This is a genomic window from Cyanobium gracile UHCC 0281, from assembly GCF_034931305.1.
GTDB lineage: Bacteria > Cyanobacteriota > Cyanobacteriia > PCC-6307 > Cyanobiaceae > Cyanobium > Cyanobium gracile_A.
Genome location: NZ_JAYGHY010000020.1, coordinates 1 through 49,829 on the forward strand (window position 1 = coordinate 1; position 49,829 = coordinate 49,829).

General features: G+C 70.0%; 53 protein-coding genes and 1 tRNA gene. 28 read left to right on the forward strand and 26 right to left on the reverse strand.

Going from position 1 to position 49,829, the window contains the following annotated elements:
* Positions 1-170 precede the first annotated feature (170 nt).
* From VB739_RS07925 to VB739_RS07945, 5 genes are all read right to left on the reverse strand, one after another.
* Positions 171-578, reverse strand: a complete 408-nt coding sequence (locus VB739_RS07925; protein WP_323356601.1) for a Mini-ribonuclease 3 — start codon at positions 576-578, stop codon at positions 171-173.
* Positions 579-594: 16 nt separating this feature from the next.
* Positions 595-978, reverse strand: a complete 384-nt coding sequence (locus VB739_RS07930; RefSeq protein ID WP_323356555.1) for an STAS domain-containing protein — start codon at positions 976-978, stop codon at positions 595-597.
* 68 nt (positions 979-1,046) lie between these two features.
* Positions 1,047-2,246, reverse strand: coding sequence for a glutamine-hydrolyzing carbamoyl-phosphate synthase small subunit (gene carA / locus VB739_RS07935; protein ID WP_323356556.1), 1,200 nt, complete (start codon positions 2,244-2,246; stop codon positions 1,047-1,049).
* The gene (gene trpD, locus VB739_RS07940) at positions 2,243-3,283 is read right to left on the reverse strand and encodes an anthranilate phosphoribosyltransferase (protein ID WP_323356557.1); all 1,041 of its coding nucleotides are present in this window, start codon (positions 3,281-3,283) and stop codon (positions 2,243-2,245) included. The genes carA and trpD overlap by 4 nt, the downstream gene beginning before the upstream one ends.
* A gap of 195 nt (positions 3,284-3,478) precedes the next feature.
* Positions 3,479-3,787 (reverse strand): DUF3288 family protein, encoded by a 309-nt coding sequence (locus VB739_RS07945; RefSeq protein WP_323356558.1) that lies wholly within the window; start codon positions 3,785-3,787, stop codon positions 3,479-3,481.
* Positions 3,788-3,856: 69 nt separating this feature from the next.
* On the opposite strand from VB739_RS07945, the gene VB739_RS07950 reads away from it, so the two are divergent.
* The 7 genes from VB739_RS07950 (at position 3,857) to VB739_RS07980 (ending at position 7,697) form a co-directional block, all read left to right on the forward strand.
* Complete coding sequence (locus tag VB739_RS07950; RefSeq protein WP_323356559.1) at positions 3,857-5,605, forward strand: ABC transporter ATP-binding protein; 1,749 nt, start codon at positions 3,857-3,859, stop codon at positions 5,603-5,605.
* Positions 5,606-5,735: 130 nt separating this feature from the next.
* The gene (locus tag VB739_RS07955; protein WP_323356602.1) at positions 5,736-6,014 is read left to right on the forward strand and encodes a hypothetical protein; all 279 of its coding nucleotides are present in this window, start codon (positions 5,736-5,738) and stop codon (positions 6,012-6,014) included.
* Between the two features lie 26 nt (positions 6,015-6,040).
* Positions 6,041-6,778 carry a peptide-methionine (S)-S-oxide reductase MsrA gene (gene msrA / locus VB739_RS07960; protein ID WP_416233311.1) on the forward strand — a complete coding sequence of 246 codons (738 nt, stop codon included), beginning with the start codon at positions 6,041-6,043 and terminating at the stop codon, positions 6,776-6,778.
* Between the two features lie 11 nt (positions 6,779-6,789).
* Positions 6,790-7,098: a hypothetical protein gene (locus VB739_RS07965; RefSeq protein WP_323356560.1), complete on the forward strand. Its 309-nt coding sequence runs from the start codon at positions 6,790-6,792 to the stop codon at positions 7,096-7,098.
* A complete protein-coding gene (locus tag VB739_RS07970) occupies positions 7,095-7,256 on the forward strand; it encodes a hypothetical protein (protein ID WP_323356561.1) in 162 nt (53 codons plus the stop codon). The genes VB739_RS07965 and VB739_RS07970 overlap by 4 nt, the downstream gene beginning before the upstream one ends.
* The gene (locus tag VB739_RS07975; protein WP_323356562.1) at positions 7,253-7,609 is read left to right on the forward strand and encodes a hypothetical protein; all 357 of its coding nucleotides are present in this window, start codon (positions 7,253-7,255) and stop codon (positions 7,607-7,609) included. The genes VB739_RS07970 and VB739_RS07975 overlap by 4 nt, the downstream gene beginning before the upstream one ends.
* Positions 7,610-7,623: 14 nt before the next feature.
* A tRNA-Pro gene (locus VB739_RS07980) sits at positions 7,624-7,697 on the forward strand.
* Positions 7,698-7,795: 98 nt separating this feature from the next.
* Here VB739_RS07980 and VB739_RS07985 read toward each other — a convergent pair.
* Positions 7,796-8,050, reverse strand: coding sequence for a hypothetical protein (locus VB739_RS07985; RefSeq protein ID WP_216908421.1), 255 nt, complete (start codon positions 8,048-8,050; stop codon positions 7,796-7,798).
* Positions 8,051-8,161: 111 nt separating this feature from the next.
* Complete coding sequence (locus tag VB739_RS07990) at positions 8,162-9,073, reverse strand: 3'-5' exonuclease (RefSeq protein WP_323356563.1); 912 nt, start codon at positions 9,071-9,073, stop codon at positions 8,162-8,164.
* A 101-nt stretch (positions 9,074-9,174) separates the two neighbouring features.
* Here VB739_RS07990 and VB739_RS07995 point away from each other — a divergent pair, with 101 nt between their 5' ends.
* Complete coding sequence (locus VB739_RS07995) at positions 9,175-9,639, forward strand: peroxiredoxin (protein WP_323356564.1); 465 nt, start codon at positions 9,175-9,177, stop codon at positions 9,637-9,639.
* A gap of 34 nt (positions 9,640-9,673) precedes the next feature.
* On the forward strand, positions 9,674-10,402 hold the full coding sequence (locus tag VB739_RS08000; RefSeq protein ID WP_323356565.1) for a DUF1350 family protein: 729 nt from the start codon (positions 9,674-9,676) through the stop codon (positions 10,400-10,402).
* 7 nt (positions 10,403-10,409) lie between these two features.
* On the opposite strand, the gene acs is transcribed toward VB739_RS08000, so the two are convergent.
* On the reverse strand, positions 10,410-12,383 hold the full coding sequence (acs, locus tag VB739_RS08005) for an acetate--CoA ligase (RefSeq protein ID WP_323356566.1): 1,974 nt from the start codon (positions 12,381-12,383) through the stop codon (positions 10,410-10,412).
* A gap of 80 nt (positions 12,384-12,463) precedes the next feature.
* Between acs and VB739_RS08010 the strand changes: the two genes are divergently transcribed.
* From VB739_RS08010 to VB739_RS08020, 3 genes are all read left to right on the forward strand, one after another.
* Positions 12,464-12,916, forward strand: coding sequence for a TspO/MBR family protein (locus VB739_RS08010; protein WP_323356567.1), 453 nt, complete (start codon positions 12,464-12,466; stop codon positions 12,914-12,916).
* Between the two features lie 100 nt (positions 12,917-13,016).
* Complete coding sequence (locus tag VB739_RS08015) at positions 13,017-13,343, forward strand: hypothetical protein (protein ID WP_323356568.1); 327 nt, start codon at positions 13,017-13,019, stop codon at positions 13,341-13,343.
* A gap of 14 nt (positions 13,344-13,357) precedes the next feature.
* Positions 13,358-14,017 (forward strand): HAD-IA family hydrolase, encoded by a 660-nt coding sequence (locus tag VB739_RS08020; protein ID WP_323356569.1) that lies wholly within the window; start codon positions 13,358-13,360, stop codon positions 14,015-14,017.
* On the opposite strand, the gene sds is transcribed toward VB739_RS08020, so the two are convergent.
* The 5 genes from sds to VB739_RS08045 all read right to left on the reverse strand — a co-directional run bounded on the left by sds (position 14,011) and on the right by VB739_RS08045 (position 18,583).
* On the reverse strand, positions 14,011-14,982 hold the full coding sequence (gene sds / locus VB739_RS08025) for a solanesyl diphosphate synthase (protein WP_216908406.1): 972 nt from the start codon (positions 14,980-14,982) through the stop codon (positions 14,011-14,013). The genes VB739_RS08020 and sds overlap by 7 nt on opposite strands.
* A 37-nt stretch (positions 14,983-15,019) precedes the next feature.
* Positions 15,020-15,844, reverse strand: coding sequence for a glutamate racemase (gene murI, locus VB739_RS08030; RefSeq protein ID WP_323356570.1), 825 nt, complete (start codon positions 15,842-15,844; stop codon positions 15,020-15,022).
* Positions 15,841-16,941, reverse strand: a complete 1,101-nt coding sequence (locus VB739_RS08035) for an N-acetylmuramoyl-L-alanine amidase (RefSeq protein ID WP_323356571.1) — start codon at positions 16,939-16,941, stop codon at positions 15,841-15,843. The genes murI and VB739_RS08035 overlap by 4 nt, the downstream gene beginning before the upstream one ends.
* A gap of 6 nt (positions 16,942-16,947) precedes the next feature.
* Positions 16,948-17,766, reverse strand: coding sequence for a carbon-nitrogen hydrolase family protein (locus VB739_RS08040; protein ID WP_323356572.1), 819 nt, complete (start codon positions 17,764-17,766; stop codon positions 16,948-16,950).
* Between the two features lie 61 nt (positions 17,767-17,827).
* Positions 17,828-18,583, reverse strand: coding sequence for a 2-phosphosulfolactate phosphatase family protein (locus tag VB739_RS08045; protein ID WP_323356573.1), 756 nt, complete (start codon positions 18,581-18,583; stop codon positions 17,828-17,830).
* Between the two features lie 73 nt (positions 18,584-18,656).
* On the opposite strand from VB739_RS08045, the gene VB739_RS08050 reads away from it, so the two are divergent.
* Together VB739_RS08050 and VB739_RS08055 are read left to right on the forward strand one after the other, a co-directional pair.
* Positions 18,657-20,231: a UbiD family decarboxylase gene (locus tag VB739_RS08050; RefSeq protein WP_323356574.1), complete on the forward strand. Its 1,575-nt coding sequence runs from the start codon at positions 18,657-18,659 to the stop codon at positions 20,229-20,231.
* Complete coding sequence (locus VB739_RS08055; RefSeq protein WP_323356575.1) at positions 20,231-20,677, forward strand: Rrf2 family transcriptional regulator; 447 nt, start codon at positions 20,231-20,233, stop codon at positions 20,675-20,677. The genes VB739_RS08050 and VB739_RS08055 overlap by 1 nt, the downstream gene beginning before the upstream one ends.
* Here the strand turns inward: VB739_RS08055 and ubiG are convergent.
* Positions 20,646-21,431 (reverse strand): bifunctional 2-polyprenyl-6-hydroxyphenol methylase/3-demethylubiquinol 3-O-methyltransferase UbiG, encoded by a 786-nt coding sequence (gene ubiG, locus VB739_RS08060; protein ID WP_323356576.1) that lies wholly within the window; start codon positions 21,429-21,431, stop codon positions 20,646-20,648. The two genes, VB739_RS08055 and ubiG, sit on opposite strands and share 32 nt — an antisense overlap.
* On the opposite strand from ubiG, the gene VB739_RS08065 reads away from it, so the two are divergent.
* Positions 21,406-22,149, forward strand: a complete 744-nt coding sequence (locus tag VB739_RS08065) for a TIGR04283 family arsenosugar biosynthesis glycosyltransferase (RefSeq protein ID WP_323356577.1) — start codon at positions 21,406-21,408, stop codon at positions 22,147-22,149. The genes ubiG and VB739_RS08065 overlap by 26 nt on opposite strands.
* A gap of 3 nt (positions 22,150-22,152) precedes the next feature.
* Here VB739_RS08065 and VB739_RS08070 read toward each other — a convergent pair whose 3' ends face one another.
* The gene (locus VB739_RS08070; RefSeq protein WP_323356578.1) at positions 22,153-22,839 is read right to left on the reverse strand and encodes a DUF547 domain-containing protein; all 687 of its coding nucleotides are present in this window, start codon (positions 22,837-22,839) and stop codon (positions 22,153-22,155) included.
* Positions 22,840-22,933: 94 nt separating this feature from the next.
* Here VB739_RS08070 and VB739_RS08075 point away from each other — a divergent pair, with 94 nt between their 5' ends.
* From VB739_RS08075 to VB739_RS08100, 6 genes are all read left to right on the forward strand, one after another.
* Positions 22,934-23,263 (forward strand): DUF2605 domain-containing protein, encoded by a 330-nt coding sequence (locus VB739_RS08075; RefSeq protein ID WP_323356579.1) that lies wholly within the window; start codon positions 22,934-22,936, stop codon positions 23,261-23,263.
* A gap of 86 nt (positions 23,264-23,349) precedes the next feature.
* Positions 23,350-24,666: a 3-phosphoshikimate 1-carboxyvinyltransferase gene (aroA, locus tag VB739_RS08080; protein WP_323356604.1), complete on the forward strand. Its 1,317-nt coding sequence runs from the start codon at positions 23,350-23,352 to the stop codon at positions 24,664-24,666.
* Entirely contained in the window at positions 24,641-25,567 is a 927-nt protein-coding gene (locus VB739_RS08085) for an MnmC family methyltransferase (RefSeq protein ID WP_323356580.1), read from the forward strand. The genes aroA and VB739_RS08085 overlap by 26 nt, the downstream gene beginning before the upstream one ends.
* 29 nt (positions 25,568-25,596) lie before the next feature.
* Positions 25,597-26,973, forward strand: coding sequence for a bifunctional UDP-N-acetylglucosamine diphosphorylase/glucosamine-1-phosphate N-acetyltransferase GlmU (gene glmU, locus VB739_RS08090; protein ID WP_323356581.1), 1,377 nt, complete (start codon positions 25,597-25,599; stop codon positions 26,971-26,973).
* Between the two features lie 46 nt (positions 26,974-27,019).
* A complete protein-coding gene (locus VB739_RS08095; RefSeq protein ID WP_323356582.1) occupies positions 27,020-27,391 on the forward strand; it encodes a VOC family protein in 372 nt (123 codons plus the stop codon).
* Positions 27,388-27,936, forward strand: coding sequence for a TspO/MBR family protein (locus VB739_RS08100; RefSeq protein WP_323356583.1), 549 nt, complete (start codon positions 27,388-27,390; stop codon positions 27,934-27,936). Before VB739_RS08095 ends, VB739_RS08100 begins: the two co-directional genes overlap by 4 nt.
* Here the strand turns inward: VB739_RS08100 and VB739_RS08105 are convergent.
* The 7 genes from VB739_RS08105 to thrS all read right to left on the reverse strand — a co-directional run bounded on the left by VB739_RS08105 (position 27,898) and on the right by thrS (position 39,175).
* Positions 27,898-30,090, reverse strand: a complete 2,193-nt coding sequence (locus tag VB739_RS08105; protein WP_323356584.1) for an FAD-dependent oxidoreductase — start codon at positions 30,088-30,090, stop codon at positions 27,898-27,900. The two genes, VB739_RS08100 and VB739_RS08105, sit on opposite strands and share 39 nt — an antisense overlap.
* A complete protein-coding gene (locus tag VB739_RS08110) occupies positions 30,087-31,334 on the reverse strand; it encodes an NAD(P)/FAD-dependent oxidoreductase (protein ID WP_323356585.1) in 1,248 nt (415 codons plus the stop codon). The genes VB739_RS08105 and VB739_RS08110 overlap by 4 nt, the downstream gene beginning before the upstream one ends.
* A 76-nt stretch (positions 31,335-31,410) precedes the next feature.
* A complete protein-coding gene (locus tag VB739_RS08115; protein WP_323356586.1) occupies positions 31,411-33,525 on the reverse strand; it encodes a M3 family metallopeptidase in 2,115 nt (704 codons plus the stop codon).
* 61 nt (positions 33,526-33,586) lie between these two features.
* Positions 33,587-35,182, reverse strand: coding sequence for an NAD(P)H-quinone oxidoreductase subunit 4 (locus tag VB739_RS08120; RefSeq protein WP_323356587.1), 1,596 nt, complete (start codon positions 35,180-35,182; stop codon positions 33,587-33,589).
* Positions 35,183-35,292: 110 nt separating this feature from the next.
* Positions 35,293-36,267, reverse strand: coding sequence for a homoserine kinase (thrB, locus tag VB739_RS08125; RefSeq protein ID WP_323356588.1), 975 nt, complete (start codon positions 36,265-36,267; stop codon positions 35,293-35,295).
* A gap of 53 nt (positions 36,268-36,320) precedes the next feature.
* Positions 36,321-37,352, reverse strand: a complete 1,032-nt coding sequence (locus VB739_RS08130) for a glucokinase (RefSeq protein WP_323356589.1) — start codon at positions 37,350-37,352, stop codon at positions 36,321-36,323.
* Positions 37,349-39,175, reverse strand: coding sequence for a threonine--tRNA ligase (gene thrS, locus VB739_RS08135; RefSeq protein ID WP_323356590.1), 1,827 nt, complete (start codon positions 39,173-39,175; stop codon positions 37,349-37,351). The genes VB739_RS08130 and thrS overlap by 4 nt, the downstream gene beginning before the upstream one ends.
* Positions 39,176-39,293: 118 nt before the next feature.
* Here thrS and VB739_RS08140 point away from each other — a divergent pair, with 118 nt between their 5' ends.
* Positions 39,294-39,827 (forward strand): TM2 domain-containing protein, encoded by a 534-nt coding sequence (locus tag VB739_RS08140; protein ID WP_323356591.1) that lies wholly within the window; start codon positions 39,294-39,296, stop codon positions 39,825-39,827.
* Between the two features lie 6 nt (positions 39,828-39,833).
* On the opposite strand, the gene VB739_RS08145 is transcribed toward VB739_RS08140, so the two are convergent.
* The 4 genes from VB739_RS08145 to VB739_RS08160 form a co-directional block, all read right to left on the reverse strand.
* Positions 39,834-40,496 (reverse strand): glycoside hydrolase family 104 protein, encoded by a 663-nt coding sequence (locus VB739_RS08145; RefSeq protein WP_416233312.1) that lies wholly within the window; start codon positions 40,494-40,496, stop codon positions 39,834-39,836.
* A 304-nt stretch (positions 40,497-40,800) separates the two neighbouring features.
* On the reverse strand, positions 40,801-41,838 hold the full coding sequence (trpS, locus tag VB739_RS08150; RefSeq protein ID WP_323356592.1) for a tryptophan--tRNA ligase: 1,038 nt from the start codon (positions 41,836-41,838) through the stop codon (positions 40,801-40,803).
* Complete coding sequence (locus tag VB739_RS08155; protein ID WP_323356593.1) at positions 41,835-42,377, reverse strand: hypothetical protein; 543 nt, start codon at positions 42,375-42,377, stop codon at positions 41,835-41,837. Before VB739_RS08155 ends, trpS begins: the two co-directional genes overlap by 4 nt.
* Positions 42,378-42,392: 15 nt before the next feature.
* Positions 42,393-42,959 (reverse strand): hypothetical protein, encoded by a 567-nt coding sequence (locus VB739_RS08160; protein WP_323356594.1) that lies wholly within the window; start codon positions 42,957-42,959, stop codon positions 42,393-42,395.
* Positions 42,960-43,164: 205 nt separating this feature from the next.
* On the opposite strand from VB739_RS08160, the gene VB739_RS08165 reads away from it, so the two are divergent.
* The 6 genes from VB739_RS08165 to VB739_RS08190 all read left to right on the forward strand — a co-directional run bounded on the left by VB739_RS08165 (position 43,165) and on the right by VB739_RS08190 (position 49,706).
* Positions 43,165-44,517, forward strand: coding sequence for a YcjF family protein (locus VB739_RS08165; protein ID WP_323356595.1), 1,353 nt, complete (start codon positions 43,165-43,167; stop codon positions 44,515-44,517).
* A 157-nt stretch (positions 44,518-44,674) separates the two neighbouring features.
* Positions 44,675-45,751: a photosystem II q(b) protein gene (psbA, locus tag VB739_RS08170; protein ID WP_323356596.1), complete on the forward strand. Its 1,077-nt coding sequence runs from the start codon at positions 44,675-44,677 to the stop codon at positions 45,749-45,751.
* A 149-nt stretch (positions 45,752-45,900) separates the two neighbouring features.
* Positions 45,901-46,860: a metal ABC transporter substrate-binding protein gene (locus VB739_RS08175; RefSeq protein WP_323356597.1), complete on the forward strand. Its 960-nt coding sequence runs from the start codon at positions 45,901-45,903 to the stop codon at positions 46,858-46,860.
* 4 nt (positions 46,861-46,864) lie between these two features.
* Positions 46,865-47,659, forward strand: a complete 795-nt coding sequence (locus tag VB739_RS08180; RefSeq protein WP_323356598.1) for a metal ABC transporter ATP-binding protein — start codon at positions 46,865-46,867, stop codon at positions 47,657-47,659.
* A complete protein-coding gene (locus VB739_RS08185) occupies positions 47,656-48,528 on the forward strand; it encodes a metal ABC transporter permease (RefSeq protein ID WP_323356599.1) in 873 nt (290 codons plus the stop codon). Before VB739_RS08180 ends, VB739_RS08185 begins: the two co-directional genes overlap by 4 nt.
* The gene (locus VB739_RS08190) at positions 48,525-49,706 is read left to right on the forward strand and encodes a DUF4336 domain-containing protein (protein WP_323356600.1); all 1,182 of its coding nucleotides are present in this window, start codon (positions 48,525-48,527) and stop codon (positions 49,704-49,706) included. The genes VB739_RS08185 and VB739_RS08190 overlap by 4 nt, the downstream gene beginning before the upstream one ends.
* Positions 49,707-49,829 lie beyond the last annotated feature (123 nt).

The following is a 49,829-nucleotide window of genomic DNA, read 5'->3' on the forward strand; positions in this document are numbered from 1 at the left end:
GCCGTAGGCCTCGCCGGGGCGGCGGGGGCGGGCGGAGCCGGAACCGCGGCTGATGGGGCGGCCACCGGCGCCGGAGCCAAGACGGCGTGGGGTGCGATCAGCACCGGAATCGGGGCGGCGGTCAGGCCGCCGGTCGGGGCGGCGATCGCCGCGACGGTCAGGGGAGGGACTCATGGGCTGGCGGAGGGGGGACAGGGTTCGGTCTTCTCGAGATGGTCCAGCAGCTCAGCCAGCCGTCTGGGGTCCTGCAGAAAAAGCCATCCCAGCATCGTCTCAAATCCCGTGGCCTGCCCATAGGCCCGGGGGGCGCCGCGGCGGGGACCCCGTCCCGCCTGGTTTCGGCCGCGCAGCACCAGGCGGCGTTCCGCCTCGCTCAGCAGGGGATCCAGACGCCGCAGGGCTTCCGCCTGAGCTTCGGCCTGGACCTCCGCCACCACGGCGAGGTGAAGGTCGGCCGCCCGGGCCGGTAGCCGGCAGTGCCGCAGCCGCTGGTGCAGTTCCCAGACCGCATCCCCCAACCAGGCCAGCTGGGCCGTGGGCAGGGGTGTGGCGGGAACCTGGGCCGGTACGGAGGCCAGCCAGTGGCCAGGCCCCTCAGGCGGGGGCGAGGCTGCCAAGGGCGGAGTCCAGATCAGGTTGCAGGTGCAAGAAGGCCTCCAGGCGCACCAGCTTGACGGTCTGGACGACACGGGCGTTGCCGACCACGAGGAACTGGCGGGAGCTCTCGTTGAACAGCTTGGCGAGCTGCACCAGGGCACCGAGTCCGGAGGAGTCGATGAAATCGATGCGGCTGAGGTCAATGACGACCGGGAGGATGTCCCCCTTGTGCCGGTCGCTGATGAACTCGGTGAACTGCTTGTCGGAATAGGCGTCCAGTTGGCCCGTGAAACTGAACAGCAGGCACTCTTCCCGCCGTTCGCTGCCCCCTCTCAGGGAGACGGTCAGTCGCTGCAGGTCGGTGATGGCCCCAATCCTCAAGGTGTTGAACGCGCCGAACTGTAGAGACCCCTATCCCGAATGCGGGAACCGCAACGAAACGTGCCGATTCAGCGCCGTTCCGCCATCAGCGCCGCGAACCGGGCGAAATGGTGGTCGGCATCGTGGGGGCCGGGACTGGCCTCGGGGTGGTACTGGATGCCGAACACCGGCTGGTGGCGCAGTTCCAGGGCCGCCACCGTGTGGTCATTGAGGTTGCGGTGGGTGATCCGCACCCGCTCGGCCGGCAGAGAATCTGGATTGAGGGCGAAGCCGTGGTTCTGGCTCGTGATCTCCACCGAACCGGGGGAGCCACAGGGGTGGTTGAGGCCGCGATGGCCGTAGCCGAGCTTGAAGCTGCGGCCCCCCAGAGCCAGGCCAAGGATCTGATGACCCAGGCAGATGCCGAAGACGGGCAGCTGCGGTTGCTCCAGCAGGTCGCGGGCCAAGGTGATTCCTTCGCGCACCGCGGCTGGATCCCCCGGGCCGTTGGAAAGGAACACCCCCTCCGGCTCCAGCGCCAGCACCTGCTCCAGGCTGGCATCGGCCGGCAGCACGGTGACCGCACAGCCGTGGGCCACCAGGCGCTCGAGGATGGCCCGCTTGATGCCGAAATCGATCGCCACCACCCGGTAAGGGCTGACTGGACCGGGCTGGAGCCTGGAGTCGAAGGGGGCCGTGCAGGTGCGGTTCCACGTGTAGGGCTCCCGGGTGCTGACCCGGGCGGCCAGGTTGAGGCCATCCATGGACGGGGTGGCCAGCACCTCCCGCAGCAGGGTGGCCGGATCGGTGCCGTCGCTGGCGATGGCGCCGTTGATGGAACCACCCTCGCGCAGGTGGCGCACCAGGGCACGGGTATCGACGCCGCGGATTCCCACCACCCCCTGGCGGCTCAGCCAGTGGTCGAGGGTCTCCTCACAGCGCCAGCTGCTGGGTCGGGGGGCGAGCTGACGGACGATGCAGCCGCGGGCATGGGCCTGGTCCGCCTCCAGATCCTCACCGTTGACACCGGTGTTGCCGAGCTCCGGATAGGTGAAGGTGATCAGCTGGCCGGCGTAGCTCGGATCGGTGAGCACCTCCTGGTAGCCGGTCATGCCGGTGTTGAAGACCACCTCGCCGCAGACACGACCACGGGCCCCGCAGGCCACGCCCCGCAGCACGGTGCCGTCGGCCAGGACAAGCACGGCGGGAGCCTCGTCCAGGGCGGTACTGGGCTCGGCAGGGGCCTCCTGTGGGGTGTCCAGGGTGGCGTTGGCGGGAACAGTGATCATCCTTCAGAACCCGACAGCGCGGCCCGCAGCGCTTCCAACCTGGCCCAGGCGCTGCCGTCAGCCAGGGCCTGGCGGGCCCGGACCAGGGCCGCGGCGATGGACGGCTCCAGGCCGGCCGCCTTAAGCACCAGGGCAGCGTTGAGGGCCACCACATCCGCCTGGGCCTGGGTGCCCCGTCCCTGCAGGACCGCCTCCAGAATCAGCCGATTGGCCGCCACATCCCCACCCCTGAGCGCCTCCAGATCGGCTGGCGCCAGCCCCAGGGCCGCAGGATCGAGCCATTCGCTGCGCACCACCCCGTCCTCCAGGAGGCGCAGCTCACTGGGACCCGAGAGGGTGGCCTCATCCAGGCCGCCATGGCCATGGACGACGATGGCGCGCCGCTGGCCGAGGCGGCGCAGGGCGTCGGCCATCGGATCGAGCAGGTCGGGCCGGGCCACCCCCAGCACCTGGGCCTCGGGGGTGAGGGGATTGACGAGCGGTCCGAGCAGGTTGAAGACGGTGCGCACGCCAAGGCTGCGGCGCAAGGGGGCCATCCCCACCAGGGCGGGGTGCCAGCCCGGGGCGAACAGGAAGGTCACGCCGGTGCGCGGCAGGGCCTCCACCACCGTCGCCAGGGGGGCCCCCAGCTGCAGGCCCAGGGCCTCGAGCACGTCGGCCGATCCGACCCGGCCACTGGCACTGCGGTTACCGTGCTTGGCCACATGGGCCCCGCAGGCGGCGGCCGTGAAGGCCACGGCCGTGGAGATGTTGAAGCTGTCGGCGCCGGCGCCTCCGGTGCCACAGGTGTCGATCAGCTCCATCGGCGGCCGTTCCCCAGGCAGGGGGCAGGCCTCCCGCAGCACGGCGGCCATCGCCGCCAGCTCCTCACCGCTAGTGCCCTTGGCCCGCAGGGCCGCCAGCAAAGCACCGGTCAGGACGGGATCGATGGCGCCGGCCAGCCAGCCCCGCATCAGGGCCTCCGCCTGGTCGGCCTGGAGGTCCTGGCCGCACAAAAGCTGCTCCAGCAGCTGGGGCCAGGCGGGGGAGGCAGGCATCACCGAACGCTGAACCGTCAGCGGCAACTTAAAGCGAACCAGTCCCAGCCCTTGCGCCCCTCAGGCCACGAAAAGCAGGGTCCCCAAAAAAATAGCCCGGGTGCAGAGCACGCCGGGCCGGGTGATGGGGACGCTCCCACTATCGCCCGAGGAGCTCCATTCTGACCAACAGGCCGATAAACGGCGCCTTCTGGCTCAGCCGGCGTCGTCGGAGGCGGTATCGAAACCGGAGCCCACGGCCTCAGCCACTGGAGCGGCGCCCGGCCGGAACCCGGCCGCCCAGATGGCGCGGGTGCGGCCATGGAGCGCCTCGCCATCCAGCCCCCAGAGCCGCAGGATCTTTTCCAGGTCGTCGCGGATGTCGGCGGCCCCGGGGAAGCCCCGGTAACGCATCTGCAGCCGGGCCGCATCCACCAGATGCTCGTCCTGGGGACGCTCCACCGCCAACAACCGATCCACCGTCTCCCGGTCACTGGCATGGAGGGGATGGTTCTGGTCGTCCATGGCCCGGCAGCCCTTGGGCCCTAGGGAGCGATGCCTAGGTTAGGGGCCCCCGATGTCCCATCTCCCTGCATGAGCGCCCTGCGGCTGGATCTGATCGGGCGCTACCTCCGTCCGCACAGGCGCACGGTGCTGGTGGGGGCCGGTGCCCTGGTGGTGGTCAACCTGCTGGGGGTGGCCATCCCCCTGGTGGTGCGCCAGACGATCAACGCGCTCAAGCCCGGCTTCGTGATGGCGGACGTGCTGGGCGTGGCGGGGCTGATCGTCGTGATGGCCACGGTGATGGGCGCCACCCGCCTCTATTCCCGGATGCTGGTGTTCGGGGTCGGCCGGCAGGTGGAAGCGAGCCTGAAGGAGCGGATCTTCGACCACGTGCTCACCCAGGACCCCGGCTGGGTGCAGACCACCGGCAGCGGCGAGGTGATCAGCCGGGCCACCAGTGATGTGGAGAACATCCGGCGGCTGCTGGGCTTCGCCCTGCTGAGCCTCACCAATACGGTGCTGGCCTATGCCCTCACCCTGCCGGCGATGCTGGCGATCGACCCGCTGCTGAGCCTGGCGGCGGTGTCCCTCTACCCCGGCATGCTGATGGTGGTGCGCCTGTTCGGCGGCCGCATGATGAAACAGCAGCGCCGCCAGCAGGAGGTGCTCGCCAACCTCAGCGACCTGGTCCAGGAGGACCTCAGCGGCATCGGCGCCATCAAGATCTACGGCCAGGAGGCCACCGAGGAGAAGGCCTTCGCCGACCTCAACAAGGTGTACCTGGACGCCCAGCTCTCCCTGGCCCGCACCCGCAGCACCCTGTTTCCCCTGCTGGAGGGAATCGCCTCCCTCAGCCTGCTGCTGCTGCTGGCCCTGGGCAGCGGCCAGCTGGAAAGCGGCCGGCTCAGCATCGGCGATCTGGTGGCCCTGATCCTGTTTGTGGAGCGTCTGGTCTTCCCGACCGCCCTGCTGGGCTTCACCCTCAACACCTTCCAGACCGGCCAGGTGAGCCTGGAGCGGGTGGAAGCCCTGCTCAGCCACCCCCCTGCCATCGTGTCGCCCGCCGATCCGCTGCCCCCCGGTCGCCCGGCCCTCGGCACCGTCGTGGCCAGGGGACTCACAGTCCGGTACCCGGGGGCGGAGCGGCCGGCGCTGGAGGACCTCAGCTTCGCGATCCACCCCGGTGAGCTGGTGGCGGTGGTGGGACCGGTGGGTTGCGGCAAGACCACCCTGGCCCGGGCCCTGGGCCGGATGGTGGAGGTGCCCGCCGGCCAGCTGTTCCTCGATGGGGTCGATGTCACGCGGCTGCGGCTGAGCGATCTGCGACGCCAGGTCGCCCTGGTGCCCCAGGAGGGGTACCTGTTCACCGCCAGCCTGGCCGACAACCTGCGCTACGGCGATCCAGAGGCCGGCATGGAGCGGGTGGAGGAGGCCGCCCGCCAGGCACGCCTTGAGGGGGACATCAAGGGCTTCCCCGATGGCTACCGCACCCTGGTGGGGGAGCGGGGCATCACCCTGAGCGGCGGCCAGCGCCAGCGCACCGCCCTGGGGCGGGCGCTGCTGGTGGAGGCCCCCCTGCTGGTGCTCGATGACGCCCTGGCCAGTGTCGACAACACCACCGCGGCAGGCATTCTGCGGTCGGTGCGCGAGGAGCAGCAGCGCACGGTGGTGATGATCAGCCACCAGCTCTCGGCAGCGGCGGCCTGCGACCGGGTCCTGGTGCTCGAAGCGGGTCATCTCGTCCAGGAGGGGCACCACACCGACCTGCTGCAGCAGGAGGGCACTTACCGCCGGCTCTGGGACCGGGAAGAGGCGGTGCGCCAGCTCCAGGCCGCCTGAGCCAGCCGGGGCTGCACCAGCAGCTTTCGGCGCCAGGTTTCAAACAGATGTTGAGTTGCCCCTCCCAAGGACGGTGGCTGGGCTTACCTGGATGGGCCGTGGTTCCCACACCGCCTGCCACGCCGTCCCCATGGCCCCCACCCCGTCGCCCCTCAGCCACCTCTACAACGTTCGTTGCACCCTGACCTTCGGGGACATCTACGGCCAGGTCCTGATCTGGATGGCCGTGATCTTCGTGAGCCTGGCGGCGGGTCTGGCCCTGATGGGGGCGAGCCGGCCCCTGTTCGCCCTGGTGGGGGTGGGCCTGATCCTGGTGCTGTCGCTGCCCTTTCTGCTGTTCGCCTTCATCACCACCCTGCTGAACCACATCGCCCTGGTGCCGCAACAGGACCAACAGGGCGCTTCCTAGGGTTGGGGTCCTGACGGCAAAACGCCTTGTTCGGCCTCTTCAACAGCCCCTCGAGCAGCAGCAGCAACCCGGCCTCCGAAAAAGCAGGCAAGGTGGCCGCAGGCCTCCACGCCGTGCTCGGTACCCCACTGGCGGCGCCACCGATGGATGGCCAGGCGGAGGCCAAGTTCGGCTGCGGCTGCTTCTGGGGGGCGGAGAAGGGCTTCTGGCGGCTGCCCGGGGTGGTCACCACTGCGGTGGGCTATGCCGGCGGCCAGCTCGCCTCCCCCAGTTACGAGCAGGTCTGCAGCGGCCGCAGCGGCCATGCCGAGGTGGTGCGGGTGGTGTGGGACACGGCGCGCGTTTCCTTCGCCGATCTGCTCAAGCTGTTCTGGGAGTGCCACGACCCCACCCAGGGCAACCGCCAGGGCAATGACCGGGGCAGCCAGTACCGATCAGCCCTCTTCGTGGACGACCCCGCTCTTCTGGCCCTGGCCGAGGCCAGCCGTCAGGCCTACCAGGCGGCTCTCGATGCCGCTGGGGCTGGAACCATCACCACCGAGATCGGCGCCGGCAGACGCTTTCACTTTGCCGAGCCCTACCACCAGCAGTACCTGGCCAAGCCCGGAAGCCGCCCCTACTGCTCCGCCCAGCCCACGGGAGTCCGCCTCGGCCCCTTCCCCGACGCCACCTATCTCCTTCCCGCCAGTGTGTGGGAAAGCTATGACTGGGCCATCCCCCATTGCGTCCTTCGCGGCGACAATGCGCCGATCGCCCTCGTCTGACCGCCTCCTCCATGGCCGCCCCCCCGCTGCTCGCGCTCGGACTCCTGCCCCTGCTGACGATGCAGTCTCCCTGGTGGGAGAACTACGACATCAGGGAGCGGTTCCTCTGCGGTGGCCGCGTCTCGGTGGTGCTGGAGCGCAATGCCTCCCAGGCCTCCCTGATCGCCGGCCGCACCCGGTCGACCCTGTTCCGGGAGGAATCGGACGCTCCGGGCCTTCGCTACCAGAACGAAAGCCTGCGGGTGATCCTGCGCGGCGATGAACTGACCCTCGAACAGCTGCCCAGTCGCCGGATCTGCGTGCGCAGCGAACAGGTATGAAGCCCCTCTCCGATCGGGTGGTGATCGTGGCCCTGATCGCCGCCGTCGGGATCTGCTTCGCCCTGGCCTTCTGGACCGTGCGGCTGCATCCCTCCGGCGAACCGCCGTTGCAGTGGCGCCAGGGGCCCAGCGCCCTGGCGCCGACCTTCCTTTCGTGAGAGACCCCGCCGAGGACCGGGACCAGCCCAGACGCCAGCTGCATCCGCTGCCAAAGGGACTGGTCGAGCTCTACGGCCTGCTGGCGGTGTTGTTCGTGCTGGTGCCGGAATGGATGGCCGGCGGCGCCCTGAAGGGCTTCAGGGAGGGTCGGGAAGGCTCCGAGCTGCCCCTGCCGTCGATGGCCTGGCAGCGGCTGCCGGAACTGCAGCTGGCCACGATGGGGCTGGCGGAGCTGCGGCTGATGGCCCGGCGCGAGCGCCTCTGTGGCTACACGGTGATGGGGCGCCAGCGGCTCACCAATCGCCTGATGCGGCGCCTGTCCAGGCGCCGCGGCACCCCCAGGACGCTGTGATAGCTTCATTCCGCCGGGGCGTAGCGCAGCTTGGTAGCGCACCACTTTGGGGTAGTGGGGGTCGTGGGTTCGAATCCCGCCGCTCCGATTCAGCCGGTCCACCGAACGTTCCGCCCATGGGTTCGTCGGTCGTTGTTCGTACTGTCAGCTGATCAGATCAGCTGATTTTTTTTGGCCGTTCAGCGGTCAGTGCAGCCTGGTGGCGACGTTGAAGCGCACCAGCCAGAGGTTGACGCGCCGACGCAGCCGGGGAGGCACCTCCTGCACCAGCTGGAACAGCTCCTGGGAGGCCAGGCGGCGCAGGGCGCGGACATCGACCCTCCAGAGGGCCTCCGCCTCCCGGATCAGCCGTGCCCAGGTGCGGGCCGTCTGCCAGCGGCGCACGCGGTGCTGCGCGGGTTCGGCGCCCTCACCGGAGCTGGTTGGCAGCCGGGTGACCATGACGGCGGCGCCGAAACAACACTCCAAGGGTGGGGAGGCGGCGGCGAAGCGCCCCGGATCATCGGATCTGCTTCAACCATCGAAACAAAAACGGAAGATCCGCTGCCGACCTCAGGCACTCCTGGCCAGGACTTCGGCCGCGGAGGGATCCGGCACCACCTGGACCGGAAAGGCCAGGGCCTCTGCCTCCCGCCGGCTCAGCCGGCGGCTCCAGGCCCTTGGCACCGCTTCGTTCCAGCGGAAGCCGGCTTCCCGGGCGCGGTGACGCTCGGCATAGGGAAGGTCCGCCCGGTAGAGGCTGCGGGGCTCCAGGGCGGCCTGCAGCAGAGCCTCCAGGTCGGTGCAGCGCTCGAAGACCTGGGCCAGGTAGATGCAGTCGGTCAGGGCCCGGTGGGCCGCCCACACCGGCACGCCGTAGGCCAGGGCCAGGTCACGGACCGAGGGAGTGTTGCGCAGCTGGCGCTCCGTCGGCCAGCGGATGTCCTCCATCGAGCAGATCCAGGGGCGATCCAGCACCGGCAGCGGCCCCAGGCCGAACCACTGACGGTCGAAGGCGACGTTGTGGGCCACCAGGGCCTCACAGGCCCCCACCATGGCCCGGAAGCAGGCCAGGGCCTCCTGCCAGGGCTGCTCCAGGCGCGTCACGGCGGCGGGGATGCCGTTGATGCCCTCGGCGGCGTTACCGGCGCAGGGCATCAGGAAGGACACCTGGCTGAGCACGGCCCTGTGGGGCACATGGAAGAGGATCGCCCCCACCTCGATGCACTGTCCCTGCAGGGTGGAGAGCCCGGTGGTCTCCGTGTCAAGGATCAGCAGGGTCTCAGGAACGCGGGGCAGGGCCCGCGCTGGGCGGCCGGCGCAGGAGGGCAGGGACAGGGGGGCCGGCCGGGTCGCGGAGGCGGGGGACGGCTCGGTGGGGGCCGGATCCGGAGCTGACACCCGTGCCGGAGCCGGGGCGGCCGGCCCCGGCGCGGCCATGGCCAGCAGATCATCCTGTTGCCAGAGACCGGGTTGCTCCTGCATCGGGCGTCGTCCGCACGCACCCCCATCGTCGCAACCCGGGCAAGGCCCCGCCGGGGCCGTGCTTCCTAGGCTGGTTCGATCCCGTTGCCTCCCCGCGTTCCGTGGCTCCAGCCCTCGCCCCCGGCGACACCGTCCCCCTGATCGCCCTCCCCGACCAGGCCGGCACGGTACGGCGCAGTGACCAGCTGGACGGCAAGGCCCTGGTGCTGTTCTTCTACCCCAAGGACGACACCCCTGGCTGCACCATGGAGGCCTGCGCCTTCCGCGACAGCTACGCCGACCTGCAGGGGCTCGGGGCCGCGGTGTGGGGCGTCAGCGGCGACGATGCCGCCAGCCATCGGCGTTTCGCCAACCGCCACCGTCTGCCGTTCCCCTTGCTGGTGGATGCCGGCAACCGGCTGCGCAAGGCCTTCGGTGTGCCCAGCGTGCTGGGCCTGCTGCCCGGCAGGGTCACCTACGTCATCGATGGACAGGGGGTGGTCCGCCATGTCTTCAACAACCTGCTCGACGGCCCGGCCCACCGGCGCGAGGCCCTCGACGCCCTACGGGGCCTCCAGGGCTCCTGAAGGGCACCGCGATCACTCGGGGAGGGTTTGAACGATGACGCCGTGGCGACAGCAGGGGGAGCTCTGGACGCTCGAGCCCACGGGCCGGCCCCGCGGGCTGATCGAGTTCATCGGTGGCAGCTACCTGGCCGCCACCCCCCAGCTGAGCTATCGGCGCTTTCTTGAGGCCCTGGCCGCCAGGGGCTGGCGGATCCATGCCTGGAGCTACGTGCCCGGCTTCGACCACCAGGCCCAGGCCAACGCCGCCTGGCGCCTGTTCCGCCAGCTGCGGGAACAGCAGGCCGGGCCCGCCGAGGCTGCCCTGCTGCGGCTGGGCCACAGCCTGGGCTGCAAGCTGCACCTGCTCGCCCCCGATGGCGGCCGCCGCTGTGATGGCCTGGTGGCCCTCAGCTTCAACAACTTCTCGGCCGAGCGCTCGATCCCCTTCCTGGCCGAGCTGGGCCAGCAGTTCCGTTTCCGCAGCGAGTTCAGCCCCTCCCCCGAGGCCACCCTGCTCCAGATCGGCAGCAGCTACCGCCAGCCCCGCAACCTGCTGGTGCGCTTCAGCCGCGACACGATCGACCAGAGCGCCCGGCTGATCGACGTGCTGCAGGCCAGGGTCGGTGATGCCTCCAGCCTGGTGGAATTGCCCGGGGATCACCTCTCCCCGGCCAGCGGCGGCCTGCGCAAGCAGTTCCTTGGCGACTGGGCCGATGATCCGGCCCGCCAGCGGGGCATGGAGCGACTGGCGGAGCAGATCAGCACCTGGAGCGGGGCTGCCTGAGGCGGCCTCACACCCGCAGCTGGTCGAGCACCGAACGGTCCTCGAGGGTGGAGGTGTCACCGCTCACCTCCTGCCCGGCCGCCAGGGAGCGCAGGATCCGGCGCATGATCTTGCCGCTGCGGGTCTTGGGCAGGGAGTCGGTGAAGCGGATGATGTCGGGCCGGGCGATCGGTCCGATCTCCAGGCCCACATGGCGGCGCAACTCCGCCTCCAGGGCCGCATCGCCGTCCACCCCCACATCCAGGGTGACGAAGGCCACGATTCCTTCCCCCTTGAGATCATCGGGCCGGCCCACCACCGCGGCTTCCGCCACGGACGGGTGGCTCACCAGGGCCGATTCGATCTCCATCGTGCCCAGCCGGTGGCCGGAGACGTTGATGACGTCATCGACCCGTCCCATGACCCAGAAGTAGCCGTCGGCGTCGCGGCGGGCGCCGTCGCCGGCGAAATAGAGGTAGCTGCCGTCAGCGGGCCGGATGTGCTCCCAATAGCTGCGGCGGAAGCGGTCGGGATCACCGTGCACGGTGCGCATCATCCCCGGCCAGGGCCGCCGCACCGCCAGATAGCCCCCCTGCCCCGTCGGCACACTGTTGCCCTCCAGATCCACCACGTCGGCGACGATGCCCGGCAGGGGCAGGGTGGCCGAGCCGGGCTTGGTGGGGGTGGCTCCGGGCAGGGGGCTGATCATCACCCCACCGGTCTCGGTCTGCCACCAGGTGTCCACCACGGGGCAGCGGTCGCCACCGATCACGTCGCGGTACCACATCCAGGCTTCGGGATTGATCGGCTCGCCGACTGTGCCGAGGATGCGCAGGCTGGACATGTCGTAGCGGTCGGGCACCTCGCGGCCGCTCTTCATGAAGGCGCGGATGGCCGTGGGGGCGGTGTAGAAGATCGTCACCCGGTGCTTCTCGATCACCTCCCAGAAGGCCCCGGGCTTGGCGGGCCGTGGTGCTCCCTCGTACATGAGCGTGGTGGCGCCGTTGGAGAGGGGCCCGTAGACGATGTAGCTGTGGCCGGTGATCCAGCCCACATCGGCGGTGCACCAGTGGATGTCGTCCTCGCGGATGTCGAAGATCCACTGGAAGGTGAGATGGGCCCAGAGGTTGTAGCCGGCGGTGGTGTGCACCACCCCCTTGGGTTTGCCGGTGGAGCCGGAGGTGTAGAGCACGAAGAGGCGGTCTTCGCTGGCCATGGGCACGGCTGGGCAGTCGGCGCTCTGGCCGTCCACCAGCTCATGCCACCAGAGGTCGCGGCCGGCCTCGAAGCCGGTGGCCTCGCCGGTGCGGCGCACCACCAGCACATGCTCGACGCTCGGGCAACCCTCTGACAGGGCCTGATCCACCGCCGGCTTGAGGGACACGGCCTTGTCCTTGCGGAATCCGCCGTCGGCGGTGATCACCAGCTTCACCTGCCCGTCGTTGAGGCGGTCGCGCAGGGCCTCGGCGGAGAAGCCGCCGAACACCACCGAGTGTGGAGCCCCGATGCGGGCGCAGGCCAGCATGGCGATGGCCGCCTCCGGCACCATCGGCATGTACAGGGCCACCAGATCCCCTTTGCCCACACCGAGGGCCTTGAGGGCGTTGGCCGCACGGCAGACCTCGGCGTGCAGCTCGCGGTAGGTGAAGCGGCGGACGTCGCCCGGTTCGCCTTCCCAGATCAGGGCCGTCTTGTCGGCGCGGGGGCCCTCCAGATGGCGATCGAGGCAGTTGTAGGAGAGGTTGGTGGTGCCCCCCTCGAACCAGCGGGCGAAGGGCGGGTTGCTCCAGTCGAGCACCGTGTCGAAGGGCTCGAACCAGTCCAGTTCCCGCCGGGCCGCCTCACCCCAGAAGCCATCGGGATCGGCCTGGGCCTGCGCCATCAGCGCGTCGTAGGCGGCCATCGAACCGATGCGGGCCGCGGCGGCCAGCTCCGGCGGCGGATCGAACTGCCGCTGTTCCTGGAGCACCGACTCGATCGTGGGCGAGGAGTCCTGGGTCATGGCAAAGCCTGCCGAGCGCTCTGGGGCATGGTGCATTCAACCGCAGACAGGCCACGCTGGAAGGACACGGCTCCCATCCCATGCCTGCCTGGCTGACGATCCTGCTGGTGATGGGCCTGGTGATCGCCGTCCTGACCCCGAGCCGCCAGCAGTTCGCCTGGTTCCTGCGGCTCAGGCGCCCCCGCTGGCTCACCTTCGAGCGCTGGATCCCGGTGATCTGGTCGGTCATCTACCTGTGCTTCTACGCCTCGGCCCTGATCCGCTGGTGGGCCGGTGGGGTGACAGCGCCCCTGGCCATGGTGGGCTACCTGGTGCTGCTCGTTCTGGTGCAGAGCTACACGCTGCTGATCTGCCGCACCCGGCGGCTCGCCTGGGGAACGGCGGCGGGCCTGGCCGGCTGGCTCTGGGGCCTGGGCCTGGCACTGGCGCTGCTGAGCGTGTCACGGCCCGCCAGCCTGCTGCTGGCGCCCTTCCTGCTCTGGAGCCCGATCGGCACCGTCGTGACCTGGCGGATGCAGAAGCTGAACCGCTGAGGCCGCCAGGCCCTGAAGCACCGATCGGGCCGATCAGGGCTGCTCATCGCTGCTTGGCAAGTTCGCCCGGCGGCGTTAGCCAGGGGGCGAACCCACGGGAATGGAGCGGAAGGCCATGGAGGAGCAGCCGATCACGCCCCATGCCGGCCCGACACGTGACGCCGATGGCAACCTCACCTATGTGGGGGACGACGGTCGCCGCTACGTGGTGGGTCTGCCGCCGGACATCGATGAAGACAACGTCGAGAAGGTGATGACCCTGCTGCGGGGCGGCACCGGGCTGTTTCAGCAGATCGAGGCCCTCTGCCACCGCTGGATCCATGAGGTGGGCGGCAGCGAGCTCGATGAGCGGGCCGCCCTGGTGCTGCTGCTCACCACCCTGGAAACCGCCCTGGAGGACCGTTACCCCGAGAACGATCCGTCCTGATGCAGGCTGGGGGCATGCCCCAGCGACCCGCCGCCTGCCTGTTCGATCTCGACGGTCTGCTGCTGGACACCGAACCGGCCCATGCCAAGGCCTGGCAGGAGGCGTCCAGCCGCTTCGGCCGCCCCCTCTCTGGGGCCGAACTGCTCAGCCTGCGGGGCCGGCGGCGCCTCGACTGCGCCATCCAGGTGCAGCAGTGGATCGTTGCCGCAGGCGGGGCCCCAGTCAGGGTCCAGGAGTTGCTGGCCGTGCGTCAGCCGATCGCCGAGGCCCTGCTGGCTTCGGCCCCGGCCATGCCCGGCGCCGAGGCCCTGGTGCGCCGTTGTGCTGCCCTGGGGATCCCCATGGCCCTGGCCACCAGCAGCGCACGCCAGGCCGTGGCGGTGAAAGTGGCCCCCCACCCCTGGATGGCCCTGATCCGCGAACGGGTCCATGGCGATGACCCAGACCTCGGCGGCGGCAAACCCGCCCCCGACCCCTTCCTGCTGGCGGCCCGGCGCCTGGGGGTAGCCGCATCGGCGTGCTGGGCGTTCGAAGACTCCAGCGCCGGTGTGGCCGCCGCCCTGGGCGCCGGCTGCCGGGTGCACGTGCTGCTGCCTCCGGGGCTGGACTGCCAGGCCTACCCCGAGGGGGTGATCTGTCTCAACTCTTTGGAAGAGGTGGAGCTGGATCAGTAAAGACGGCTGAGGACGAACTCCGGCAGGGCACGCAGGGCGCTGCGGGGCTCGGAGGGGGGCAACCACTCGATCGCCTCATGGGCCTCGCGGGCAAAGCCCTCAGCCAGGGCGCGGGCCCGGCCGATGGCCTCACAGCCACGCACCATGGCCAGGGCCTGGTCGAGGTCACCGGCCTCGCAGAACTCCCGCTCGATCAGCCCGGCCAGGGCCGGCCGCTCCTCAAGGGCATAGAGCACTGGAGCAGTGAGGTAGCCCGAAGCCAGGTCGCTGGCGGCGGGCTTGCCGAGCTGCTGATCGCTGGCGGTGAAATCGAGGATGTCATCCACCACCTGGAAGGCCAGGCCAAGTTGGCGACCAAAGCGGTAGAGGGCATCCAGGCGCGGCTCGGGCAGACCGGTGAGCACCCCGGCGGCGCGGGCACTGTTGGCGATCAGCGAGGCGGTTTTGCAGTAGCTCTTCTCGAGGTAAGTCTCGAAGCTCTGGCCGGTGTCGTAGCGGAACAGACCCTGGCGCACCTCGCCATCGGCCAGGTCCATGATCACGCGGGAGAGCAGTTTCACCACCTCGAGATCATCGAGGTTGGCGAGGTGCCAGCTGGCCTGGGCGAAGAGAAAATCGCCGGCCAGCACCGCAACGCGATGGTTGAAGCGGCTGTGCACGGTGGCCACGCCCCGGCGGGTGGCCGCCTCATCCACCACGTCGTCGTGGACGAGGGAAGCGGTGTGGATCATCTCGGTGATCTCCGCCAGCCGCCGGTGCCGGGGGCTGAGGCCCCCATCGGGGGCGATGGCCCGGGACAGCAACAGCACAATGCCCGGCCGCAACCGCTTACCACCGGCCGCGAACAGGTGCTCGGCAGCGGCCTGAAGAATCGGATGGCCGGCGCCGATCAGGCTGCGCAGGTCGGCCAGCAGGGCATCGAGGTCGGACTCCACCGGCTGGAGCAACTCTGCAACCGTCGCCACGTCACCTCCACGATGAAAGGATCCTAGGGGCCGTGCCTCAATAGGCGCGGGTGGGCGACTGCAGGCTGACGCTGCGCACCGCCGGCCGGCTTCCCAGCCAGGCCGCTGCCGCGGTGGCGAAGGCCTCGGCGGGCCCGGTGACACAGAAACGGGTGCGCTCCAGGGGCGGCCGCACCGACTCCACCGCCTGGTCGACCTCGGGGGAATCGCCCAGGCTGGCCAGCAAGGGTCCGAGGCGCTGGGCGGCCGCCAGGGCAGGGTCCACCAGCTGCACATCCGGGGGGAGCAGCTCGGCCAGCAGCGCCCGCAGCAGCGGGTAGTGGGTGCAGCCCAGCACGATGGTGTCCACCTCCGCCTCCAGCAACGGGGCCAGGTAGCGGGCGGCGGCAGCGCGCAGCTCGGGAGCCTGCAGATCGCCCGCCTCGATCATGGGCACGAAGGCCGGGCAGCCCATCTCCAGCACCCTGGCCGAGGGGCGACAGGCCTGGATCGAGCGCCGGTAGGCGCCACTGGCGGCGGTGGCCGGGGTGGCCAGCACCCCGACGCGGTCGCTGGTGAGATCGCTGGCCAGGCTGTCGATCAGCCCCACCACGGGCACGCCCGCCTCGCCCACGGCCACGTCGAGGGCCAGGGCGTTGGAGGTGTTGCAGGCCATCACCAGCACCCCCACCCCCTGCAAGCGCAGCCAGTGCACCACCTCCGAGGCGATCGCCCGAATCTCCTCCTTCGAGCGCTGCCCATAGGGAACCCGGGCCGTGTCCCCGAGATAGAGGCAGGGGGAGTGGGGATAGAGGGCATGGACCTGGCGCAGCACGGTGAGACCGCCGAGGCCGCTGTCGAACAGGCCTACCAGGAGGCTCAAGAGGCCCCCTGGAGGTAGTTGAGGATGCCCGCCGAGATGGCCAGCGCCAGGCGGCGCCGGAAGTTGGGATCGGCCAGGCGGGGCGCGTCCAGCCGGCCGGTGACGAAGCCCATCTCGGTGAGCACCGCCGGCATCACCGTGCGGCGAATCACGAAGAACCGGCCCGGCCGGGCGCCGCGATCGGGCGTCCCTGGCGAGATCGCCATGATCTGGGACTGGATCGCCTGGGCCAGCCGCAGGGAGTTGCCCGACTGGAAATAGAACGTCTCCACGCCGTTCACATCCGGGCGGGCCATGCTCAGGGCATTGGCGTGGATGCTCACGAAGACATCAGCGTTGCTGCTGTTGGCCAGCGACACCCGCGGCGGCAGGTCAACGTCCACGTCTGAGGTGCGCGTCATCAGCACCTGCACCCCCCGGGCCTGGAGCAGCTGGGCCACCTGCAGGCTCACATCCAGAACGATGTCCGTCTCCCGCAGACCACCGATGCCCACGGCCCCGGGATCGGGGCCGCCGTGGCCGGGGTCGATCACCACCCGGAAGCGCCCCCGGGGCACCGCCGGCAAACCGTCGGTGGAGAGAGGCCGTCCCGAGGTGGTCCTTCCCCTGTTGCTGAAGCCACTGGGGCGGGAGGCGGTCCAGCTCGAAGGGGTGGCGTCCATGTCGCCCTCGCCGACATTGCGTGTGAAGCCACTCAGGGGCAGACCGGTGAGGGTGAGGCGCCAGCGATCCCGGGACGTGCCCACGAGTCGCAGCTGGCGCGGATCGAGGCGGGTGCCGGGCCTGAATTCGAGCACCAGCCGGGTGGTGCCGGGATCAGGCCGGCCGATGCGCACTTCCCGCACCAGGCCGCCGACGGGCACCGAACGGCTGCGCTGGGGGGCACCGGGCAGGTCCACCCACACCCGGGGGCCGGTGGGGCCGGACCCCTCCTCGTAGAAGGCCTGCAGCCGCACCCCGGGGGAGGTGCGCAGCTCCAGCACCCCCTCCCGGCTGAGGCGCCAGGCGGAAAGGGCGCTCGCCGCCTGGGCAGGCAGGGCCCCGAGCAGCAGGGGCAGGCTCAGCAACCAGGCGAATCGCGACGCACGCACTCCCATGACCACTCAGAAAAGGGCCGGGTGACGGTGCTGCAGGCTCGGCATCTGGGCACGGACCCTGGCCTCATGGGCCATGTCGACCGGGGCCATCGCCAGACCCGGCTCCACCCCGGCATCGGCCATCACGGTGCCCCAGGGGTCGATCACCAGGGCATGGCCATGGGTCTGGCGGCGGCCGTAGTGGAGTCCCGTCTGGGCGGGCGCCAGCACGTAGGCGGTGTTCTCGATCGCCCGGGCCTGGAGCAGCACCTGCCAGTGGTCCTTGCCGGTGTAGGCGGTGAAGGCGGCCGGGATCATCAACAGCTGGGCACCGGCGCCGGCCAGCTGGCGGTAGAGCTCGGGGAAGCGGACGTCGTAACAGATCGACAGGCCGACGCGGCAGAGGCCAGGCACATCGACCACGGGCGGCAGCTCGTGGCCGGGTTGCACCGTGGCGGACTCCCGGTAGGTGATGCCGTCGGGCAGGTCCACGTCGAAGAGGTGGATCTTGTCGTAGCGGGCCAGGAGCTGGCCCTCACGGCCCACCAGCTCAGCGCGGTTGAAGGTCTGGCCTTCCCCGGCCGGCACCGGGAACCCCCCTCCCAGCAGGGTCACCTGGTAGCGGCGAGCCATGGTCACCAGGAAGCGACTGCAGCGCTCGGCCAGCACCGGCGCCAGCTCCAGCCGGCGGGCGTCGTCGCCCATGAAGGCGAAGTTCTCGGGCAGACCGACCAGGTCGGCGCCGCGGCGGGCCGCCAGCTCGATCAGCTCCTCGGCCGCCGAGAAGTTGGCGTCAGGGTCCGGCGTGCTGGTGAGTTGCAGCGCCGCTGCCAGAAAACTGCTCACCGCCGGACCGCTCCAAGACCGGCGAATCGTAAGGGAGCCGCCAAGGGGGGCAAGGCGCGCCTCAACTGGCGCGCAGCACCCCGGGTTCGGCCTGGATCGGCACGATCTCCAGACTGTCGACGGCGGCGCAGCAGGCGAAATCGGCGTCGTGGTTGCCCAGGCTGATCAGGCGCTGGCCGTGGCTGGCGCTGCGCAGGCAGGTCTCGGTGTCGTGGCGCCACTGCTGCCAGAGGGCCAGGGCCGCCAGCATTTCGTCGTTGGCGCAGCGGACCCCCATGTGGGGGGCCACCGCCAGCTCGATCGCGGCCGAAGCCACCGCTCCCGCCGCCAGGCTGTCCTCAAGGGAGTAATCCCCCTCCCAGCCGCTGCCCACGATCCACACCCGCAGGGCCTGGCGCTCGATCAGTCGCCGGGCCACGGCGGTGCGATTGGGCAGGCAGGCGGTGAGCAGCAGGGGCACCGCCTGGACCCGGTCGAGGGAGCGGGTGCCGTTGGTGGTGCTCAGGAAGAGGCGTTTGCTCTCCACCCGCTCGGGGGTGACCGCCAGGGGGGAGTTGCCCAGGTCGTAGCCGTCCACCCGCTTGCCACCGCGCTCGCCGGCCCGCAGTCGACGGGCGGCCGGCCAGTCGGCGGCGGCCGCTTCGAGGGCACCCAGATCAGCAAAGGCCTGGATCGCCTCGGCCCCGTTCTGCAGCGCCCAGGCGATGGTGGTCGTGGCCCGCAGCACGTCGATGACCACGGCCGCATCCGGGCCGTCCTCCTCGAGAGAACGCAGGGGGGGAACTGCTTCGGAGGTGTGGAAGTAGGAGAGCAGCACGGGACGCGATCGCTACGGGGGTGCGTCACAGTAGGCAGCAGCTCGACGGCGCAGGACGACGGTGGCGAGGGTGGTGGCCGAGGGAATCGGGAGCGGCAAGGCGCTCGGGCGGCAGCGCAATCTGCGCGATTTCCTGGCGTTGCTGGAGAAGCGTGGCCAGCTGCGGCGCATCACGGCGCCGGTGGATCCGGATCTGGAACTGGCGGCCATCGCCGATCGGGTGCTGGCCCTGGGCGGCCCGGCCCTGCTGTTCGAGAACGTGATCGGCTCCCCCATGCCGGTGGCGGTGAACCTGATGGGCACGGTGGAACGGGTGCTGTGGAGCATGGGCATGGAACGGCCCGAGGAGCTCGAAGCCCTGGGGGAGCGCCTGGCCCTGCTGCAGCAGCCCCGGCCGCCGAAGGGCCTCAAGGAGGTGATGAAGTTCGGGGGGGTGTTCTGGGATCTGGTGCGGGCCCGGCCCGACCTCGACCTCACCCCCCCCTGCCACCAGCAGGTGTTCCGGGACGACCAGGTGAACCTTGAGCAGCTGCCCCTGCTGCGCCCCTGGCCGGGGGATGCGGGCGGGGTGATCACCCTCGGGCTGGTGATCACCAAGGACCCCGAAACCGGCGTCCCCAACGTCGGCGTGTACCGGCTGCAGCGCCAGTCGATCAACAGCGCCACCGTGCACTGGCTGAGCGTGCGGGGCGGCGCCCGGCACCTGCGCAAGGCGGCGGCCATGGGCCGCAAGCTCGAAGTGGCGGTGGCCATCGGTGTTCACCCGCTGCTGGTGATGGCGGCGGCGACGCCGATTCCGGTGCAGCTGAGCGAATGGCTGTTCGCCGGCCTCTACGCGGGGGAGGGCGTGCGACTGGCCCGCTGCAAAACCCTCGATCTGGAGGTGCCCTCCCATAGCGAAGTGGTGCTGGAGGGCACGATCACCCCAGGCGAGGTTCTCCCCGATGGCCCCTGCGGCGACCACATGGGCTTCTACGGCGGTGAGGAGGACTCGCCCCTGGTGCGCTTCCACTGCGTCACCCAGCGCCGGGAGCCGATCTTCCTGACCACCTTCAGCGGCCGTCCACCGAAGGAAGAGGCGATGCTGGCGATCGCCCTGAACCGCATCTACACGCCGATCCTGCGCCAGCAGATTCCAGAGATCGTCGACTTCTTCCTGCCGATGGAGGGCCTCAGCTACAAGCTGGCGGTGATCGCCATCGACAAGGCCTACCCGGGCCAGGCCAAGCGGGCGGCCATGGCCTTCTGGAGCGCCCTGCCCCAGTTCACTTACACCAAGTTCGTGGTGGTGGTCGACAAGTCGATCGCGATCCGCGACCCGCGCCAGGTGATCTGGGCGATCAGCGCCCAGGTGGATCCGCAGCGCGACCTGTTCGTGCTGGAGGACACCCCCTTCGACTCGCTCGATTTCGCCAGCGAACGACTGGGGCTCGGGGGACGCCTGGCGATCGATGCCACCACCAAGATCGGCCCGGAGAAGCGCCACGACTGGGGCCAGGCCCTGGGCCGGGATGCTGCCCTGGAGGCGCGGGTGGATGGCCGCTGGAGCGAACTGGGCCTCGACGATCTGGGCCAGGGCGAGCCGGATCCCGCCCTGTTCGGCTACACCCTGGAGCACGTGCTGGAGCGCCTCGCCGCTGGCCGCTGATGCTGCGCCGCAGCGGCATCTACGCCCTCAAGGCCCTGCTGGAACTGGCCCTGGATCCACCGCGCTGGCAGTCGGTCAACGCCCTCGCCCAGGCCCAGGACCTGCCCGCCCCGATGCTGGAGCAGCTGATGCTCAAGTTGCGCCGGGCTGCCCTGGTGGAGTCGCGGCGGGGCCGGCAGGGGGGCTACCGGCTGCGGCGCCTGCCCGCCGACCTGCCCCTGGCCACGATTCTGGCGGCGGTGGACGCCCCGGCCGCCAGCCTGATGGCCGCCACGGAACCGGAGGAAGACCCCCAGCCCAGCGACCGGGTGACCCGGGTGCTCAACCGACGCCTGCTGCAGGCCCTGGAGCGGGAACTGGACCGACTGACCCTGGAGGACCTGCTCTTTGATCTGCGCAGCGCCCGGGCGGCCTTCAGCGAAACCGGGGGGCTGCTGCTGGGCTGAGGCGGGCCGCACCGATGAACATGACGGCCAGATCCTGGTCGAAGGCCACCTGGAAGCCGCCGGTGCGCAGGTAGTGGAGCAGCCGGCCCAGGGTGCGCAGCGGACCACGGCCGAAGAGATCCATGCCCTGCATCCTGATGGCGCTGAATCCAGTGGCCAGCAGCCAATCCTCAAGGGCCTCCGGTGTCACGAACTTCTCCCAGTCATGAACGCCGGCCGGAATCAGCCGCAACAGTGTCTCCAGCAGCCAGATCATGGTGATCCGGGAGCGGAAAGTGCGATTGATGGTGTCGAAGCAGAACGTTCCACCGGGGGCCAGAACCCTGGCGATCTCCGCGATCACGGCGTCCGGTCGATCGACATGCTCCAGCACATCGACGCAGATCACCACATCGAAACATCCGGTGGCGAACGGAAGTTGTTCCGCCAGTCCCACCCGGTAATCGATCTCCAGACCCGACGCGGCTGCATGGCTCCGGGCCGCTTCAATGCAGGGGCCGGAACGGTCCACTCCGCTAAGACGGGCGCCCCGGTGCGCCAGGAATTCACAGGAGTAGCCGCCGCCGCAACCCACATCCAGCACGCGAAGATGGCGCCAGCGGGGAACGAACTGGTCGAAGTAAACAAAGCGCAGTGGATTCAGTTGATGGAGCGGAAAGATGGTGGCGCTCTCCTCCCACCAGACGGCCGCCTGTTGATCGTAGAATGAAAGATTGTTGCGCAACAAGGTGACGGCGCCGTCGGTTTCGATCATTATCCCGACCCTCAATGAAGCCGGTCACCTGGGACGCACGCTCAACCAGCTGGAGATCCTCGATCCGGCGGCCGATGAGGTGATCGTGGTGGATGGCGGCAGCACCGATGCCACCCTGGCCAGGGCCCATGTTCACGGCTGCCGGGTGATCCGCTGCCAGCCAGTGGGGCGGGCGGTGCAGATGAACCGGGGGGCGGCTGAGGCCCGCGGCGAGATCCTCTGCTTCGTTCACGCCGACACCCTGGTGCCGTCGGATCTGGTGCAGCTGGTGACCGCCACCCTGGCCGACCCGGCCACCAGCTGCGGGGGCTTCATTTCACTGATGCGGGGCACCTGGAGCACCCGCTGGGGCGTGAGCCTGCACAACGCCCTCAAGACCCACTACGCGGCGCTGCTGTTCCGGCCCCACCGCTACGTCCTGAAGGGATTCCGGGTGCTGTTCGGTGACCAGGTGATGTTCTGCCGGCGGCGCGACTTCGAGCGCTGCGGGGGCTTCGACGACACCCTGCCGATCATGGAGGACGCCGATCTCTGCGAGCGGCTGGGCCGGCTGGGCCGCATCCGTCAACTCAACCGGGTGGTGGAATCCTCCGACCGCAGGGTGGCGCGCTGCGGGTCCTGGAAGGCCACAGGGATCTACCTGATGATCGGACTGCTGTGGGGCCTGGGCGTGCCGGCCGCGCGGCTGAAGCGCTTCTATGGCGAGATCCGCGACTGAGCCTCAACCATTGAGGGCCCAGTCGTAGGGGAGGTAGCTGAGCCTGGCGCCCGCCGGCATCGCCAGCTCCGGGCGGTAGCAGCCCACATAGGCGGGGATCGAGGGCGCCACCGCCAGAAAGTCGCGGCGGTACCACTGGAAGATCCGGCTGACGGACAGGCGACCACTGGCCGGATCGAAGCGCAGTTTGTGCGGATGCTGCAGGAAGCGCAGGGCGTCCTCCTCCAGCTGGGCCTCGAGCCGCTCGGCCCGGTAGGCCTCCGGCCGCAGCAGAGGGCAGCCGACAGCGGCGCAGACCAGGGCGAAATGGAGACGGGGGTCGCCGAAGCGAGGCCGAAGAATCTCGTGCTCGATGCGGTTGAGGCTGAGGGGCTGGCCCTGCAGGCTGATCACCGGCCGGGAGAAGAAGACCAGGAACGCCGGCCAGTTGGGCACCCCCGCGATGGTGGGGCGAATCGAGGCCAACGGGAAGCGGGCCAGCACCTGGCGGATCACCAGGGCGTTGTAGAGGTTGATCCACAGGGCCATGGCCTCGGCCCTGGAGCCAGGCTCAGGATCAAAGGGCCGCTGGGCCGCCAGCCAGTCCTCCAGTTCCGCCGCACCCTGGCGCTGCCAGGTGGCGTAGTCCACCCGACCGCGGTCGTCCACGTGGCGGCGGAGCAGGCCATCCCAGGCGGCGACATCAGTCATGGAACAACCCTTCCAGACCCATCGTTCCATGCCCCTGCCGCGGACTGGTGATCCGTACCGGGGCCGCCACGGCAACGATTCCTACGCTGGAGCCATGGTTCCCGCCCCCTCCCTGCCTGATCCCACCGGCCCGCTTCTGGAGGAGATCCTGGTGCCTCTGTTGCAGGACTACGCCGAGTCCTTCGATCGCGGTCTGCTGCTGCTGGAGCATTGCCCGGAGACGGTGATGGCCGCCGGCGAGCAGGCCGACCTGCGCGGGCGGCTCGATGAAGCGCGCCGTTCCCTGACGGCGGCGCGGTCCCTGCGGGCCGCCGCTCCCAAGCCCATGGGCCTGTCCATGGAGACGATCACCCCCTGGCACCGGCTGGTGGTGGAGGTCTGGAGCCTGTCGGCCAAGTTGCGGGCGATCGGCATTCGACCCTGACCGGGGGGGCCGGAACCGGCCGCTCCATAGGATCTCACCAGTTGGCGCAACAGCTCTTGTCCTCCTCCGCGGGTGTCGATACGAGCGTGGCCGCCCGACCGGCCCCCCTGGTGTTGCCGGCCGGCGGCAGCCTGCGGGGCCGCGTGACGGTGCCCGGAGACAAATCGATCTCCCACCGCTCGCTCCTGTTCGGGGCGATCGCCGAGGGCACCACCCACATTGAGGGGCTGCTGCCCGCCGAGGACCCCCTCAGCACGGCCGCCTGCCTGCGGGCCATGGGTGTGGCGGTGTCGGCGATCAGCGCCGGCCAGCCGGTGACCGTGGAGGGCGTGGGCCTCGATGGGCTGCGGGAGCCCGCCGACGTGCTCGACTGCGGCAATTCCGGCACCACCATGCGGTTGATGCTGGGGTTGTTGGCTGGCCGCGAAGGACGCCACTTCGTGCTCAACGGCGATGCCTCCCTGCGCTCCCGGCCGATGGGGCGGGTGGGGGACCCCCTGGCCCAGATGGGGGCGGTGATCCACGGCCGGCAGGGCGGCAACCTGGCTCCCCTGGCCGTGCAGGGGCAGCCCCTTCACGGCAGCGTGATCGGCACGCCGGTGGCCTCGGCCCAGGTGAAAAGTGCCCTGCTGCTGGCGGCCCTCACCGCCGAGGGGCCCACCACCGTGATCGAGCCGGCCCCCACCCGCGACCACAGCGAGCGCATGCTGCGGGCCTTCGGCGCCGACCTGGAGGTGGGGGGGGACCTGGGACGCTTCATCACCGTCCGGCCCGGCCCCGCCCTGCGGGGTCAGACGGTGGTGGTGCCCGGCGACATCAGTTCGGCCGCTTTCTGGCTGGTGGCGGCGGCGATCACCCCGGGGGCCGATCTCACGGTTGAAAACGTGGGCCTCAACCCCAGCCGCACCGGCATCCTCGATGTCCTGGCGGCCATGGGCGCCCGCCTCAGCGTTCTCCATGCCCGTGATGTGGCCGGCGAACCGGTGGGGGATCTGCGGGTGCAGCACGGCCCCCTGCGGGCGTTCCGCATCAAGGAAGCGATGATCCCCCGCCTGGTGGACGAGATCCCGGTGCTGGCGGTGGCGGCCTGCTGCGCCGAGGGGGTCAGCCGCATCAGCGGCGCCGCCGAGTTGCGGGTCAAGGAGACCGACCGCCTGGCGGTAATGGCCCGCCAGCTGACGTTGATGGGAGCCAGGCTCGAAGAGCACGCCGATGGCCTCAGCATCGAAGGGCCCACCCCGTTGCACGGGGCCGAGGTGGACAGCGAAACCGATCACCGCGTGGCGATGAGCCTGGCGGTGGCCTCCCTGGTGGCCCGCGGCGACACCCGCCTGGGGCGGCCGGAGGCGGCCGCCGTCTCCTACCCCGGCTTCTGGGATGACCTGGCCCGCCTGCGCCACTGAGCCGGCAGAGACCGGCCCTGGGCCCGAGCTGCTGCCCCGGCTGGGTCGCGATGGCAGCTTCAGCCTCTACAGCCGCGGCGTCGGGGAAGGCTTCCACAGTGCCGCCGGCGCCCTGCGCGAGGCCCAGGAGAAGTTCGTGCTGCCGGCGGCGCTGGAACGCTTCGCCCCGGGCCGGCAGCTGCGGGTGGCGGAGGTGGCCGTCGGCACCGGCACCAACACCGCCGCTCTGCTCGCGGCGACGGCGGCCGCAGGCCTGGAGCTGGACTGGTGGGGCCTGGAACTGGACCGGCGGCCTTTGGCCCTGGCGCTGGCGGATGCCGGCTTCCGGGCCCAGTGGCCGGCCGGGGTGATCCGCCGTCTGGAACAGCTCAGCAACGGCCCGCGCCTGCGGCTCGGCGATGCGCGCCGCCGGCTGCCGGAGCTGCTGGCCACCCAGGCGGGTTGCTGCGACCTGGTGCTGCTGGATGCCTTTTCCCCAAGCCGCTGCCCCCAGCTGTGGAGCCGGGAGTTTCTGGAGCGGCTGGTGCGGCTGCTGCGGCCCGATGGCCGCCTGCTCACCTACAGCTCTGCGGCGGCGGTGCGCCGCTGCCTGCTGGATCTGGGTGTGGACGTCCAGGCGATCCGGCCGTTCGGGGGCGGATCCAGGCGCTGGAGCGCTGGAACGGTCGCCAGCCTCTCCCTCCTGGCCCCCCATCCAGCCCTGCGGCCCCTGGAGCCCTTCGAACGGGAGCACCTCGCCAGCCGCGCCGGCCTTCCCTACCGGGACCCCAGCGGCAACGCCAGCGCCGCCGAGATCCTGAAGCGTCGGCGCCGGGAGCAGGAGCGCAGCCCCGCCCCACCGGGGCGGCTGCGGCCGCCGACAGAGCCCAGCGGACTGGGCCACTCCGAAGGACACCGGTAGATTCCGGCGCAGACGCCCCGCCGCCGCCGATGCTCGCCGTTGCCGTCCTGGCCGCCGGGAAAGGGACCCGCATGAAGAGTGCCCTGCCGAAGGTGCTCCAGCCCCTGGCCGGCGCGACCCTGGTGGAACGGGTGCTGGCCAGCTGCCATCTGCTCGCCCCCGACCGCCAGGTGCTGGTGGTGGGGCACCAGGCCGAACGGGTGGAGCGCACCCTGGCTGGCGTGGAAGGCCTGGAGTTCGTGCTGCAACAGCCCCAGAACGGCACTGGTCACGCGGTGCAGCAACTGCTCCAGCCCCTGGCCGGCTTCGAAGGGGAGCTGCTGGTGCTCAACGGCGATGTGCCGCTGCTGCGGCCGGAAACCCTGGAGCAGCTGCTGGCCAGCCATCGTGCCAGTGGCGCAGCGGTGACCCTGCTCACCGCCCGCCTGAGCGACCCCAGCGGCTACGGCCGCGTCTTCGCCGATGGGGCGGGCCAGGTGAGCGGCATCGTGGAGCACCGCGACTGCAATGCCGAGCAGCTCGGCAACACCCTCACCAACGCCGGCATCTACTGCTTCGACTGGGCACGGCTGGCGGCGGTGCTGCCCCAGCTGAGCAGCGACAACGACCAGGGCGAGCTTTACCTCACCGACACCGTGGCCCTGTTGCGCCCGGCCATGCATCTGGCGGTGGACGACCCGGATGAGGTGGCCGGCATCAACGACCGGGAGCAGCTGGCCCACTGTGAGGCGGTGCTGCAGGACCGGCTACGGCGCCACTGGATGGCGGAGGGGGTGAGCTTCACCGATCCTGCCAGCTGCACCCTCAGCGAACACACCCGCTTCGGCCGCGACGTGCTGGTGGAGCCCCAGTGCCATTTTCGCGGCGTCACCAGCATCGGCGAGGGCTGCCGCATCGGCCCGGGCTGTCTGATCGAGAACAGCCACCTGGCCGCCGAGGTGGAGGTGGTGCATTCGGTACTTCGGGACAGCCACGTGCAGCGCGGCTGCGTCATCGGGCCGTTTGCCCAGCTGCGGGCCGGCACCCACCTGGGCGCCGGCTGCCGCATCGGCAATTTCGTGGAGGTGAAGAACAGCCAGCTGGGGGAGGGCTGCAAGGCCAACCACCTCAGCTACCTGGGCGACGCCGACCTGGGCGCCGATGTGAACGTGGGGGCGGGCACGATCACCGCCAACTTCGACGGGGTGCACAAGCACCGCACCGTGATCGGCGCTGGCAGCAAGACCGGCGCCAATTCGGTGCTGGTGGCGCCGATCACCCTCGGTGCCGGTGTGACGGTGGCGGCCGGCTCCACCCTCACCAAGGACGTGCCCGCCGGGGCCCTGGCCCTGGGCCGGGCCCGCCAGCTGGTGAAGGAGAACTGGGGCGTCGCCAACCCCCGCCAGCAGCAGGGGGTGGCGGGCTGAATCCCGGATTTCTGGCCTAGTCTCAGTCTGTGATCACGCTGGACCCATGGCTGTCAACCCTGTCATCTGGTTCGAGCTCTACGTCAACGACATGGCCCGGGCCCGGGCCTTCTACGAGGCCGTGTTCGAAGTGGCCCTGGAATCGATGGGCGACGCGGGGATGGAGTATTTCGCCTTCCCGATGCAGAACGATCAGGTGGGGGCCGGAGGCGCCCTGGCCAAGATGGAGGGCATGGCCCCGGGCGGTGGCGGCACCCTGATCTATTTCCACTGTGACGACTGCGCCGTGGAGGAGAGCCGGGTGGCGGGCGCCGGCGGCACGGTGCTCAAACCGAAGATGTCGATCGGTGCCTATGGCTTCATGAGCCTGGTGCTCGACACCGAGGGCAACACGATCGGGCTCCACTCCCAGGCGTGACGTCATCGGTCCCTGCCGCCCGCTTCCGCTGGTGGCATGGCGCTGCCATCCTCGTGGCCGCCAATGCCATCAGCTTCTGGCCGGCGGGGGTGCTGGGAGATGCCGCGTTCTACACCAGCTTCTGCCTGCCCCCCTACGCCCCGCCGGACTGGCTGTTCGCCCCCCTGTGGCTGGTGCTGAACATCACCTCCCTGGTGGCACTCGGGCGGGTGGCCAACCTGGATGGGCCAGACGGCGCCGCACGGCGCCGGGGGCTGGTGCTGGTCTCGGAAGCGGTGGGCTGGCTGCTGTTCGCCGTGTTCACCACCTTCTTCTTCTGGCTGCACAGCCCGGTGCTGGCAGCGGTGGATACGGTGGCGGGGCTGGGGGTGGCCGCCGTGAGCGTGGTGGCGGCGGCCGGGCTGGATCGGCCCGCCGCCGGACTGATCGGACTTCGATTGCTGTGGCTGCTGCTGGCCAGTGCCGTGGCGGTGAGCGTGGCCCTGCACAACGTCGATCCGTTCCTTTCAGCCGCCCCGGCGCCAGGTGTGAAACCGTTCCAGTAGGGCCAGGGTGCGCTGGGGCGCATGGGCTTTCTTCCAGGCTCCGGCGGCGTACTTGTTGGCTTCCGCCAGGGTGGGATAGGCGTGGATCGCCCCCATCACCTTGCCCAGGCCCAGGTTCCATTTCATCGCCAGCACGAATTCAGCCAGCAGCTCCCCGGCCTGCTCCGCCACGATCGTGACCCCCAGGATCCTGTCCTTGCCGGGCACGGTGAGCACCTTCACGAAGCCTGTCTCGGCGGATTCGACGATGGCCCGATCCAGCTCGGCCATCTCGAAGCGGGTGACCTCGAAAGCCACCCCCTGCGCCACCGCCTCGGATTCGCTGAGCCCCACCCGGGCCACCTCCGGGTCGGTGAAGGTGGTGCGGGGAATGACGCGGCCATCGACGGCGAAGCGCACCGGATCAAACAGCCCGTTCACAGCCGCATACCAGGCCTGATGGGCCGCCGTGTGGGTGAACTGCCAGGGGCCGGCCGCATCGCCGGCGGCATAGATGTTGGGGAAGAGGGTCTGCAGGTGGGGGCTGGTGGTGATGGTGCGGCCGGTGGGGATGCCCAGGGCCTCGAGGCCGTGGCCCTCCAGACGGGCCTGGCGGCCCACGGCGCAGAGCAGCTCGTCGGCCTCAAGGCAGACGGTAGGGCCGTCCACCGCGGCCAGCACGCGCACGCCCCCGGCCGGCCCAGGCTCAACGCGCTCCACCCGGCAACCGGTGTGCACCCGCACGCCATCGCGCTCCAGCACCTCGCGCACCAGCGCCCCCACCTCGGGGTCTTCCCGGGGCAGGAGCCGGGCGTTGCGTTGCAGCAGGGTCACGGTCAGGCCCAGCTGGGCCAGGGCCTGGGCCAGCTCGCAGCCGATCGGGCCGCCGCCCAGCACCACCAGGCTGGGCCGCGGGGACGGGTGCTCGGCCAGGGCGTCCCAGAGCGTTTCGCTGGTGAGCACCCGCACCGAAGCGATGCCGGGAACCGCCGGGATCACCGGCGCGGCGCCGGTGGCCAGCACGATGGCGCGGGCCGACAGCACGGTCTCGCTGCCATCGGCGGCGGTGATCGCCACCTCCCAGGGGCTGATCAGGCGGGCCTGGCCGAGCCGCACGTCCACCCCTAGGGCGGTGTAGCGCTCGACGCTGTCGTGGGGGGCAACGGCCGCCACCTTCGCCCGCACCCGCTCCAGCACCCGGCGCAGATCCACCTGGGGCTCCTGCGGGGTGAGGCCGTAGCGGTCGGCATGGCGCAGGCGGGCGGCGAGGCGGGCGCTGCTGATCAGGGCCTTGCTGGGCACGCAGCCGGTGTTCAGGCAGTCGCCGCCCATGCGCTGCCGCTCCACCAGCGTCACCTTGGCCCGCACGGTGGCGGCTATGTAGGCGGTGACCAGGCCCGCCGCCCCGGCGCCGATGACAATCAGGTTGCGATCAAACACACGCGGCCGGCTCCAGGGGCGGTAGAGCCGCCAGAGCCGCCAGCGGCTCAGCAGCAGCTTCACGATCCAGGGCAGAAGGCCCAGCAGGGCGAAGGAACCGAGCAGGGCCGGCGAGAGCAGGCTTCTCAGGCTGGTGAGCTGGGCCAGCTGGGTGCCGGCGTTCACGTAGACGAGGGTGGCCGGCAGCATGCCCAGCTGGGACACGACGGCAAACGAGCGCAGGGGCATGGGAGTGAGCCCCATCAACAGGTTCACCAGCACAAACGGCACCACCGGCACCAGCCGCAGACTGAGCAGATAGGCGGTGCCGTCGCGGCGGACGCCCGCCTCGATCGGACCCAGGCGATGGCCGAAGCGGCGCCGCACCGGTTCCCGCAACAGGGTGCGGGCCAGCAGGCAGGCCGCCGTGGCGCCGAGGGTGGAGCCCAGCGACACCAGTAGCGTGCCCTGCAGCAGGCCGAAGACGGCACCGCCCGCCAGGGTGAGCACGGTGGCGCCGGGCAGGGACAGCCCCGTCACCAGCACGTAGACGGCCACGAAGGCGGCGGCGCTGGCCAGCGGAGCCGCCTGCCGCCAGGCCAGCAGCTGGGCGCGGGAAGCCTGCAGGGCGGCGAGATCCAGCTGGCGATACCAGCCCTGGCTGAACAACAGAATCACCCCGGTCAGCACAAGGGCGATCGCCAGCAGGCGCCGCACGGGTGCGCCGGGGGGATTCTCCTGGGCTGGTGAGCTCATGGCTGCCCCCCCTGGGGCTGGAGCCGTGGTGGGCGCTGGACCACCGGAGCGGCGGCGGCGAGGATCTCGGCCCGGTCGCCGCTCAGGGGGGGATAGATGCGCTGGCCGTTGATCAGCCGCTTGGTGCGTTTGGCCGTCTCCCCGGTGGCGACAACCTGACGGTCCCAGCCTTCGGTGTAGAGGGCCCCCCAGGGACCCAGATCCAGGATGGTGGTGTACCAGTCGATCCGCAGCGGCAACAGCGGCAGACCCAGCAGATCGCAGACGGCGTTGTGCCCGGCAAACCGGCCCATGGGCCGGCCGTGCTGACAGGACATGACCGTGCTGTGGCCGTCCTCCAGGGCCAGACGGGCACTGTCGCCGGCGGCGAACACAACGCTCAGCCCCTCGACCCGCAGAGCGGCGTCGACCGGCAACCGGCCGAGGGCATCGGTGGCCACCCCGCAGCCGGCGGTGAGTGGGCTGGCCCGCAGGCCGGCGCACCAGACCACCGTGTCTGCGACCAGGACCTCGCCGGAATCGAAGCGGATCGACGCCCCATCGACGCCGTCCACCCGAACCCCGAGCCGCAGCTCCACGCCCAGGGCGGCCAGGGCCTCTTCGATCACGGGCCGGGCCGAGTCCCCCATGTCCGAGCCCAGCTGGGGGTTGTGGTCCACCAGCACGACGCGCACCGGCCCGGCCAGACCGGCGCGCTCCTGCACGGCCCGCAGCCGTGCCGGCAGTTCACAGACGGCCTCGATCCCGGTCAGGCCGGCCCCCACCACCACGGCTGTGAAGCGGCCCGGACCCTCGGGACGCTCCGCCAAGGCCTCCAGGTGCTGCGCAAGCCGGGAGGCACCGCCATAGGTGTCGACATCGAAGCCATGGGCGGCCAAGCCAGGGACCGGAGGCCGCAGCAGCTGGCTGCCGAGGGCGAAGACCAGCCGGTCGTAGCCAAGGACTTGGGGGCCCGCCGCGCTCAGCACGCTGACGGTGTGGGCGGCCGTGTCCAGGGAGCCCACCTCCCCCACCAGCCAGCGCACACCGGCGGGAGCCAGCACGGCCTCCAGGGGAACCCTCAGCGGCGAGAGGTCGGCTTCGTAATTGCGCACGCGGATGCCATGGAAGGCGTCACGGTTGACCAGCAGCACCTCGATGCTGTCCGGGCTGATCCCCAGCTGGTCGAGCTGGCGGGCGGCCGCAAGGGCGCTCCAGAGCCCGGCAAAGCCACCGCCCAGCACCAGGATTCGCTGGGCTCCCATCACGTGTCTCCGGCCAGGGGAGGGGGCATCACCGGGTACGGATCAGTCCCGGTTCAGACTATCGAGGTCACCGCCCTCAGCCCCCTGCCGCCACCAGCCCCGAGTGCCGGATCAGGGCCTCCGGGCTGGGGGCCCGGCCCCGGAAGGTCTCGAACACCTCGCCGGGGTGGCGGCTGCCGCCGAGGCTGAGCACTGTCTCGCGGAAGCGGCGGCCGGTGGCCTGAATCGCCTCCTCGTTCTCCAGGCCCACCTCCTCAAAGGCGCTGAAGGCATCGGCGCTGAGCACCTCGGCCCATTTGTAGGAGTAGTAGCCAGCGGAGTACCCACCGGCAAAGATGTGGCCGAAGGAGCAGAGGAAGGCATCCTCCTCGATCGGCTCCAGCACGGTGGTGGTGGTGGCGATCTCCCGGCGAAGCTGTTCCGGTGTCTTGCCGCACTCCGGCGTCCATTGGCTATGCAGCCGCAGGTCGGTGAGAGCGAGGTGCACCTGCCGCAGCGTGGCGGCCCCGCCCATGAAGGTGCGGGCGGCCCGGAGCTTGGCGAACTCCGGCTCCGGCAGCGGTTCGCCGCTCTGCCAGTGGCGGGCCATGCCCATCAAGGTGGCGTGGTCGTAGCACCAGTTCTCCATGAACTGGCTGGGCAGCTCCACCGCATCCCACTCCACATTGTTGATGCCGGCCGCCTGGGGGCGCTCCACGGTGGTGAGCATGTGCTGGAGCCCGTGGCCGAATTCGTGGAACAGGGTCTCCACCTCCTCGAAGGTCATCAGGCTGGGGGTGTCACCCACCGGCGGGCTCTGGTTGCAGATCAGGTAGGCCACGGGCAGCACGGGCGCGCCAGCCCCGTCCAGCGAACGCACCAGACACTCATCCATCCAGGCGCCACCGCGCTTGCTGCCAGGGCGGCTGTAGGGATCCAGATAGAAGGCGGCCAGGGGCTGGCCGCTGGCGGCGTCATCGACGCGGAAGAAACGCACGTCCGGATGCCAGACAGGCGCCTCACCATCGGCAGGCCGGATGCGGAGGCCGAACAGGCGATCGCAGAGGCCGAACAGGCCATCGAGCACCCGGGGCAGGGGGAACCAGGGCCGCAGGGCTTCGCTGTCGAGATCGAAGGCCTCCTGGCGCCGCACTTCCGCCCAGAAGCTGACGTCCCATGGTTGGAGATCCACCGCCTCGGCCGCCCCCTCCCGGGCCGCGCAGGCGCGCAAGGCCTCCAGTTCCAGCAGGGCCACCGGGTAGGCGGCGGTGCGCAGGTCCTCCAGCAGGGCTTCCACCTCAGCCACCGAGCCGGCCATCTTCGACGCCAGGCTCACCTCGGCCCAGGAGCCATAGCCGAGCTGGTGGGCCTGCTGCCGCCGCAGGGTGAGAATCCGCTCGATCGCCGGCCAGTTGCCATCGGTTTCGCCCGAAGCTCGACTCACGTGGGCCTTGTAGGCGATTTCACGCAGGTCGCGGCGGCGGCTGTACTTCAGGAACGGGCCGAAGCGGGGCATGTCGAGCCCCAGCAGCCAGGGCCCCGCAGCGGCCGTGGCCTGGCCATCGCCGGCATCACGGGCGGCCTGGGCCAGCTGCTCCCTGAGACTCTCGGGCAACCCCTCCACCTCAGCCGGGTCAGTGAGCTTCAGGGTCCAGCCGTTGGTGGCATCCAGCACCCGGTTGCCGAAGCCGGTGGCCAGCTCTGCCAGCTCCTGGCTGGCGGCGTTGAAGGTCTCCTGAGCGGCGCCCTCCAGGCCCACGCCGCGCAGCTCCATGTCCCGCAGTTCCGCCGTGAGGATCCTCTCCTGGGTGGCATCCAGCCCCCCCTGGCTCTGCAGGGTCCGCAACGCCTCGAACAGCACCCGGCTCTGGCCGGCACGGTTGCCGAAGGCCACCACTGCCGCCTGCTGGCTGGCGTGGGCCTCCCGCAGTTCGGGACTGTTGCAGACGCCGTTGAGGTGGCTCACCACCCCCCAGCTCCAGCGCAGCCGTTCGCCCAGGCGCTGCAGGGGATCCATCACTTCGGCCCAGCTCAGGGGCCGCTCCGCCGCGGCGGCCGCCGCCAGGTCGGTCTCCACCCGGTCGAGCTCCGCCTGCAGGCCGCTCAGCAGTTCAGGGATGTGGGCCCGCACCTGGTCGGGGGTGATGGCCTCGAAGCGGGGCAGACCCTCTCCGGCCAGCAGGGCAGGGGGACTCTGGAGGGTGCTGGTCATCGCCGGGGGGCCGCTTCGATGGAAGACCCCATTTCAGCCCACCCCGGTGCCAGGTTGCGGGTCAGCCGAGGGCGGCCAACCGTCCCATGGCCACGGCCCCATGGCTGGCCAGTTCAGACGCCAGGCCGTTGGTGCTGGCCTCATACAGGTTGATGGCCACCCGCGGCCAGAAGCCGATCACCAGGGTGGGGACCAGCAGGGTGAGTCCGATGACAAGCTCGCGGGGCTTCATGTCGCCCACCACCGCCAGTGCCGGGATGCGTGGACCGAAGAAGACCCGCCGGCACAGGGAGAGCAGATAGACGGGGGTGAGCACCAGACCGATGGCGGCCAGGACGATGGCGATGACACGGAAGCCGATCGTGAAGCCCTCGTAGGAGGTGACACCGAGGAAGACGGTGATCTCGCTGATGAAGCCGCTCATCCCCGGCAGGGCCAGGGAAGCCAGGGAGCTGGCCAGGAAGAAGGCGAAGGTGATCGGCAGCACCTTGGCCAGACCGCCCATGTTGGGAATCGAGAGGGTTTCGGTGCGCTCGTAAAAGACGCCGGTGATGAAGAACATCGCCGCAGCGATCAGGCCATGGCTGATCATCTGCAGCATGGCGCCGCTCATTCCGAGGGCATCGATGGCACCGATGCCCAGGAGCACGAAGCCCATGTGACTCACCGAACTGCAGGCGATCCGGCGCTTGACGTTGTCCTGGGCAAAGGCGTTCAGCGCCCCATAGACGATGTTGATGATGCCGAGCACGATCAGGGCCGGGGCCAGGCGCAGGTGCACGTCAGGGAGCATCTGCACGTTGAAGCGCAGCAGGGCATAGCCCCCCATCTTGAGCAGCACCCCCGCCAGCAGCATCGACACCGGCGCGTTGGCCTCGCCGTGGGCATCGGGCAACCAGGTGTGCAGCGGGAACATCGGCAACTTCACCCCGAAGCCCACCAGGAAGCCCAGGTAACAGAGCAGGCCGAAGGTGCCGCCGGGGGAACGGGCTGCCAGTTCGCTGAGGTTGAGGGTGAAGCTGTCGCCGGAGAGGGCCAGGGCCAGGCCGCTGATCAGGATCAGCAGGGAGGCGGTGGCGGTGTAAAGGATGAACTTGGTGGCGGCGTACTGGCGCTGCTTGCCGCCCCAGATGGCAATCAGCAGGTACACAGGCACCAGCTCCAGCTCCCAGGCCAGGAAGAACAGCAGGAAATCCTGGGACAGGAACACCAGGCTCTGGGCGGTGGCCTGGACCAGGAGCAGTCCGAAATAGAGGCGCGTCTTGAGGCGGATGTTCCAGCTGGCCGCCACCGACAACAGGGTGACAAGCCCACTGAGCACCACCAGCGGGGCCGAGAGACCATCGGCCGCCAGGGACCACTCCAGGCCGAGGGCCGGCACCCAGGACACCCGTTCCACCAGCTGCAGTTCCGACAGGCCGCCATCGAAATGGCGGGCGAACACCCACAGGATCAGGGCGAAATCCACCCCGAGCACCCCCAGGGCAAGCGTGCGCGGCAGGCGGGGGTCGCTGCCGTCACCAGGAAGCAGCGGCATCACCAGCGCCGCGGTGGCCGGCAGCAGCACGATCAAGCTGAGCCAGGGGAAAGCTGAACCCTCAGGGAGCACGGCGGGAAGCGAAGAGGACGCGAGCGAAAGAGGCAGGCTGGCGTCCATCACTGAGGGGTGCTCCAGGCAGGAAGTATGGCGGTCGAGGCGGCCCCGAGGGAGGTTGGCCCGAAGCGGCAGAGCCTATCAGCTGAGTAGATCTACTCAGCGGAGCTGTTCTAGTCGCCCGCGATGGCCTGTGGGCGACTCCCCTCAGCCAGGGGAGCCCAGCTGCTGCCGCCATCCTGGACTCCGAGCACGGCGCTGTGGCTGCTCACCCCCTCCCCCTGCCAGGCGCTTGTCATGGCCTCCCCCACCGCCTCGGCACAGTCGGCGGAGGCCAGGGCCAGCAGGCTGGGTCCGGCGCCGCTGATCACACAGCCCCAGGCGCCGGCCTCCAGGGCCGCCTCCCGTACGGCCCGCCCCCCCTGGATCAGCCCCCAGCGGTAGGGCTCGTGGATGCGGTCGTGCATGCCATCGGCAATCAGATCGCCGTTGCCGGTGCGCAGCCCCTGCAGCAGCAGGGTGAGGGCCCCCAGATTCATCACCGCATCGCTGATCGGAATGCTGCGGGGCATGGCGCGACGGGCCTCGCTGGTGCTCAGACGGATCGTGGGAATCGCCACCACCGCCATCACCAGCGGGTTCCACTCGCAGCGCACGACCCGCCAGCGATGGGAAGCGGCCCGCGCCGTCAGGCACAGGCCCCCCAGCAGGGAAGGGACGACATTGTCCGGATGGCCCTCGATGTCGATGGCGAGCTCCAGCAGCTTTTCCCGGCTGAGTGGTTCCCCCACCAGCGCATTGGCGCCGATCAGGCCCGCCACGATGGCGGTGGCGCTGCTGCCCAGACCCCGGGCGGGGGGCACGGCCAGCTGCACCCGCGCCTCCAGGGCCACGGCCTCCAGCCCCACCTCTCGCCAGACCCGCTGGGCGGAGCGGTAGACGAGGTTGTCAGGGCCACCGCGCAGGTGGGCCCCCTCGGGGCCTTCGATGATCAGCTCGAAGCGCTCACCGCCCCCCTCGATCACGTGCAGCTCGAAGCGGTTGCCGAGCGCCAGGGCTGCGCCGAGGCAGTCGAATCCCGGGCCGATGTTGGCGGTGGTGGCCGGAACCTCCACCACCACCCCCTGGCCGATCTGGGGCCGGACCATAAGTGACCTGTCGTTGGGCTCAGTGTTGCAGCCGACCCTTGGCTGTGCTGGCCTCAGCCCAGCAGCATCCGGGCCCGGCAGGCGGCGCTGAAGCTGCCCACCCCCGGATCCAGCACGGCTGTGATCGGCATGGGCTCCAGGGTGGAGCGCAACCGCCCCTTGTTCAGGAAGGGCTCCAGGAAGGAAGGTGTGCGCAGGCTGTCGAGCAGCTTGGCGGCCGTGCCCCCCGCCAGCCAGAGCCCGCCGCGGCTGAGGGAGGCCAGGGCCAGATCGCCGCAGACGCTGCCGTACGCACCCAGCCACAGGTCCAGGGCGTCGGCGGCCAGGCTCTCGCCGGCGGCGGCGGCCATCGCCACCTCGGCGGGCAGGTCGACCTGGGCGGGCCCATCGCCGGCGTCGTTCCAGAGCCGGGCGCTGGGGCTGAGGGGATGGTCTCCGTCGGGGTGGCGGCAGGAGAGGAGCCAACGGGCCACATGGCCCAGGCCCGTGCCGCTCACCACCCGCTCGATCGACACCCGATCGAGGGCCAGATCGGCCTTGAGCCACTGTTTCAGCTCCCACTCCTGCCGGCACCGGGGGGCGAATTCCCCATGGGCCGCTTCACTGGGGATGGCCCGCAGGCCAGCGGCGGTGGGCAGGCCCATGGCCACCCCGAGGCCGGTGCCGGCCCCCAGCACCAGCAGCGGCGCCTGCGGGTCGCGGCGACCCTCCCGCACGGGCGCCACCTGGGCGGCCCCGAGATGGGGAAGGCCGTAGATGAGCACGGCAAAGTCGTTGACCAGCTCCAGATTCGGCAGGCCGCAGCTGCGGGCCAGGCCGTCCGTGTCGAGGCGCCACGGGAGGTTGGTCAGCTGGGCCTGCCCCCCTTCCACCGGTCCGGCCACGGCGAAACAGGCGGCAGCGGGGGTAGTCCCGCCGGCGGCAGCGGCGGTGGCCAGGAAGTGGCGCACCATCGGGGCCAGGTCGTCCCAGGCCGCCGAGACGAACCGCTCCTCCAGCAGAAGCTCAAGCCGATCCACGCCCGAGCGCCAGAGGCTCAGCAGGGTCTTGGTGCCACCGATGTCGCCCGCCAGCAGGAGGGTCATGCCAGGGCCAGGGTGGCCAACCGGCCGGCATTGGCGGCCGAGGCGGCGGACACCAGGGCGTCAGCCTCGACGCTGCCCAGATCACCCTGACGGCGACTGCGCAGGCTGACGCTGCGGGTCTCGGCCTCCCGGGCACCGATCACCCCCAGGACGGGGATTTTCATCTGCTCGCCGTTGCGGATCAACTTGCCCAGCCGATCGCCGCTGTGGTCGATGCCGGCGCGGATGCCGGCGGCCGCCAGCTGGCCCTTGAGCTCTTCGGCCCAGGGAAGGGCCTCATCGGTGACGGGCAGCAGCCGCACCTGCTCGGGGGCGAGCCAGAAGGGGAAATCGCCGGCGTAGTTCTCCACCATCACGCCGAAGAAGCGCTCCAGGGAGCCGAAGATGGCGCGGTGGATCATGATCGGCCGCGAGCGGCTGCCATCGGCCGCCACGTACTGGAGATCGAAGCGCTCCGGCAGGTTGAAGTCGAGCTGGATGGTGGAGCACTGCCACATCCGGCCGATGGCGTCCTCGATCTTGAGGTCGATCTTGGGGCCGTAGAAGGCCCCGCCCCCCTCGTCCACCTTGTAGGCCCAGCCCTTGCGCTCCAGGGCCTCCACCAGGCCGGCGGTGGCCAGTTCCCAGACGGCGTCCTCGCCGATCGACTTCTCCGGTCGGGTGGAGAGGTGGATCTCGTAGCTGCGGAAGTCGAACGTGGAGAGGATGCGCTCGGTGAGGTTCAGCACCCGCAGGATCTCATCGGAGATCTGCTCCGGCAGACAGAACACGTGGGCGTCGTCCTGGGTGAAGCCGCGCACCCGCATCAATCCATGCATCACCCCGGGCCGTTCGTAGCGGTACACCGTGCCGAGCTCGGCCCAGCGAATCGGCAGCTCCCGGTAGGAGCGCAACCGGCTGGCATAGGTGAGCACATGGAAGGGGCAGTTCATCGGCTTGAGCTGGTACTGGCGCTCATCCACCGCCATCGGCCCGAACATGCTCTCGCTGTAGAAATCGAGGTGGCCCGAGGTCTTCCAGAGGCTGAGGTCCGCCACGTGGGGGGTGTACAGCAGCTCGTAGCCGTCCTCAAAGTGGGCCGCACGCCAGAAGTCCTCGATCAGCAACCGCATGCGGGCGCCGCGGGGATGCCAGAACACCAGGCCAGCGCCGGCCTCCTCCTCGATCGAGAAGAGGTCGAGGTCGGTGCCGAGGCGCCGGTGGTCACGGCGCAGGGCCTCCTCCTTGCGCCGCTTGTGCTCCGCCAGCTGCTCCGGGGTCTCCCAGGCGGTGCCATAGATGCGCTGCAGCTGGGCGCGTTTCTCGTCGCCGCGCCAGTAGGCCCCGGCCACGCTCTCGAGGGCAAAAGCCTTGGGGTGGAGCTCGCCGGTGTTGGCCACGTGGGGACCGGCGCAGAGGTCCCACCATTGATCTCCCAGGGTGTAGAGGGTGATCGGTTCGGTCAGTCCGGCCAGGATCTCCAGCTTGTAGGGCTCGTTCTGGGCCCGGATCCGTCGCTCGGCTTCCTCCCTGCTCACCTCGATGCGCTCCAGAGGCAGCTTGCGGGCGATGATCTTGCCCATCTCCTTCTGGATCGCCTTCAGGTCGGCCTCGGTGAAGGGATCCGGGTTGTCGAAGTCGTAATAGAAGCCGCTCTCGGTCCAGGGACCGATGGTGACCTGGGCCTTTGGAAAGAGCTTCTGCACCGCCATGGCCAGCACATGGCTCATCGAGTGGCGGATCCGCAGCAACTGGGGGCTTTCGCTGGTTTTCGGCAGCGCGATGGTGGCGCCGGCGGCGGGGCTGGAGGCCGGTGGCACCGGTGAAGGGGGCGCGGACGTCATAAAGGGCACCTGTTGAAGGCATGGTATCGAGGCCCATCGGTGAGCCCCTCCCCCACGCCGCCACCGGGGACCTTGGACGCCCAGCAGCGGTCCTAAGTTGGAGGAGCTGAACACCCTGATGGCTGCCCGACCCACGCCAGGACCCGTCCAGAGCCCGGAGCAGCGGCCAGCCCCCAGCCGCCCCGCGGGATTGGCACTGAACCGCTCCGCCGAGAGGCGCAGCGTGGCCCTCAGCTACCTGCTGTGGTGCACCTGCCTGGTGGGGCTGTGCGGCCTGCCGCGCTTCTACAACCGAAAACCCCTCAGCGGCACCCTCTGGCTGCTCACCTTCGGGCTGTGCGGCATCGGCCAGCTGCTGGATCTGGTGCTGGTGCCTGACATGGTGCGGCAGGCCAACCAGTCCCTGCTGCTGGAGGAAGCCCTGGCCGGGAGCGACACGGCGGCCTATCCACCGATCGAACGGCAGTTGCTGCAGCTGGCCCGACGGGCCGGCAAGGCCGGCTTCACCCTCAACGATGCGCTGCTGGAACTCCACCTGCCCCCCCAGGCCAACAGCAGCGTGGTCAGTGCCGAGATCGAGAAGCTGTTGATCAGCGACCTGCTCGATGTGGGCAATGACGAACGGGGACGTGTGGTCTACCGGGAACCCTGAGCCGGCTCAGGCGCTGGCCAGCCGGCGCAGCCGTTCCAGTTCCCGCTGGTAGAAGCGCTGCAGCTCGCTGCGGTCCTTCACCGGTTGGCCGTAATGGCTGACACCAGCAAGCGTCGGCAGGGAGGCCCACTCCGGCGCCAGCCGCGCCAACACTTCAGCTGTGAGGCCGTGGCGATCAAAGCGCTGCAGCGCCCCCCGCTCGTGCACCAGATGCAGCGCTGCCTGATCCTGACTGGCGGGACGGAAATCCCGGAGCTTGAGCTCCGAGGCGGCCTGGTCCCAGGTGGTGGGGAGGAACTGATAGGCACCGGCGGCGGCGCTGGCGTAACGGCGCCGCACGACGATGTCCGGATGGCGGCTGAGATCGTCGAAGCGATCACCGCCGTAGAGAACCTGGTAGCCCTCCTGGCTGCCACCGATCCAGGTGCCTTCAGCGAAGCGGATCGTGTTGAGCAGGGCCCGCCGTTCGGGGCTGATGCCGTAGGGGCCGTCCCCTGGTCGCCGCCCTGCTGCCTGCGTCGGTCGGGCGGCGGCCTGCACCACGTCCGGCGCCGCCGCCGGGGGCACCGGTGCGGCCGGCCGCTGCACGATCGGCAGCAGCAGCAACAGCACCAGGGCGAGCGGGCCGTGCTGGTGCGGCTTGGGTGGTGACTGGAAAAGGCGACGCAAGGGCACGCGGTCGTCAGGGGACCCTGACCTTGGTCAGGCCCAGCCCCTGAAGGCGAGACCCCTGCGCCCGTACTGGACAGAACGGGACCCAACGTGCATGGGCCGCCCTGGCGGAAGACGGTCTCTCAGGAAAACTTCAGTTCGGAGCGGGCGATGGCTGTCCCCAGCCTGGCCGCCGCCTGCAGCGACCCGGCACCAGCCATGACGCCGTACAACCTCACTGAACGATCAGTTGTGGTGATCAATACATAACGAATGATTCACGCTTTGAGACAGCGTCTTGCCGTCGGGGCGTTGCAACGCTTCAATTTTTTCCCAGAAATCCCAGTGCGCTGCGGACCCGCTGCAGCGTCGCTTCGGCCACGGACGCAGCCCGCTCCCTTCCGTCCCTCAGAACGGCCTCCAGGCCGGCCGGATCGCTGCGCAGTTCGGCGTAACGCTGCTGGACGGGCCGAAGGGCTTCGACCGTGGCCTCCGCCAGCAGGGGCTTGAAGCCACCCCAGCCCATCGAGGCGCATTCCGCCGCCGCCCGCTCGCGGCCGACGCCGGACAACAAGGCGTAGAGCCCCAGGAGGTTGTCGGCCTCCGGCCGCTCGGGGTTGCCGAACTCCAGCCCCATGACCGGATCGGTCTTGGCCCGCTTGATCTTGCGGGTGATCAGCTCAGGAGGGTCCAGCAGGGTGATGCGGGAACCCTCATTGGGATCGCTCTTGCTCATCTTGGCGCTGCCGTCGGTCAGGCTCATCACCCGCGCCCCCTCCTTCAGGATCAGAGGCTCGGGCACCTTGAGAATCGGGTGCTCCGGGTTGGGGCCGTAGCGGGCGTTGATGCGCTGCTGGGCGATGTCACGGGCCAGTTCGAGGTGCTGCTTCTGGTCTTCCCCCACCGGCACCCGATCAGCGTCATAGAGAAGGATGTCGGCGGCCATCAGCACCGGGTAATCCAGCAGCCCGACGGAGACGTTGTCGCCCTGCTTGAGCGCCTTCTCCTTGAACTGGATCATCCGCTCCAGCCAATTGAGCGGCGTCACACAGTTGAGCAGCCAGCAGAGCTCGCTGTGGGCGCTCACCTGGCTCTGCACAAATACCGTGGCCCGCTGCGGGTCGATGCCGCAGGCCAGGTAGAGGGCGGCGGTGCTGAGGGTGTCCTCCGCCAGGCGCTTTGGATCGTGGGGCACCGTGATCGCGTGCAGGTCGACCACGCAGAAGAAGGTCTCGTGGCTGTCCTGCAGATCCACCCAGTTACGGATCGCCCCGAGCCAGTTGCCCAGGTGCAGGGCGCCGGTGGGCTGGACGCCGGAGAGCACCCGGGGCCGCGCCGGCGCGGTGCTGGTCTGGTTCACGCGTCGGGGGTGGCGTCGACCTCAGCGTCGGCAGCCTCGTTGACGGCGTCCGGAGCCACCTCGGCGGTCTCAGACGTCGCTTCAGCCGCCTGCTCCTCGACAGGGGCGTCGGGCTCACTCACCTCGACGGGGACCGGTGGCTTGCTGGGCCGGGCGAAGGGGTCGATGCGAACGGCGCCCTGGCCCCCACGGCCGCCGGAGCGGGGTTGGCCGTCGCCGCCGATGACGCGGCGGGGCTCACCACCTCCGCGGGAGACGGGGGCACGGGAGCCCGCCTGAGCCCGGTGCTCGGCGACCAGGGCCTCCAGCTGGCCCTTCTCCAGCTGGTCGGCCAGGGTGCGCAGGGCAAAGCCCAGCACCGCCACGGTGGAGCGCAGACCAAAGGCGTCCTGCAGGGCGCGAGCCGCCTGCAGCTCGTTATCGCTGAGGCGGATGCGGAAGCCGCCCGGCTCCCGGTTCGGCCCGGAACGGCCGCCGCGCTCGGGGGAGTCCCCCCGGCCGGTGCCCACGGGTTGAGGAGTGTTGGTGTCGTCGCCCATGGCCGCAGCCTGCAATCAGGGGCAAGTGTCGCGCATCGACGGCCGGCCGCCGGCCGCCTCAGGCCCCAGCCACAGCAGCCGATGCCTGCCCAGGCGCGCCGAGCCCTCACGGCGGGCCAGCACCAGCAGCGGCACCGGCCGTGGGCTCTCCAGGGCGAAGCGCTGGCGGTACTGCTGGAGAAGGTCCAGGTAAGTCTCCAGGGTCCAGCCCTGGGTCCCCCGTTCCTGGGCGGTCCAGTACTTGCGCAGGGCTTCCCGGCAGGCGTCGGCTCCGAAGTCCTCCCAGCAGACCCGTTCGGCCTCCCACGCCGAAAGGCCGGCCGCCACCAGCTCCCGGTAACGGCACAACTCGGGGGCCTCCTGGCTGCAGTCCGGGGGCAGCCGCTGGGCGAGATGCTCCACCGAGACCCGGCTCAGGCGCAGCCAGCACCGTTCCAGCAACAACACCGGCAGGCCGCCGTGCCAGTGGCCTGAGCAGCGCAGTTCCTCGTGGGCGCGGCGCAGCTGCTGCAGATGGTCTTCCAGCAGGAAGAGGCCATCCACCGTCTCTGCCAGGCCGGCACGGGCATCGGAAGACGGCACGGTGCGGACCCGGACGACACCACAAATCATGCTGCGTCCCGCCCAGGTCTGCAGGGGCGACGGCTGAAGGGAGCTGGTCGGGGGTGTGAGCCCCAGCACTTCTGAGCTAGAGAGGCATCGCCGCCGGCAGCCCCCCGTGACGCCCCAGGATCCCCTGCGCCCAGCCGCACAATCCTCACCGCTGTCCTCGCCGCTGACCTCGACGTTGTCCGCGCTGCTGTCCGCCGGCTGGGGCAGGCAGGCCCTGCTGCTGGCCGGGGGAGTGCTGGGGGGCGAGTTGATCCTGCGGGCGCTGCCCGGGGAAGGCTGGGGCCTGATGGGGCTGGCGGGGATCGCCGCCGGCTGGTGGTGGCTGGGGCGGCGGCCATCCCGGCTGGCGGCGCCGACGTTGCCCAGCAGCTTCGAGGCCTGGTTGCGGCGCTGCGACGCCTTGCTGCTCCAGTTCGAGCAGCTGGAAGGGGATCCCGGTGAGGGCCAGGCACGCCGCCGCCAGGCTCTTGCCGCCCTGCGCCAGGAAGGGGCCCGCTCCGGTCTGCATCTGGCCCTGGTGGGCTCCGTGGCCCCGGACGCCGCCTGGGCGCCCCAGCTGCAGCGGGCCCTGCGCGGCCGGCTGGCCCTCAGCCTGCGCTGGGGCGAAGCCCTGCCGGCGGTGAGCCCGGAGCGCCGCTGGCCGGACGGGCTGGCCGCCGCCGACGTGGTGCTGTTCCACCTGATGACCCCGCTGCGGGCGGCCGATCTGCGCTGGCTCGAGGCGGTGCCGACGGGTCAGCCCGTCTGGCTGTTGATGCAACCCGAGGCTCCCTGCGACCCGCAGGGCCTGACGGCCGAACTGGTGTCCCAGTGGCCGGCAGCCGTCCCGGAACGGCTGCTGCCCTGGGATGGCAACCCCGAAACCCTGACCGACAGCCTGCAGCCCCTGGGCCACTGGCTGAACAGCGAAGCGACGGCCCTGCGACGGGGCACCCCGCTGCGGCGCAGCGAGGAGCTGCACCGCCACTGGCAGGCGGAGCTGGAGCGCCTGCGGCGGCAGCGGCTCGTCCAGCTGCAGCAACGCACCCAGTGGCTTGTGGCCGCGGGAGTGTTCGCTGCCCCCCTGCCCTCGCTGGATCTGGTGGTGCTGGCGGCAGCCAACGGCCTGATGCTGCAGGAGATGGCCCGTCTCTGGGACTGCCCCTGGAGCGTGGAGCAGCTCAAGGCCGCCGCCGTCGAGCTGGCCAAGGCCTCGCTGCTGCTGGGGGTGGTGGAGTGGAGCAGCCAGGCCCTGGCGGCGGCGGTGCGTCTCCACGGGGCCACCTGGCTGGTGGGCGGGGCGCTCCAGGCCCTGAGCGCGGCCTACCTCACCCGGGTGGTGAGCCATGCCATGGCCGATGTGCTGGCCCTCTCGGCTGGCGTGGAGGCGCCGGACCTGGAGCGCATCAAGCGGGAGGCGCCGCTGCTGGTGGCGCGGGCGGCCGAGGCCGAAAAGCTCGACTGGACGGGATTTCTGCAGCAGGGGCGTGACTGGCTCGGCCAGCAGCTGACCTCGCCGGAGAGCGGCTCGCTACCAGCCAGCTCATAAAGAATGTTCATGAAGTCTCTTCATCACTTTTCATTGCGCTCGAGCCCATTTGCCTGAAGGATCATTGCGGGATCGCCGGATCCAGAAAGGCGTTACTTAATGTGAATCGACCTCCGTTGTGGAGGTATTTCTGAACTCTTCCACCCGTCTTACTTCCATGACCACTGCCCTCCGCAGCGGCCGCTCCGGAAGCTGGGAAAGCTTCTGTAGCTGGGTCACCTCCACCAACAACCGCATCTACGTCGGTTGGTTCGGTGTGCTGATGATCCCCTGCCTGCTGGCTGCCGCCATCTGCTTCATCGTCGCCTTCATCGCGGCCCCCTCCGTCGACATCGACGGCATCCGTGAGCCCGTCGCCGGCTCCCTTATCCAGGGCAACAACATCATCTCCGGTGCGGTTGTTCCTTCGAGCAATGCCATCGGTCTGCACCTCTACCCCATCTGGGAAGCCGCCAGCCTTGATGAGTGGCTTTACAACGGTGGGCCATACCAGCTGGTGGTCTTCCACTTCCTGATCGGCATCTCGGCCTACATGGGCCGCCAGTGGGAGCTCTCCTACCGCCTGGGCATGCGCCCCTGGATCTGCGTCGCCTACTCCGCCCCCCTCTCGGCGGCCTTCGCGGTGTTCCTGATCTATCCCTTCGGCCAGGGGTCCTTCTCCGACGGCATGCCCCTGGGGATCAGCGGCACCTTCAACTTCATGCTGGTGTTCCAGGCCGAGCACAACATCCTGATGCACCCCTTCCACATGCTGGGTGTGGCGGGTGTGTTCGGTGGCTCTCTGTTCTCGGCCATGCACGGTTCGCTGGTCACCAGCTCCCTGGTGCGTGAAACCACCGAGAGCGAGTCGCAGAACTACGGCTACAAGTTCGGCCAAGAGGAAGAGACCTACAACATCGTGGCTGCCCACGGTTACTTCGGTCGCCTGATCTTCCAATACGCCTCGTTCAACAACAGCCGCAGCCTGCACTTCTTCCTGGCCGCCTGGCCGGTGGTCGGCATCTGGTTCACCGCCCTGGGCGTGAGCACGATGGCCTTCAACCTGAACGGCTTCAACTTCAACCAGTCGATCCTCGACGGTCAGGGCCGGGTGATCAACACCTGGGCCGACGTGCTCAACCGTGCCGGCCTCGGCATGGAAGTGATGCACGAGCGCAATGCGCACAACTTCCCGCTCGATCTGGCCACCACGCAGTCGATTCCCGTCGCCCTGCGCGCCCCGGCGATCGGCTGATCCAGCGATCGGCCCTGCCTCCGCGGCTGGGCGATCCATCCCTTGGCCCCCTCTGCAGAGGGGGCTTTTCTGTGGGCTGGCCCGGTCACCGACCAGGGCAAACGGCCGCCAAACTGTTCACACCAAGCTTTCTCACTTCCCACAGCGGCATGCCCCAGCTCCGCACAGATGGCCAGGCCCATAGCGGCCTCAGAACACATCTGACACGGGCTCTGCTGGGCGCCGCCCTTGTCGTGCCGCTGCTGGCCGGGGGCTGTGGCCGCAGTGGCACCGGCGGGGCACCGGATGGGCGGCCCCTGGTGCTCACCACCTTCACGATCCTGGCGGACATGGCCCGCCAGGTGGCCGGCGAGCGGGTGCGGGTGGAATCGATCACCAAGCTGGGCGCCGAGATCCACGGCTATGAGCCCTCCCCCAGCGACCTGAAGCGGGCCTCGGGCGCCCAGATGGTGCTGGAGAACGGCTTTGGGCTGGAGCGTTGGGCCGAGCGCTTCTACGCCAGCCTCCGAGATGTCCCCCACGTGACCCTCACCGAAGGGATCACCCCCCTGCCGATCGCCAGCGACGCCTACCGGGGGCAGCCCAACCCCCATGCCTGGATGTCCCCGAGGCTGGCGAAGGTCTATGTGGAGAACATCCGCCGCGCCCTCACCCGGCTCGACCCCGCCGGCGAGACAACCTTCCGCCGCAACGCCGAGCGGTACAACGCCCAGCTGGACGCGCTCCACAACGAATTGCAGCTGTCCCTGGCCCGGATCCCCCCCAGCCAGCGGGTGCTCGCCACCTGTGAGGGCGCCTTCTCCTACCTCGCCCGCGACTACGGACTCACCGAGGCCTACCTCTGGCCGGTGAACGCCGAAGCTCAGATCACCCCCCAGCGCATGGCCCGGTTGATCGCCCTGGTGAAGGAGCGGCAGGTGCCGGCGGTGTTCTGCGAGAGCACGGTCAGCGCCGAGCCCCAGAAGCAGGTGGCCAGGCAGTCAGGAGCCCGCTTCGGGGGGGTGTTCCACGTGGACTCCCTGTCCCTTCCGGACGGCCCGGCCCCCAACCTGCTGGAGCTCCAGCGTCATAACGTGAGAACCCTGCAAGCGGGTCTGGCGGGGAGTTGAACCGATGCCCTCGCGCCTGTCCCACGATTCCGTCAACGAGCGCATCGCGGTCCGCAACCTCTGCGTCGATTACCACGGGGTGGTGGCCGTCCATGAGGCCTCCCTGCATCTCGATGCCGGCAGCATCTGCGCCCTGGTGGGGATGAACGGGGCCGGCAAATCCACCCTGTTCAAGGCGCTGATGGGCTTCGTGCGCCCGTCGGCCGGCAGCATCGCCATCAACGGGCTACCCCTGAAAGAGGCCCGCCGGGCCCGGGCGGTGGCCTACGTCCCCCAGACCGAAAGCGTCGACTGGAACTTTCCGGTCAACGTCCATGAGGTGGTGATGATGGGCCGTTACGGCGCCATGAATCTGCTGCGAATCCCTCGGCCGGTCGATCGGGAGGCGGTGAAGGAGGCCCTGGATCGGGTCGACCTGTGGCCGTTACGCCACCGCCAGATCGGCGCCCTCTCGGGCGGCCAGCGCAAGCGGGCCTTTCTGGCGCGGGCCCTGGCCCAGGGCGCCTCGGTGATGTTGCTCGATGAACCCTTCAACGGCGTCGACATCCGCACCGAGAAGCTGATGATCGAGCTGTTCGAGCAGTTCCGCCGGGAGGGACGCACGTTGATGATCTCCACCCACGACCTCTCCCACGTCACCGGTTTCTGCGACCAGGTGGTGCTGATCAACAAGACCGTGCTCGCCTATGGCGAAACCGCCTCGGTGTTCACCAGCGAGAACCTGGCCCTGACCTTCGGCGGCCTGCGGCTGGAGGCCACACCCGCGGCAGCCACCGATCCCGATCAGCAAGCGCCATGAGCACCCTGCTCACCTGGTTGGTCGAACCGCTGCAGCAGGAGTTCATGGTGCGGGCCCTGTTGGTCAGCACCCTGGTCTCCTGTGTCTGCGGCCTGCTCTCCTGCTACATGACACTCAAGGGCTGGGCCCTGATGGGCGATGCGGTGTCGCATGCGGTGATGCCCGGTGTGGTGATCGCCTACGCCCTGAACCTGCCCTTTGCGGTGGGGGCCTTCGTCTTCGGCGTCGGCTCGGTGGCCCTGATCGGCTACATCAAGCAGATGACCCGGATCAAGGAGGACACCGTGATCGGGCTGGTGTTCACCGGCTTCTTCGCCCTCGGTCTGACGCTGATCTCCAAGGTGCGCAGCAGCATCGACCTGTCGCACATCCTGTTCGGCAACGTGCTGGGTATCAGCTCCGCCGACATCCTCCAGACCGTGCTGATCAGCCTGCTCGTGCTGACCGTGCTGGTGGTGCTGCGCAAGGACCTGCTCCTGTTCTGCTTCGATCCCACCCACGCCCGCTCGATCGGCCTCCACACCGGCGTGCTGCACTACCTGCTGCTGTCGATGCTGTCCCTGGCGGCGGTGGCCGGTCTGCAGACCGTGGGGATCATCCTGGTGGTGGCGATGCTGGTGACTCCGGGGGCCACGGCCTACCTGCTCACCGATCGCTTCGACCGCATGGTCTGGCTCTCGATCCTCTCGGCGGTGCTCTCCAGCGTGGTGGGGATTTACTGGAGCTACTGGATGGATGCCTCCACCGCCGGCTGCATCGTGCTGGTGCAGACGCTGCTGTTCCTGCTCTGCTTCCTGCTGGCGCCGCGCCATGGCCTGCTGGCCCAGCGGCGCCGTTCCCCGCGGGCGTCCCGCTTTCCGTCCGCGTGAGCGCGTCCGCTGACCAACGCTGGCCCTGGTGGCCGCTGCTGCCCCTTTATCCCTATGGCCGCCGCCGCACCCTGGTGCGGGAGCTGATCGCCGGCAGGCTGTGGAGCTTCGAGCAGGTGCAGGGGGTCTGGTACGTGGCGGTGCCGATCCGGATGCTGGTGCTGCGGGTGCGGGAGGGACTGCTGCTCTATGCCCCGGTGGCGCCCACCGCCGAGGTGCGGGCCCGCCTGCGGGACCTGGAGGAACGCCACGGCCGGGTGTGCACCATCGTGCTGCCCACGGCCTCCGGGCTGGAGCACAAGCTGCCGGTGCCGGCGATGGCCCGGGCCTTCCCCGAGGCCCAGGTGTGGGTGACGCCACGGCAGTGGAGTTTCCCCCTGCCGCTGCCGCCCGCCTGGCTGGGGTTCCCCGCCGCCCGCACCCGGGTCCTGCTCAGCGATGGGGTGCCCCACGGCGATCAGCTCGACTGGCTGCCCCTGGGCCCCCTGGACCTGGGGCTGGGCACCTTCCTGGAGATCGCCTGCTTCGATCGGGCCAGCGGCAGCCTGCTGCTCACCGATGCCCTGGTGGCAATTCCTCCGGAGCCACCGGCGGTGTTCGATCTCGATCCCACGCCTCTGCTGTTCCATGCCCGCGAACGGGGCAATGAACCGCTGCTCGACGATCCCGAGCGGCGCCGCAGGGGCTGGTGGCGGATGGTGCTGTTCGCCACCTACCTGCGCCCCCGGCCCCTGGAGATCCTGCCCATGGGCGAAGTGCTCCGCCATTGCCTGGCACCGGGGTGCCGTGGCGCCAAAAGCCACTTCGGTTTCTACCCATTCCGCTGGCTGCCCGGCTGGCAGGCCGATTTCGAGGCCCTGACGCCGGGGGGCCGCAGCCGTTTGCAGGTGGCGGCAGTGCTGGAGCGACTGGTGTTCCCGCGCCAGCGCTCCGCCCTGGTGGCCTGGATCCGCCAACTGGCGGGCCTGAAGGACCTGCGCTGGGTGGTGCCGGCCCACCATGAGGCCCCCGTGGCCAGCTCAGCGGCGGATCTCACCGCCCTGGCGGATCGGATCGAGAGGGGGGATTGGGCGCCGGATCACGGGGCCTGGGAAACCCTGGCCGGGATCGACACAACGCTGGTGCGCCTGGGTCTGGTGCCGGGGGACACCCACCAGATCCCCAAGCCCCAGCCCTAGGAGGCTGCTGAAAAACCAGTCCAGCAGCGGGAGAATGGCCCAACGGCACTGAGCGAATGCGCGGCCAGCAGGAACGCACCGGCCCCCTGTTCTCGTACATCTCCACAGAAGACCGGATTCCGT

Coding starts and splice junctions, on each gene's coding strand:
- carA (WP_323356556.1), bottom strand. CDS start 2,246: ATGATCACTGTTCCCGCCAACGCCACCCTGGACACCCCACAGGAGGCC.
- trpD (WP_323356557.1), bottom strand. CDS start 3,283: ATGCCTGCCTCCCCCGCCTGGCCCCAGCTGCTGGAGCAGCTTTTGTGC.
- VB739_RS07945 (WP_323356558.1), bottom strand. CDS start 3,787: ATGGACGACCAGAACCATCCCCTCCATGCCAGTGACCGGGAGACGGTG.
- VB739_RS07950 (WP_323356559.1), top strand. CDS start 3,857: ATGAGCGCCCTGCGGCTGGATCTGATCGGGCGCTACCTCCGTCCGCAC.
- VB739_RS07955 (WP_323356602.1), top strand. CDS start 5,736: ATGGCCCCCACCCCGTCGCCCCTCAGCCACCTCTACAACGTTCGTTGC.
- VB739_RS07965 (WP_323356560.1), top strand. CDS start 6,790: ATGGCCGCCCCCCCGCTGCTCGCGCTCGGACTCCTGCCCCTGCTGACG.
- VB739_RS07970 (WP_323356561.1), top strand. CDS start 7,095: ATGAAGCCCCTCTCCGATCGGGTGGTGATCGTGGCCCTGATCGCCGCC.
- VB739_RS07985 (WP_216908421.1), bottom strand. CDS start 8,050: ATGGTCACCCGGCTGCCAACCAGCTCCGGTGAGGGCGCCGAACCCGCG.
- VB739_RS07990 (WP_323356563.1), bottom strand. CDS start 9,073: ATGCAGGAGCAACCCGGTCTCTGGCAACAGGATGATCTGCTGGCCATG.
- VB739_RS08000 (WP_323356565.1), top strand. CDS start 9,674: ATGACGCCGTGGCGACAGCAGGGGGAGCTCTGGACGCTCGAGCCCACG.
- acs (WP_323356566.1), bottom strand. CDS start 12,383: ATGACCCAGGACTCCTCGCCCACGATCGAGTCGGTGCTCCAGGAACAG.
- VB739_RS08010 (WP_323356567.1), top strand. CDS start 12,464: ATGCCTGCCTGGCTGACGATCCTGCTGGTGATGGGCCTGGTGATCGCC.
- VB739_RS08015 (WP_323356568.1), top strand. CDS start 13,017: ATGGAGCGGAAGGCCATGGAGGAGCAGCCGATCACGCCCCATGCCGGC.
- VB739_RS08020 (WP_323356569.1), top strand. CDS start 13,358: ATGCCCCAGCGACCCGCCGCCTGCCTGTTCGATCTCGACGGTCTGCTG.
- VB739_RS08035 (WP_323356571.1), bottom strand. CDS start 16,941: ATGGGAGTGCGTGCGTCGCGATTCGCCTGGTTGCTGAGCCTGCCCCTG.
- VB739_RS08055 (WP_323356575.1), top strand. CDS start 20,231: ATGCTGCGCCGCAGCGGCATCTACGCCCTCAAGGCCCTGCTGGAACTG.
- ubiG (WP_323356576.1), bottom strand. CDS start 21,431: ATGATCGAAACCGACGGCGCCGTCACCTTGTTGCGCAACAATCTTTCA.
- VB739_RS08070 (WP_323356578.1), bottom strand. CDS start 22,839: ATGACTGATGTCGCCGCCTGGGATGGCCTGCTCCGCCGCCACGTGGAC.
- VB739_RS08075 (WP_323356579.1), top strand. CDS start 22,934: ATGGTTCCCGCCCCCTCCCTGCCTGATCCCACCGGCCCGCTTCTGGAG.
- VB739_RS08085 (WP_323356580.1), top strand. CDS start 24,641: ATGACCTGGCCCGCCTGCGCCACTGAGCCGGCAGAGACCGGCCCTGGG.
- glmU (WP_323356581.1), top strand. CDS start 25,597: ATGCTCGCCGTTGCCGTCCTGGCCGCCGGGAAAGGGACCCGCATGAAG.
- VB739_RS08095 (WP_323356582.1), top strand. CDS start 27,020: ATGGCTGTCAACCCTGTCATCTGGTTCGAGCTCTACGTCAACGACATG.
- VB739_RS08105 (WP_323356584.1), bottom strand. CDS start 30,090: ATGAGCTCACCAGCCCAGGAGAATCCCCCCGGCGCACCCGTGCGGCGC.
- VB739_RS08110 (WP_323356585.1), bottom strand. CDS start 31,334: ATGGGAGCCCAGCGAATCCTGGTGCTGGGCGGTGGCTTTGCCGGGCTC.
- VB739_RS08115 (WP_323356586.1), bottom strand. CDS start 33,525: ATGACCAGCACCCTCCAGAGTCCCCCTGCCCTGCTGGCCGGAGAGGGT.
- VB739_RS08120 (WP_323356587.1), bottom strand. CDS start 35,182: ATGGACGCCAGCCTGCCTCTTTCGCTCGCGTCCTCTTCGCTTCCCGCC.
- thrB (WP_323356588.1), bottom strand. CDS start 36,267: ATGGTCCGGCCCCAGATCGGCCAGGGGGTGGTGGTGGAGGTTCCGGCC.
- VB739_RS08130 (WP_323356589.1), bottom strand. CDS start 37,352: ATGACCCTCCTGCTGGCGGGCGACATCGGTGGCACCAAGACCCTGCTG.
- thrS (WP_323356590.1), bottom strand. CDS start 39,175: ATGACGTCCGCGCCCCCTTCACCGGTGCCACCGGCCTCCAGCCCCGCC.
- VB739_RS08140 (WP_323356591.1), top strand. CDS start 39,294: ATGGCTGCCCGACCCACGCCAGGACCCGTCCAGAGCCCGGAGCAGCGG.
- VB739_RS08155 (WP_323356593.1), bottom strand. CDS start 42,377: ATGGGCGACGACACCAACACTCCTCAACCCGTGGGCACCGGCCGGGGG.
- psbA (WP_323356596.1), top strand. CDS start 44,675: ATGACCACTGCCCTCCGCAGCGGCCGCTCCGGAAGCTGGGAAAGCTTC.
- VB739_RS08175 (WP_323356597.1), top strand. CDS start 45,901: ATGCCCCAGCTCCGCACAGATGGCCAGGCCCATAGCGGCCTCAGAACA.
- VB739_RS08180 (WP_323356598.1), top strand. CDS start 46,865: ATGCCCTCGCGCCTGTCCCACGATTCCGTCAACGAGCGCATCGCGGTC.
- VB739_RS08185 (WP_323356599.1), top strand. CDS start 47,656: ATGAGCACCCTGCTCACCTGGTTGGTCGAACCGCTGCAGCAGGAGTTC.